Here is a 57,263-nt window from a genome sequence, read left to right as displayed (position 1 = left end):
CTTATTGCCACTTTTCGGAAAGTGAACCCCGGTTTTGGAAAATCAAGGTGTCCTCTACAACAGGCATCGTGGCCTTGACGTCTCCAAATCTTTGAGAAATGCTAGGATGTCAGACCAATTTAAAGGTCCGGCTGCCTAGAAGAATTTGGGGAACCATGAAGGCACCAGTCAGCGACAAGCCGGTCATTCGGCCGCTTCCGGCAATGGACCGGGCACGTCAGGTTACGGACGCGCTTGCCGATTACGTCGAGCGTGCTCGGCTGAAAGCCGGCGACCGCCTGCCGGCCGAACGGGAGCTGATGGCTGCCCTGGTTGTCGGGCGCTCCACGATCCGCGAGGCGATCCGGCATTTCCAGGCGTTGGGCGTTACCGAGACGCGCAAAGGCAGCGGGACCTATCTTCTCAAGCCTGTTTCCAAGGCAACGATCCATATGCCCCTGTCGCTCGACACCGCGCATCTGCGAGATGCCTTGCTTCAGACGCTGGAGGTTCGCCGTGGCATCGAATGCGAGGCCTGCATGGTTGCGGCATCGAAGAGAACGGAAGAGGACCTGGTTCTCATTGAGCAAAACCTGAACGAGATGGAGCGCGTCCATATCGAGAAGGGGACGTCGGGACCGGAGGATCTTGCCTTCCACCTCGCCATCTATGACGCGACGCACAATCCGCTCTTCCGCCAACTTCTCGAGCAAATGCGCGAGACGTTCTGGCAATTCTGGGAACACCCGTTCGAGCGACAGGATTTCGCCCGGCGCTCCTTTCCGTTCCACCGAACCCTCTTCGACGCGATCGCTGCCCGGAATCCGGAGGCCGCGCGGGAAGAGACACTGAAAATCCTCGCAGTCGTCGAGGAAGACATCAAGGAAATGTCCACATGAGCAACGGTGCAGACCCGTTCGAACTTGCCTCCCTTATTACAGCCCATGACGAAGGACACTTCGCCGAAGCCGTCGTGCCGCCGATTTTCCAGACCTCGCTTTTCACGTTCTCCGATTACGACGACATGATCGCCTCCTATCGCGGCGAGAAGGTCCGGCCAATCTACACGCGTGGTCTCAACCCGACCGTGCGGATGTTCGAGGAAATGCTGGCGAAGCTCGAAGGTGCCGAAGATGCGCTTGGTTTTGCAAGCGGAATGGCAGCAATTTCCTCGACGGTTTTGAGCTTCGTCGAACCAGGCGATCGCATCGTGGCGGTCAAGCACGTCTACCCGGACGCCTTCCGCCTGTTCGGCACGATCCTGAAGCGGATGAAGGTGGAAGTCACCTACGTCGATGGCCGTGACGAAGAGGCTGTTGCCAAGGCGCTGCCGGGTGCGAAGGTCTTCTACATGGAAAGCCCGACGAGCTGGGTGATGGAAGCACATGATGTCGGCGCGCTGGCAGCACTTGCCAAGCAGCACGGCGTCGTCAGCATGATCGACAACAGCTGGGCAAGTCCGTTCTTCCAGCGGCCGCTGACATTGGGTGTTGACCTCGTCATCCACTCGGCGTCCAAGTATCTGGGCGGCCACAGCGATGTCGTTGCGGGCGTCGTCGCCGGTTCCAAGGAGACGATCGCGCGCATCAAGGCCGAGGCCTATCCCTATCTCGGCGGCAAGCTTTCGCCGTTCGACGCGTGGCTCCTGATTCGCGGCATGCGCACCCTGCCGATCCGCATGAAGGCGCACGAGACGGCGGCACTCACGATTGCCAGGCGCCTGCAGGAGCTGGACGTCGTGGAAACCGTCTGTCACCCCGGCCTTGCTAACCGGCTGCCCGCCGGCCTCAACGGCACGTCCGGTCTGTTCTCGTTCATATTCCGCGAGGGCGTCGACATTCGCGCCTTCGCCGATCACCTCAAGCTCTTCAAACTGGGTGTGAGCTGGGGTGGGCATGAAAGCCTGATCGTACCAGGCGAGGTCGTGCTTCAACAAAAGGCACAACCGAATTCCGCGCATACCTTCGGAATCCATGCGCGGTCAGTACGCCTCCATGTCGGTCTCGAAGGGACCGAGGCGCTGTGGAGGGATATCGAAGAGGCGCTTGCCGTCGCTTCGTGACGTTTAAAACCTGAAGAAAAACCTGAAAGGGGGAAATGACCATGAAAAGACTGATAACCGCAACCCTGCTTGCCACGATGATGGCCGGAACGGCACTCGCCGATACCACGCTGAAACTCGTCGAGGTCATCACCAGTCCCGAGCGTACCGAGACGCTGAAGTCGATCGTCGGCAAGTTCGAGGCTGCAAATCCCGGCACCAAGGTCGACATCATCTCGCTTCCCTGGAACGAAGCGTTCCAGAAGTTTGCGACAATGGTGTCGGCCGGCGATACGCCTGACGTCATGGAAATGCCGGACACCTGGCTTTCGCTCTATGCCAACAACGGCATGCTCGAGAGCCTCGAGCCTTACCTTGCGAAGTGGGAATATACCAAGGGTCTGACGCCACGCGCGCTGGAGCTCGGCCGCGACGTCAAGAACACCGCCTACATGCTGCCCTACGGCTTTTATCTGCGCGCACTGTTCTACAACAAGAACCTCTTCAAGGAAGCAGGCGTCTCTGCGCCGCCGAAGACGATGGACGAGTTTGTCGCTGCCTCCGAGAAGGTCTCCAAGCTTCCGGGCAAATCGGGTTACTGCCTGCGCGGCGGACCGGGCGGCCTGAACGGATGGGTGATGTTCGGCGCGACCATGGCCGGCTCCAACAAGTTCTTCAATGACGACGGCACCTCCACCATGAACAGCGAAGGCTGGGCAAAGGGTCTGGAATGGGTCGTCGATCTCTACAAGAAGGGACTGGCACCGAAGGACAGCGTCAACTGGGGCTTCAACGAGACCGTTGCGGGCTTCTACTCTGGCACTTGCGCGATGCTTGACCAGGATCCGGATGCCTTGATCGCGGTTGCCCAGCGCATGAAGCCGGAGGACTTCGGCGTCACCAAGATGCCGGTTGGCCCGAGCGGCAAGGGCTTCACGACGATTGGTTTTGCCGGCTGGTCGATGTTCACTACCAGCCAGAACAAGGACCTGTCCTGGAAGCTGATCGAGACGCTTGAATCGCCGGAAGGCAATATCGAGTGGAACAAGCGCACCGGCGCTCTTCCGGTGCACACCTCGGCAGCAACCGATCCCTTCTACGCGAGCGATCAGTTCAAGGGTTGGTTCGATGAACTGGCCGATCCGAACATCGTTCCGACTGTGATGCCGACCTACCTCGAGGAATTCGCCTTCTTCAAGGATTCGCTGGCGATCAAGACGACGCAGCAGGCGCTCCTCGGCGACATCACGCCGAAAGAACTGGCCGACCAGTGGGCGGACTATCTGACCAAGGCTCAGCAGAAGCACCTCGCCAAGAAGTAAGCAGCGATCTCGCGGCGGCGGAGCGATCCGCCGCCTGCATTCTCCTTCATGCCGGCAGTGCGCCGCCGCCCTGCAAAACCGGAATTTTGACCGATGACTATGACCGCCGATACGCTCGACAGCCGCCGTGACCGAAGGTCCTGGCTGAAGCGCGTCGCCGACGCTTCGGAACCTTATCTCTACAGCGCACCATCGTTGATCCTCATCATTGCGGTGATGCTCGTACCGCTGGCGATCGGCGTGTCCTATGCGTTCCGCGATATCCAGTTGCTCAATCCGTTTTCGGGTGGTTTCATCGGGCTCGAGCATTTTCGCGCGCTGTCCCAGGATGCGGCCTTTTACGGCGCATTGAGGAACACGCTCTGGTGGACCGGGGCATCCGTCGTCCTGCAGTTCGTATTTGGTCTGATCCTGGCACTCCTGCTCGACAAACCGTTCTGGGGCAGGGGCGTTGTGCAGGCGCTGGTGTTCCTGCCATGGGCGGTGCCCTCCTTTCTGGCCGGCCTCAACTGGGCGTGGCTCTTCAATCCCGTGATCGGGCCGATCCCGCATTGGCTCTATGCACTTGGCCTCATCAACGAGCCCGCCAACATCCTGTCGGATCCGTACTATGCAATGTGGGGCCCGATCATTGCCAACGTATGGTGGGGCATTCCGTTCTTTGCCATAACGCTTCTCGCTGCACTGCAGGCGATCCCCCGTGACCTCTACGAAGCGGCGTCGATCGACGGTGCTACGTGGTTCCAGCGTTTCCGGTCGATTACGCTTCCCTTCCTCGCACCGACGATCGCCATCACAGTCCTCCTGCGTACCGTGTGGGTTTCCAACTTTGCAGACCTCATCGTCGTCATGACTGGGGGAGGACCCGCTGATCGTACCCAGATCGTCGCCAGCTATATCTTCACTCAGGCATTCAAGCGGCTCGACTTCGGTTACGCCTCTGCGATAGCGCTGGTGCTGCTCGCCCTGCTGCTAGTCTACTCGATGCTGATCATCCTGCTGCGGCAGACATTGCTGAACAAGGATTGAGGCCATGAGACGATCCATCCTTCCGACCATCGCGCACCGTCTGGCGATCCTCTGCTACATAGCCTTTGCGCTGTTTCCGCTTTTCTGGCTGTTGAAGGTTTCGGTGACGCCGAACGACCTTCTCTATTCCGAAGGCGTTCGCATGTGGCCGTCGCGGACGACCTGGGAACACTACACCTTCGTCATCCAGCACAGTGCCTTTCCGACGTTCTTCAAGAACAGCCTGATCGTATCGGGATCGACGGCCATCGTGGTCACGATCTGCGCCTCGCTGTCCGGTTACGCGTTGTCACGCTTCAATTTCCGGGCGAAATACTGGATCGTGGCGCTGATGCTTCTGACCCAGATGTTTCCGTTGGTGATGCTCGTCGCGCCGATCTTCAAGATCCTCTCGCCGTTGCATCTCACCAACAGCCTGACTGGCCTCGTCGTCGTCTACACAGCCTTCAACGTGCCCTTTGCGACCTTCCTGATGCAGTCGTTCTTCGACGGTATTCCGAAGGATCTCGAAGAGGCGGCGATGATCGACGGGGCGACGCAGTTCACGGCGTTCCGGCAGATCATCCTGCCGCTGACGCTGCCCGGCATTGCGGCAACGCTCGGCTTCGTCTTCACGGCCGCGTGGAGCGAGTTGCTTTTCGCGCTGATGCTGATCAACGGCAACGATGCTGCGACCTTCCCGGTCGGGCTTCTCACCTTCGTATCCAAATTCTCGGTGGATTTCGGGCAGATGATGGCCGCGGGCGTTCTCGCGCTCATTCCGGCCGGTCTCTTCTTCCTGCTCATCCAGCGTTATCTCGTCCAGGGCCTGACGGCCGGCGCGGTCAAGGGTTAATCACATGGCATCGATCGATATCCAGAACGTCAAAAAGGCCTACGGTCACGTGCAGGTACTGCATGACGTCGACCTGCGCATCAAGGACGGCGAATTTGTGGTTCTCGTCGGCCCTTCGGGCTGCGGCAAGTCCACGTTGCTGCGCATGATCGCAGGCCTGGAGGACGTGACCGGCGGCGAGATCCGCATTGCCGGAAACCGCGTCAACGAGTTGCATCCGAAGGATCGCGATATAGCCATGGTGTTCCAGTCCTATGCGCTCTACCCGCATATGAACGTCGCCGGCAACATGAGCTACAGCCTGAAACTCAGGAAAACGGCGAAGGAAAAGATCGCAAGTGCGGTCGGCGCCGCTGCCTCCAAGCTCGGTCTAGACCCTTTGCTCGAACGCCGGCCGAAGGCCCTTTCGGGCGGACAGCGCCAGCGCGTGGCGATGGGCCGCGCCATCGTTCGGCAGCCGAAAGCTTTCCTCTTCGACGAGCCGCTGTCGAACCTCGACGCGCGCCTGCGCGAGCAGATGCGAGCCGAGATCAAGAAATTGCATGCCGAACTCAAGGCGACCTCGGTCTACGTCACGCACGACCAGATCGAAGCGATGACGTTGGCCGACAGGATCGTTGCGATGCATGGCGGTGTCGTCCAGCAGGTCGGAAGCCCACTTGAGCTTTACGATCGCCCCGCCAATCTCTTCGTTGCAGGTTTTATCGGCTCGCCGGGCATGAACTTTCTCGAGGCCACTTACGACAGAGGCAGTGCGCGCCTCAAGGACGGGACAATCATCGCTCTTCCTCAGCCCTTTGCCCTCTCCGACGGTGACCAGGTCACGATCGGGATCAGACCGGAACATGTCATCATGACATCCGACGGTAGTGGCATGACTGCCGCTGTCGAACTGATCGAGCCAACGGGCTTCGGCATTATCCTGCACTTGTCGCTCCACGGCCTGCCGTTCAAGATTTTCACGCAGAACCGCGATGCCCTGGCTGCCGGACCGCAGGTCAATGTCGCCTTTCCGGCCCAGCATCTGCATGTCTTCGACGGGAAGGGGAACCGGGCCAGCTGATTTCGATTTCGCGGTGACGGAGCGAGTGAAACCGTCAGTCGGTTCGCCGGACTGGCGGGTTCAACGTCGACCGCTATTGGCGCCCCATCTTGGACAATGCGACCCGCAAGGGCTCATCTGACACGTGAATCAGCCCGGCGTAGGGATGAGCCATGTCGTTGACGATGAAAATCGCCCCCCCGACCGATACCGCGCAGACGAGGATGATCGAGATGACGGTCGGATTGTGGGGCGACAGCAGCCCGAAGGTCAGGAAGATCACAGTCAGCCAGAAGGTCAGGACGACAAGGAAGGCGGTGGGCAGGCCTTCACTGCTGCTTTCGAGCACCAGCCAATGACCCTCGGCAATCGCGCTGCTCACTTCCAGTGCCCGGGTCTTCAGGAGCCTGTGAACTTCGTCCTGCGGGACCATTGCCCGCAGCAGCTTCTGGACAGGTTCTACGCCCAGCTCATCTTGCAGCGCGCCTTTCGGGCTCTCTCCAATGTCGCCGCCCCACGCTGTGCCGTTAATCCGCGTCTTGACGAGTGAGGCAAGTTGTTCGCGCGCTTCGCCCATTTCCGGGCCGTACTGCGCCAGGACCCGATCAAGGAGGACGAGGCGTGCGGCTGATGTCTTGAGTTCCGTTTCGGCGTCGTCGAATGTCGTCTTGGCGGACGCAACCAGAAACCCGATCGCAAGCGCCGACAGCGTACCCACGACCGCCGTCGCCAGCTTGATCGCGTCCTTCGATTCCGTCGAAAGATGATGATGCGGTAAACGCTTGCTGATCCATGCACCAAGCATGGTGGCTGCGGATAGAAGCAGCGCGATAATGCATCCGGTTACCAACGCCGTCATCTGACACCCCCGCACGGAGATATGCATCGGCGGCTGCGACGGCGGCATGCGTCTAAACGTACCATGCGGGCCCAATCCTCAGGTTTCGAAAATGAGCAGGAAATATGCGACGAACAGGACAAGATGCACTGCACCTTGCATGAGGTGCGTGCGACCGCTGGCAAAGGTGATGACACTGAGGGCAAGCGTCAATATCAGCATGACAGGATTGCTGTGATCCAATCCCAGCACGATCGGATTGCCGCTGATATGGCTGATCATCAGCATTGCCGGAACGGTCAATCCGATGGTCGAGAGAACGGAGCCCAGGAAGATGTTGACCGAGCGCTGCAGGTGGTTTGCCACCGAAGCGCGTACTGCGCTGATGGCTTCGGGCGTCGCAACGAGCACCGCCATGACGACACCGCCGAGCGCTACGGGCGCGTGCAGCGTTTCGATGAAATAGTCGATCGGCGGTGCCAGCTGCTCGACAAGGAAGACGACCAGCGCCATGTAGGCGACAAGCAGCACGACGGGGAGCCACAAGGGTCCTTCATGCATCGCGGCATGTGCCAGAGGTGGGCCTTCCTCGCCATCGTCAATGAAGAAGCCACGATGACGGCCGGTCTGCAAGGCGAGGAACACGCTGTAGAGCCCGACGGAGATAAACGCCAGGACCGTCTGCTGGATCGTGGAATAGCCGGGCCCAGTGGTTCCGTGGGTAAAATTCGGCATGATCATGCTGAGGACAGCCAAAGGCACGATGACCCCGAGATAAGCGTTGGCGCCCTGCAGGTTGTGTCGCTGCTCTTGCCGTTTCCAGGCGCCTACCAGGAGCGAGAGGCCGACCATTCCGTTCAGAATGATCATGACCACGGCAAACAGCGTGTCGCGAACAAGCGTGGGATTGTTTTCGCCATGCGACATGACGGCGGAAATGGCCATGACCTCGATGGAAGTAATCGCCAGGGTCAGGATAAGAGTCCCGTACGGTTCGCCCAGCCGCACCGCAAGGTGGTCGGCGTGGCGAACCACCGATAGTGCCGAACCGAGGACAACAGAGAAAAGCACCAGGAAGATTGCCGTCAGCCAGAAGGGGTTCTCGAGCAGCCTGAAAATGTCCTCGTTGTAGCCGAGGAACACGATGCTCGTGAGCAAGCTGACGGCAAGAAACCATTCGCGACGCGCCAATCCCGCAGCGCCTGTGTTTCGTGACATACCTTCCCCCGCAGTCACCTTGCCGCCCTTTCGCAGTCTCTTGGCGGATAGGACCGCCAAAGGAGGCCCGGCCACCCTTCAGGTTGCCGTGTCGCGTGCTACGAAAGCACGTCACGCGCCTCCACTCAACTCCCTGTCACCGGGGGTTGTAGATACACCTGAGCCGTCGTTCAGGCTACGGGAAATATCTGTGGTTCACCTACTTACTTTGAGCCGTCGAGGTGGCACGAGACAGACCATCCTGTCCCGCGCCGCAACGCGTTCAAACGAGTTTTCCGCACGCCTCGCGGATGCGACGGAGTGCCTCCACGAGATCGGTCTCGGCGCAGGCATAGGAAATCCGGAAAAACGGTGATAGCCCGAACGCCGAGCCCGGCACGACGGCGACGTGCGCCTCGTCCAGGAGGTAGGCACAGAAATCGCTGTCGGTCTCAATCTTGCGTCCGTCCGGTGTCAAGCGACCGAGAACGCCGCCGCATCCCGAAAACGTGTAGAAGGCGCCCTCGGGAACGCGGCAGTCAAGACCGTCGATGGCGTTCAGCCCGGAGACGACAAGATCGCGCCGGCGCCGGAAGCTCTCCGTTCGGACGGCAAGGAAATCCTGGGGGCCATTGAGGGCAGCTTCAGCCGCAGCCTGGCTGATCGAGGAGGGGCAGGACGTGGATTGGCTCTGTACGACCGCCATCGCCTTGATGAGCGCCTTCGGACCGCCGGCATAGCCAATGCGCCAACCCGTCATGGCATAAGCCTTCGAGACACCGTTGACGGTGAGTGTCCGCTCGCCAAGCCTTGGCTCGAGTTGCACCGGGGTCACGAACCGGAAGCCGTCATAGACAATGTGTTCGTACATGTCGTCGACCATCAGCCACACATGCGGGTGTCTGAGCAGTACGTCGAGGATCGGCCTGTAGTTGTCGGCGTTGTATGCTGCCCCGGACGGATTGGACGGCGAATTCAGCATCAGCCAACGCGTCCTCGGCGTGATTGCCGCCTCAAGCTGTTCTGCCTGCAGGCGAAACCCGTTGGCGGCGTCGCAGGCAACCAGCACGGGCTTTCCACCACAGATCGCGACGATGTCGGAATAGGAGGTCCAGTAAGGTGTCGGGATGATTACCTCGTCATCCCGGTCGACTGTTGCCATCATGGCGTTGAAGAGAATCTGCTTGGCGCCGGTGGCGACCGTGATCTCGTCAATGTCGTAGGAAAGCTGGTTCTCCCGGGCAAACTTGGCGCGGATCGCCTCTTTCAGCGCCGGCGTTCCGTCCAGCGCGGTGTACCTCGTATCACCACGTTGCATTGCTCCCCAGGCGGCCTGCTTGACATGGTCGGGCGTTTCGAAATCAGGCTCGCCGGCGCCCAGAACGATGACAGGCTTGCCATCGCGCTTCATGGCCGCAGCGCGCGCGCCGATCTGGAGGATTTCAGAGACCCCGATCGTGGATATCCTGGAGGCGGGCCTGAAGCCCGCCTCGTCGACCCGTGTGTTGATGGTCATGGTCGATCCTATTCGATCTCGAAGGACACGCCCTGCGCAAGCGGCAGCGCCCTGGAATAGTTGATGGTGTTGGTAGAGCGGCGCATATAGCCTTTCCAGGCATCAGAGCCGGATTCGCGGCCGCCGCCGGTTTCCTTTTCACCGCCAAAGGCGCCGCCGATTTCGGCGCCAGAGGTGCCGATATTCACATTGGCAATACCGCAATCGGAGCCGTCAGCAGCGAGAAAGCGCTCGGCTTCGCGCAGATCGAGCGTGAAGATCGACGAGGAAAGGCCCGCACCGACGGCGTTGTGATCGCTCAAGACCTGATCGAAATCGCTGTATTTCATGACATACAGGATCGGCGCGAAGGTCTCGTCGAACACGGGACCTACCTGTGCCGGCATCTCAACCAGGGCAGGCTTGGCATAGTACGCGTTGCCATGGGCAACATCGATGCGCTCGCCGCCAACGACCGCACCGCCATGGAGGCGAGCCTCGCCGAGTGCCTTCTGCATGGCGTCGAATGCGAGCTTGTCGATCAGCGGACCAACTAGAGCGGTGCTTTCGAGCGGATTGCCGACCGACACATTAGCGTAGGCCTTTTTCAGACGCGGTACGAGTTGGTCGTAGATGCTCTCGTGCACGAAGAGGCGACGAAGGGTCGTGCAGCGCTGGCCGGCGGTTCCCATGGCGCCGAAGGCGATGGCACGCAGTGCCATGTCGAGATCGGCAGAAGGGCAGACGATGCCGGCATTGTTGCCGCCGAGTTCCAGAATGGCGCGGGCAAACCGGCTGGCAAGGCGAGGTCCGACGTCCCTGCCCATGCGTGTGGACCCGGTGGCGGAGACGACGGGAACCTTCGCGTGATCGACAATCGCCTCGCCGACAGCGCGATCGCCGATCAGCACCTGGCTGATGCCTTCTGGCGCGTCACCGAAGCGCGCGATCGCGCGATCGAGAATGGCCTGGCAGGCCAGCGCGGTCAGCGGCGTCTTCTCGGACGGCTTCCATACGACGGCATTGCCGCAGACAAGCGCAAGCGCCGCATTCCACGCCCAGACGGCGACAGGGAAGTTGAAGGCGGAGATGATGCCGACGACGCCGAGAGGATGCCAGGTTTCCATCATCCGGTGCCCGGGGCGCTCGGTTGCGATGGTCAAGCCGTAGAGCTGGCGCGAGAGGCCAACGGCAAAGTCGCAGATGTCGATCATTTCCTGGACTTCGCCAAGACCTTCGGACGGGATTTTCCCGGCTTCGATCGATACGAGGCGACCAAGTTCCGCCTTGAAGGCGCGCAATTCCTCACCCAGCAGGCGCACGAGTTCGCCGCGCTTGGGCGCAGGCACAAGACGCCAACTCTGGAAGGCACGATCTGCCAGCTCGATCTTAGCGACGGCCGCTTGCTGATTATCGCTCGCCAGGCTGGCAAGCTGTTCGCCGGTCACCGGGCTATAGGACGCCATGTCGCCACCGGTATAGAGTTTTCTGTCGACGCCCATTTTTTCGAGGAGCGCTGCAGCTTCCTGCACAACGTTGATCGTTCTTGTCGCTATGGTCATGTCACGACCCTTTTCCTGTTCTGTTGAAACTTCAGCCAACCACCACGCCTGCACTGGAACACCGGCACTTCCGGCTATTCAGCCGCCTGTGCTCGCATGAGCTGGCTGCGGCAATCGGCAATCGATGCGGCTTCGATACCCGCGTAATGATCGAATTCGTTGAGAACGGGCGCGCCGAGGTCACGCTCGAAGCGCTGCTGGTTCGGACTTGCGGTGAACTCCTGTGCTGCCTCGCCGCCCAGATTGGACTGGAAGATACCGGCCGCGCTGACGGGCAGGAAATCCTCGTAGATGATGGGATCGAAGCGGACGAAGCCATTCTCGACCATACGGTCGATGCTGCCGCGCTCCGGCATTACCGCATTCAGGCCCTTCTCCGTCAGGCAATAGCGGAAATAGCCGAGGCCCTCGTTGCGAATGCCAGCCCAGCTGTCCGGAAACGGCGCAAAGGCATCGGTGAGCGCCTTATTGTATTCGCCTGCGTTGGATCCATCGGGGGCAGGGCGGACGTGGCTGCGCGAGTCCGAAAGCAGCGCGTCGTAGAGCGCCCGTCCCTTCGGCGTCAGGGCGATGCCACGGCTTTCGATCTCACCGAAACGCGCGGTATGCGTCCCCTTCTGCCAATTGCCGTCGGGGTCCCTGAAGGACACGGCTTCCTCGAGCGCCTTGAATGATGTCTGCCGGAGCAGGATCGGGCAAATTCGCGTCGGGGGGCCCTCGACGACTGCCTTCGGTGCAATGCCATATTCGGGCATGAGTTCCTGCACCCTGTCTATGTCGAGGGTGCGCGGTGTCAGGTGGTTGATGTGCGGTCCCTTGAACGAGACGACATCGGCAATCAGCCGATGGGCATCATGCAGACGGTCGTACATCGAAAGATCGACGTTGGCCCGATCGTGCCAGCGGAAGGTTTCCAATACCTCCTCGACGAAGCGCTGCGCGTCGCCCTCATCCAGACCGCCCTCGCGTTCGGCCTTCCGCGTCAACTCGACCGCAGCAGGGGTGAAAATCGCGCGGCTCTCAAGGATTGTCTGAGCTTCTGCTCGCAGGGCCTCATCGGCGATCAGGTCGAGGCGCAGGAGTGAGGTGAAAACGCGGAACGGATTGCGCTTCAGCGCCGTATCGCCAACCGGCCGGAAGGCGGTGGAGTGAACCGGCACGCCGGCTTCGCTTAGGTCGTAGTAGCCGACGGGGAACATGCCCATGACAGCGAAAACGCGTCGCATCATCGAGAGCTCCTCGGCCGTGCCGAGCCGGATCGCGCCGTGGCGCTCCTGGGAGACGCGCTCAAGCGAGTCCGTCTCCTCAAGGCTTGCCTGCAGTGCGGGATCAGCTGCAAGCGTCTCGGCATTCACTCTGGCGACGATATCCATCAAGGTCCCGTAGGCAGGGACTTCGGCGCGGTACATTGCGGACATCGCAGCCGAAAATGCGGAACGGATTGAGCAGGAGGAGACGAAACTGCTGGTCGACATATCTTCTCTCGATTTCAAGGGTGTTCTTGTCAGTTCATTCTGGATTGCGATCATATCGACCGCGTAGTAGAGAAATAGCGACAAATTAAGCTGACATGATGCGGTTTTGGAATGACTACACCTCGACGGATGATGCCTGACCTGACCACGCTGCAGTCTTTTGAATCCGCCGCGCGCCACGGCAGCTTCACGCGGGCTGCCGTCGAGCTCAACCTGACGCAAAGTGCAGTCAGCCGGCAGATCAAGGAGCTCGAGGGCCAGCTCGGCGTCCTTCTCTTCGAGCGGGTGCGCCAGCGGGCCATTCTGTCGGACGCCGGCAAACGCTTGCTGCCCGAGGCAAGGCGTTTGCTCCACCAGACGGAGGAAATGATGATGCGGGCAGCCGCTGGTGCGGATGCCACCGCAACCCTTTCGGTGGCGACGCTTCCGACGTTCGGCAGCCGATGGCTGACGCCGCGTCTTCCGTCTTTCCTCTCGGCCAATCCAGGCGCAATTCTCGATATTTCGTCGCGGTCGGAGCCATTCGATTTCGAACAGGAGAGTTTCGACCTTGCCATCCACTATGGCCAACCGATCTGGGCGCGGGCAACCTGCACGTTCCTGTGCGGAGAAGTCGTGGTACCGGTCGCGAGCCCTCGATTGCTCAGGGCGATGCCTGCTTTCGAACCGGTCGAACTCGCCGGCAAGCCGCTGCTGCACCTGGCGACCAGGCCGCGCCTGTGGCCGAAGTGGTTCGAAACATCAGGCATCGATGCGGCGCCGTCTTATCGCGGGAACCGTTTCGACCAGCTCTCGATGATCATCGAAGCCTCCGTCGCCGCCATGGGCTTTGCGCTTCTTCCGCTCTACCTCATCGAGGAAGAGCTGAACTCGGGCGTCCTGCAGATCGTGTTCGATCGGCCGATGCCGACGGAAAACAGCTATTATGTGGTGACGCCGGACGGCAAGCGGGAGCATGCGCTTGGCCTCTCCTTCACCGACTGGCTTTTGTCGCAGGTCTCCAGCCGCGAACCCACCTGACAAGTGCCACGCGGGCTCGCCTCGCCCGATCGCCTGAAGCTGAAGACGCCCCGGTAGCCTATGCCGGCAAGCGCAAAAACCTGGTATGGGCGCAGGTTTTGGACAACTCCCTTTCTGCGTGATGGCAAGCAGATCGGTCGAGACCACGCCCATCGGCAGCAAGCCTGTGGGTTCTTTTGGTGAGCCCGCAGCGTGCAGCGGTTCATCGGAGGTTAATGCTAGTTAAGCGAGACTCGCATCCAGAAAGGATGCGACAATGATGAAGAAGCTATTTCCCCCGTTCGCAGCCATGGTCGTGGCTGCATCTTGCGCCTTGCCGCTAAACGCCGCGCCGATCGTCGTGCCGAAGGCAATGCCTATCCATACCGCTGACGTGGAGCTTGTCAAAGACAAGGGTCATGGTAACGGGCATGCGTATGGTCACTCGAACCGTCGATACGGCTATCGGTCCTGCTACAACTGCTACGCTCGCCCATACGGATACCGCAGTTATCCCACGTACTACGGATATCAGCGGCACTACGGCGGCTATCCTGACGACTACGGTTACCAACGCAGGTCCGGTGTAACCGTCTATTTGGACTTTTAGTCGGTAGCAGGTTCTTGTATGGGCCAGGCAATGAAAGGCCCGGCGCTTCAGCCGGACCTTTTGCAGAGACCGCTTCCCGAATTCTGGAAGCCAGCTTCTGGCGGCAGAGCGGCCATCGATGCCAGCCGTTTCCCAACGAAGTCAGGCTATCGGCAAGCCCGTTGGCGACGCTTCTCCTAACGCGGCTCGCTCGTCTCAGAAGCAGCCGGCAAGCGCTGGCCCGTCGTGGTGGTCGTCGGGCCGCTCAATTTAATCCATGCCAATACCGCGATGAGAACAACCACCGAAAGTGCAAACCAAATGCGCCCGGCACCGCGGCGGGCCAAGGGCGGGATGGCCTCATCAGGGTCTCTGTTGGGATCATAGGTCAAAGTTGTCGTCTCGCCATTTTCGGTAGACAAGCCCGGTGCAGGGGCACTGACACCGGGCCCAACCGACGAGGATGGGCTGTCGTCGGTCGAGCGACGGACACAGGAGAGTTCGTCGCCGCTGCAACAATGATTCTTCCTTCAAATTGTTCCGACATAAAAAGAGCCCGGTGCGGAGGGAACCACACCGGGCCTTGGGGCTGCTCTCGCAGCCTTGGTACAACAGCATAGGTGTTGCGACAGATAAACGAATGAGCCGTTGATCGGTTCCACAGTTCGCGACAATTTCTCGGTGTCGGTGCGAATGCCGGGCAGTTTTCATATCACTCGATCGTATCCTGCTCAGCCGATGCTGAAGTCGTGCTTTACTCAGCGCTTTCTTCTCCACCTGACAGTCCCCGATATTTTTTTGACAGCCGGATTGACCGCGTCCGCAAATCGTAGTTTGATTAAATCAAATTGATTGACTAAATCAAATCAAACGCAATATGGGAACATAATCACATGAAAACAATGCGTTCTACTGCGATCACGCGTCGCAATCTGCTTTTGGCGGCCACGGGCGTTGCGGCGTCTCTGGCCTATACCGGCGCCTTCGCCACGGCGGCAAATGCCGAGGCGACGCTCTCGATGCACATCGAGGAACAGACGAGCTGGGTTCGCAATTTCAACCCCTTCGATCTCGCCGGGCGTCGCCAGAGCACCATGGATTTCATCTACGAGCCGCTGGTTATCTTCAATGCAGATGATGCAGGCAAGCCGATCTTCCGGCTGGCGACAAGCTACAAGTTTTCCGATGATCTGAAGTCGATCACCTACGTGTTGCGTGACGGTGTTAAATGGTCGGACGGCCAGCCGCTGACGTCTGCAGACGTCAAGTACACGCTGGAGCTGATGCTCAAGAACCCAGCGGTCGATACCGCCGGTGTCGGTGACACCATCGCTTCGGTCGAGGCGCCATCAGCGAGCGAGGTCAAGATCAACCTCAAGGGCGTCAACACCGAATTCCCGGAATCGCTTGCCGACCTGGCTGTTGTGCCGGAGCACATCTGGAAGACCGTTGCCGATCCTGTCGCGTTCAAGAATGAAAATCCCGTCGGCTCGGGACCGATGACCGAAATCCGCCGGTTCACGCCGCAGGTCTACGAGCAGTGCCGAAATCCGAATTATTGGGACGCGGCATCCCTGCATGTCGATTGCCTGAAGTTGCCGCAGATATCAGGCAACGACCAGATGCTCGCTCTCTTGCCCGAGGGGACAATGGACTGGATCGGCTCGTTCCTGCCGCAGATCGACAAGACCTTCGTGGCGCTCGATCCCGCCAACAACGGTTACTGGCAGCCAGCGGCTGAAACGGTCGCATTCCAGATGAACCTGAAGACCGAAAATGCCGCCAACGCAAAGGCTTTCAACGACCTTAACTTCCGCCGAGCCTTCAGCCTTGCGATGGACCGCACGGCCATGGTCGATGTCGCAGGCTTCGGCTACCCTGTGGCAAGCCAGCATGCAAGCGGCTTGCCGCCGCGGTTCGAGGCCTGGCGCAACAAGGCGGCGGAAGGTGCTGCCGACGAATGGATGGCCTATGACGTCGACAAGGCCAACAAGCTCCTCGACGATGCCGGTTACAAAAAGGGCGACGACGGTTTCAGGGCAAACCCTGCCGGCCAGCCGATCGCCTTTACGATCATCATCCCGAATGGCTGGACCGACTGGATCGACGACGCCCAGATCGCAGCTGAAGGACTTCGTGCGGCGGGCCTCAACGTCTCAGTGGCAACGCCTGAGTACGAGCAATGGCAGAAGCAGTTGCTCGACGGCAGTTTCGATGTCGCCCTGAATTCGCGTGCCGACGGTTCCACGCCGTTCCGCGGCTACTACCAGTCGATGTCGACGGCCTTTGCCGGCCGCATCACCAGTGCTGCGACACGCTATTCAAATCCCAAGCTCGACGAGGCCTTCAATGCCTATCGCAAGGCAACGACGGATGAGGATCGCAGGAAGCTGTTCGACGAGGTCCAAGTGATCGTCGCCGACGATTTCCCCATGGTGCCGGTGTTCAACGGACCGACCTGGTACCAGTTTTCGACGAAGCGTTTCACCGGTTGGGTCACCGACAAGGAGCCGGTGATGAATCCCGAAAACCACGATAACAACCGCATGCGGTTGATGCACCTTCTGCGTCTGAAGCCGGTGCAATAGCACAAAGGCCGAAGGAAACGAGAGAATGCGTATCTCCTCCCGACGCCTTGGCGTCTATGCGGTCGCGTTACTTTTTGCGATCGTCATGAACTTCACGGTTCCCCGACTCATGCCGGGGACCCCCGTCGACGCGATGATCGCGCAACTGGGATCGCGGGCAACCCCTGCCGCGATCGAGGCGATCAAGGCCCGTTTTGGCGCAGTCGATGCGCCCATCGCAACCCAGTTCATCGATTATCTGAAGGGATTGGCAACGCTCGATCTCGGCGTCTCGGTGAAATACTATCCGCAAACCGTGGTCGAAGTGCTTGGCCGATCGACGCTTTGGACGGCGTTTCTTGTCGTCACGGCCATCACCTTCTCGCTGTTTGTCGGCGTGACGCTGGGTGCGGTCGCGGCCTGGCGGCGCGGCGGACGCTTCGACACGGTTGTTTCGCCGCTCTCCGTCGTCATGATCGCAGTGCCGCCTGTCATCGTCGCATTGACGACGCTCTTCATCTTCGGCGTGTCGCTGCGCTGGTTTCCGGTCGGCTATGCCTACGATCCGAGCCTGGACCCCGCATTGAACTTTGCCTTTGTGGGCAGCGTGTTCGTTCACGCGATCATGCCCGTCCTCACCTTGTCGCCATACCTCATCGGCGAATTCCAGACGACGATGCGGTCCTCGATGATTTCGGTGCTCGGCGAAGACTACGTCACGATGGGCAGGGCAAAGGGGCTACGCTCCATATCAGTCATGTTCGGCTACGGCGCACGAAACGCGATGTTGCCTGTCCTGACGAACCTCGCGCTGATGCTGGGCGCCGTTTTCGGCGGCTCGATCGTCACCGAGATCGTCTTCAACTATCCCGGGCTCGGCCTGACACTGTTCACCGCGAGCGTGGCGCGCGACTACCCCGTCATCCAGGGGCAGCTTCTCTTGATGACCCTCGCCACCCTGGGTGCAAACCTTCTCGTCGACATCATTTATGGTCTGGTCGATCCCAGATTGAGGGAGGCCGCCGAATGAATTCCGCGTTGAAACTTATCGGCCAGCAGAAGAAGGCGCTCTTCGGGCTGGTGATCATCTGCACGCTATGTCTGATGGCCATCTTCGCGCCGATCATTGCGCCTGGCGCGCCCAGCGCCCGCGTCGGCCGCTCGCACCAACCGCCCACCATCGAGCACGTTCTCGGCACCACGAAGATGGGGCGCGATGTCTATACCCAGTTCGTCTGGGGCGCCCGCACTTCGATTGCCGTCGGTTTTGCAACAGGGATTGCGATCACCGTGGTCGGCACCGTCATCGGCCTGGTCGCCGGCTATGTCGGCGGCAGGACAGATGCGGTGCTCGATCTCGCAACCAACGCCGTCCTCGTCATACCAAACATTCCACTCCTGATCCTTCTTGCCTCGTTTGCCGGTACGGTCGGGCCGATGGCGATCATGACCATCATTTCGCTGACGTCGTGGCCCTGGGGCGCGCGCATGACACGTTCCCAGACGCTTGCCCTGCGCAGTCGTGATTTCGTCACCGCTGCCAAAATGATTGGCGAGCCCCGCTGGCGTATCATCTTCGTCGAGCTGCTGCCGAACCTCCTGCCGCTGATCGGCATCAACCTCGTCGGCAGCATCATCTATGCGATTGTCGCCCAGACGACCCTCGAATATCTGGGCTTCGGCGATCCGCTTCAGGTCAGCTGGGGAACGATGCTCTACAACGCGCAGAATTCATCGGCGATCATCGTCGGTGCCTGGTGGGACATTGCCACGCCTGCCGCCGGTATCGCGCTGATCGGGCTTGGACTGGCGCTCGTCAATTTCACCTTCGACGAAATCGCCAATCCGCAGCTGCGATCCGGCCCGGCGCTCAGCCGATGGCTGCGCCTCAATCGTACGCGCAACCGCCAGCTGGAGGCCACCCGATGAGCCACGACCTGCTGGAGATCCGCAACCTCGATGTCGACTATCTCCTCGACAAGGGCGAGTTCAGAGCCGTCAAGAACGTGTCGTTCAACATCGGCCGAGGCGAGCTGTTCGGCCTCGCCGGCGAATCCGGTTGCGGGAAGAGCACGATTGCCTACGCAATCACCCGCCTTTCGAAGGTGCCTGCCTGGGTTGCCGGGGGCGAGATCTTTCTCGACGGACAGGACCTGCTGAAGCTGCCCGAAGGAGACATGCAGAGGATCCGCTGGAAACGGGTCGGCATGGTCTTCCAGAGCGCAATGAACTCGCTCAATCCGCTCATGCGCATCGATGCGCAGTTTCACGACGTGCTCTACAGACATACGGGCTGCTCTAAGAGCCAGTCGCGCGAACAGGCGGAGGCGATGTTCAGGCTGGTCGGCATTCCCGTCAGCCGGATCACCGACTACCCGCATCAGTTCAGCGGCGGTATGCGCCAACGGATCGTGATCGCGATCTGCCTCGCCCTACGCCCGGAACTCATCATCATGGACGAGCCGACGACGGCGCTCGATGTCGTCGTGCAGCGCGAGATACTCGAGCAGGTCATCGATCTTCAGCAGACCTACGGATTCTCGGTGCTGTTCATCACCCATGACCTGCATCTGATGGCCCAGCTCTGCCACCGGATCGGCGTCATGCTGAAAGGCGAGCTCGTGGAGGTCGGGGACGTCAAGCAGGTGAGCCAGTCGCCGGAGCATGCCTATACCCGCAAACTGTGGAACGCCATACCGCAGCTACCGGGCCATCGCCATTTGGCGGGAGAGACCGCATGAGTATTCATCCTCAGCCCTCCCCGGCGCCATCTGAAACGGTCATCCGGCTTGAAGACATCGAACGTCGCTTCGGTCCGGTTCACGCGTTGCGCGGCATCTCGCTCTCACTCAGTTCGGGCAGGGCGCTCGCCCTCGTCGGAGAATCCGGCTGCGGCAAGACGACCTGCGCCCGTATCATCGCACGCATGGATCAGCCCACGGCCGGCAAGCTCAGATTTCGCGAGCGCGATGTTACCGTCATTGGCGCGCCACAGGACGAGCGGGCTTATCGTCGCGACGTTCAGATGGTGTTTCAGGATCCGTTTTCGTCGCTGAACCCGGTGTTCTCGATTGATCATCACCTTTCGAGGCCACTCATTCTGCACGGGCATGCTGTCGGCAAGGCAGCGCTCTCCAGCGCGGTATCGCAACTGCTTGTCGACGTCGGCCTCGATCCTGCTGTCACGAAACACAAGTTCCCCCACGAACTCTCAGGCGGTCAGCGCCAGCGCGTGAATATTGCGCGTGCGCTTGCCGTGCAGCCGAGCGTGCTCGTGGCAGACGAACCGACATCGATGCTCGACGTTTCTATACGAATGGGCATCCTCGAGCTGCTTGAGCGCATCAAGCGTGAAAAGAACCTGGCCCTGCTCTACATCACCCACGATATCGCGACCGCTGCACATGTGGCGGAGGAGATTGTCGTCATGTTCGCCGGCCAGATGGTCGAATGGGGTGAGACACGGGCCGTCATCGGCGATCCGCGCCATCCCTATACGCAGCTGCTGTTATCGGCAGTGCCCGACGGCAGCCGCCCGTTCGTCAGAGGCGCCAGCGCGCGCTTTGTGGAGCAGGCCGAAACAGTCCGCGCACTCAGCCGACCGCCTTCGACTGCCGTCGAGCAGGTCGGAGCGAACCATTTTGTCCGTTCGCTTGCGGCACCAGACTGAAGGAGACCAGCCCTTGGACTATCTTGTCAATCTCTCGGTCCTGGAGCCGAACGCCGTCCTTGAAGAGAGGATGAAGGATGCAGGTGTAACGATCCGGCGCGCACTCGCGCCGGAGGCGAAGCTCGTCACCAAATGGGTCGCTGACGAATTCGGCGACGGTTGGGCAAGCGAAACCGCCGTGGCGCTTACGCGTCAGCCGCCGACATGCTTCATCGCGACCCGCAACCAGAAGCTGGTCGGTTTTGCTTGCCATGAATCGGTTGCGCGCGGCTTTTTCGGCCCGACAGGCGTTGAGGCTGAAGCGCGCGGGCTCGGAATCGGCCACGCGCTGCTCGTCGCCTGCCTCTTCGATCTCCGAACCATGGGCTACGGCTACGCCATCATCGGAGATGTCGGCCCGGCGGCCTTCTACGAGAAAGCGGTCGGTGCCATGCCGATCCCCAATTCCGCACCCGGTGTTTACGCCGGGATGCTCAAAGTCTGATCCCATAACGCAATCAAGAGATAATCATGTCGACACCACGTCCACCCGCCCTGCGGCTCGAAAGTTCATGGCTTCCCGCTTCCGATGAGAGAGCCCAGGCCTATACGCTCACCCTGAAGAACCTCTCCTCAAAGCCGATCTCCGACTTCACGCTCTGCATCAGCGGCCCGGGCCGCGTCGACCCAGCCGTTCAGATCGAAGGCGGAACAATTGGTCGCAGACTGTCGAATTTCACCGAATTTCTGACACCTGAAGACTTCGTGCTCGAGGCGGGCAAGACCTGGACGCTCTCGATCTCGGCACTGAGCTGGCCGTTCCACCATTGGACGGATGGAGCAACCAGCGCTTATGTCGCATTTGCCGACGGCACCACCTTGTCGCTCGCGGTGGAGCCAACGCGCTCGCTTGCCAACAATGCACCTTTGAAACGTGGTGCTGAAATCTATCCAGTACCCGTCAATCCGCCGGTGCCGGTTTCGATCGTGCCGTGGCCAAACCAGGTGTCGGTGTCGGGCAGGCGTTCCCTGCCGCCGGGCCTTGCGCTCAATGCTGGCGAGCCGAGCGCAGTTGCCGCTGCGCAGGCGTTCACCGCTCTGGTCGACCACCTGTTTGCTGTCGAAGGCATCGTTCGCCCTGCAGCCGAAGGCGGCATGCCGGTCATGCTCGACATTGTCGAGGGATTTGCACCCGAGGCTTACACCATGGCGTTTTCAGGCGACCTGGTGCGGATTTCGGCAACGACGCAGACAGGCCTGCTCTACGGTCTGATCACCCTCGGACAGATCTGGCGGGGCGCCCACCTGTACCCCCATGCATTCAAGTTCCCGACTGATGGCACCATTTCAGACGAGCCCTCGATGGGTTGGCGTGGACTGCATCTCGATGTCGCGCGTCAGTTCTACGGCAAGGCGGAGATCAAGAAGCTCCTGAGCATCCTTGCCTGGAACAAGGTCAATCGCTTCCACTGGCACCTGTCGGACGACGAAGCCTGGCGCGTGGAGATTGAAGCCTATCCCGCCCTGACGGAGATCGGCGCGTGGCGCGGACATGGCCTGGCGGTTCCGCCGCTCCTGGGATCGGGGCCAGAGCGTACCGGTGGCTACTACACCAAGGCGACCGTTCGCGAGATCGTCGCCCACGCCAAGGAGCTTGGCATCGAGGTCGTGCCGGAAATCGACGTGCCCGGGCACTGCTTCGCGATGCAGCAGGCCATTCCCGAACTCCGCGATCCGGCAGAGGTCGGCAGCTATTTCTCCGTCCAGGGCTTCCCGGATAATTGCATCAATCCAGCCCGCGAAAAGACCTACGAGGTACTCGAGACGATCTTTCGCGAATTGATCGAGCTCTTCCCGTTCAAGACGATCCATATCGGTGCCGACGAGGTCCCGCTCGGAGCGTGGTCGGGCTCGCCGGAAGCGCTCGGCCGGTTGCGCGAAATTGCTGGCGACGCAACGGCTGAAGCGCATGCCAAGCGACTGAACGTCATCACCAATACCCACGGCGCCGACGACATCGTAGGATCGGGGGCCGCCGTCCTGCAAGCCGTGTTCCTGGAGCGGGTTCAAAAGTTCCTGGCCGAGGAGGGCTGTATCACCGGCGGATGGGAGGAGGCGGCCCACGGCAATGTCATCGACAAGAGCAAGAGCTACCTGTGCGGCTGGCGCAGTGTCGAAGTCTCGGCAGCGCTTGCCGGCGAGGGCTACGAGATGGTCGTCTGCCCTGGACAGGTCTACTATCTCGACATGGCCAACAGCCCCGACTGGGACGAGCCCGGCGCGAGCTGGGCTGGGTGGTCGGAGCCCGAGACGCTCTACAATTTCGACCCGGTGGAAGGGTGGACGGACGAGCAGAAGAAAAAGCTGCGCGGCATCCAGGCCTGCATCTGGTCCGAGCCGATGACGGACCGTGCCGTTTTCGATCGCCTGGTCTTCCCGCGCATCTCTGCCCTTGCGGAAAGCGCCTGGACAAAACCCTCCGACAAATCGTGGGAGCGCTTCAAGGCGGTCGCGGGACTGATGCCGATCCTCTACGCCTATCCGTGACGATATCAGCTTAGAGGTATCTGCAGGACGTCGAACTGAGGGTTCGTTTCCGAAAAGATCGGCAGTGCCGCGGCGCCCAGGATTGCCGTGTCCCTGCCGGTCGCGCCTACCATGATGCGAGGTATGACGCGCTCGGTGGTGGGGTTGACCGGCACATGCAGCGGCTCGAGCCGAAGGGCCAGCCGCTGTAGCAGGGAAGGGGGCATTGATCCGCCGAGGACGACCGTCTGCGGGTCGAAGGCAAGCTCCAGAAAGTCGATCGTCTGACGCATCGGCTCGACTGCCGCGTCAAGCCACACGTCCAGCGACGTCCCGGCGTGATCGATCACCGCGTCGAGCTCTTCGAGCGAGCAGCTGTCCGGATCGCCGATACCAAGATGCTTGTAGGCCATACCGAGCGAGACGTACCGATCCAGGCACCCGCGCTTGCCGCACGGGCAGAGCTTGCCGTTCGGAACCGCAATCATGTGGCCGATTTCTCCGGCATTGTTCCGACTGCCCTTGTAGAGATGACCATCGAGAAACATGCCGGCGCCGATGCCGCCGCCGAGGAAAAGGTAGACAAAGCTATTGAGACCGCGTGCTACGCCATAAAGCCGCTCGCCGATGGCCGCAGCCGTCGCATCGTTTTCGATGAGAACCGGGACCCCAACGAGGCGTTGAAGCTCCGAGGCAACTGGAAAATTCTGCCATCCGGGAAGTGTAACGGGGCTCAGGGACGTAACCCCTTCGGAGGCATAGCGACCGGGCATGGCAATGCCGACACCAAGGAGCCGGCTTCGATCGAAACGAAAAGTTGTCTGCAGATCCGCAGCAATACCCGCAAGGATGGGGATCGCCTCTGTTGGCGTCGGCCGGTCAACGGCGCGCTCGATCCTCGCCCGGACGCTTCCCGAGAGGTCCGTGATGACACCCACTGCATGATGGCGCTCCAGCTCCAGACCAACCGAATAGGCGCCGTTTGGGTTGATGGAGTAGGGTGTGATCGGTTGACCGCGCGCTGCCTTCTGCGGGGTTCCCGCCTTAAGGAGCTTCGATCCCTCCAATTCTTCGACGATGTTCGACACTGTCTGCGTGCTCAAGGCCGTCAGGCGCGCCAATGCTGCGCGTGACAACGGTCCGTTTGTCCTGATCGCCTCGATCACGACACGCCGATTGTGCGATTTTGCCTGCTCGAGATTTGTACCTGAAATTGCCTTCATGTCTTCAACTTGCAGCGCCGGGCGAATTCGCGCGGAAATGTGGAGGCATTTGCCTGTTGATTACCGCATACGGTGTTGGCTCACGGATATCCAGTGGGTTGCTTTGTGGCGACCGGCGCGAAGTCACTGTCCTTCATCCGGAATGTTGAGCAGGTGCCCGCATGCCTTGCAGTGCACGGCGTCCGCGTCGTGGCGCTGTAGTCCGCACTGGGGGCAGGGAAAGCGTACCTTGTAGGGCCGCACGACTGCCTGGGCCAGGCGCACGAAGAGCGAGATGCCGATGATCATCGTGACGATCGAGGTCAGCTTTCCCCTCGTTCCAGGCAGCGTGATATCGCCAAACCCGGTGGTCGTGACCGTGGCTACGGTAAAGTAGAGCGCATCGATGAATCCTTCTGTGCCTTCCTGACCGTAAAAGAAGCTGGTGTAGACGAAACCGGTGATGATGAACAGGAAGACAACGAGGTTGAGGCAAGCGCGAACGACCTCGAGCCACTGATTGTAGCCGAGTCTTCGCAATCCCTCTTTCAAGAGGCTGCTGTTGCCGATCGCCCAGAGCCGCATCGCGCGCAGGAAGGCAAAATTGTTGAGTAGGTCAGGGAAAAGCAACGTCGCCAGTATGAACAGGTCGACCCATGTCATTAACCGCTTTGCGAATGTCTTGGCATCTCCGGCGCTGATGGCCTGCGCGACAAGCTCGATCCCGATCCAGATGGCGATCGTGTAGTCGAGAACCAGATAGGACCGTCCCTCCCTCAGGTATGGACCGAACAGGAAGAAGGCGAGGATCGCCAGATCGAAAATCCCAAGCACGGCCTGCAGGCGAAGAGAGCGAACATCCTTTCCGCGCTGCAGCCAGCGTAGCCTCGCCCTGAGGTTTCTCAGTCGATAGGCAAAGGTATGCTGCTGGATGTGCGTGTTGCTCATTCGATGGTGGCTTTCCTGCGGAGGTTGGTTATTACCGAGCCAATGGCATCATCTACTCAGATCATCGCAAAGGTTGGAGAAACTCCAATCACGATTGTTCTGTCGGAGCGAGTGGCCCTCAAGCCAAGCTCGACAATACGTCTCGGGCCCTGGAACGCAATATTTCCTGAGAGCTAGCTCCCCCAGATGCGACCCAACTCCCGCGATCTCATGTTCGCGGTTTGAAATCCACGAGGAGCGACTTCAGCTCGATATCGCGAACACGCCTGGCCGCTTCTTCCGGGGAGACCCATGCAAGGATGCGCTGGCCTTTCTCCTTGTATTTGTCCGTTTGCTCCGTCACTTGCACCTGAAACACATCCACAATGGTCGGAGCGACGTCTCCGTTGTCTAGCAGCTTCAGGTACGTGTATCTTCCTACCGGGTCCTTTCTGCACTTTCCTCTGACGCCAGCTTCCTCCCAAGCCTCTGTCTCTGCAGCTTCGTGTGGCTTTTTCTTCTTGATCGGCCACCCTTTTGGGATGATCCAGCGCCCACTATCTCGGGATGTCAAAACGAGGATCTCCAGGTCCTGATGCTTCCCATCATAGCGGAAACAGAGCGCTGCATACTGCTGGCGGAACGATCCCGTAAACAGCTTGTCCGGGTTAGCGGCGAGCTGCTGTAGCAAACCTTTCGGCTTCGCAATTGGCGGCCCTTGCGTTGCTTTAGTCTTCTTGATGCTCATGCCACGTTAGTAAACGAGATATATTTGATGGGGTTGCTGCGCGATGGGGAAGCAAATTGTGCCGAAGCTTCTAATCGAGCTCACGGGATGGAATGGTCAATAACTGTGTTGCCGTTAAATACGATGATGATCGCGATTCGGCTGCAAGGCAAAGCGCTCGGTTACCGCGATCGCTATTTATCGACAGCCTTCTTCCCGACACCAGAGAACAGGGGTGATGGTTGTGGGGCGGCCGAAAAAAACACCCGAGGAGCATTGAATGCTGCTCGGGTGTTTTACGTCGTGTTACCTTCGACGTGTGGACCAATGGTACACGACCGTAGCAGTTTCATCTTCCTTTTCCCATCGCAAGTCACTTCGTTGGCAGGGTTATTAACAAACTATTGAATCAAATGATGCTGTTGCTCAAAGCCCACGCTGCCGCACGACATTAGCCATGCCCTTTCGAGTAATCGTAGAAGGGGAAGTTAGTCCACCGGCGGGAGCCGCTGTTCTCCGGGGCAGGCAACGAGCGGACAGTACCGTGCGCGCGCTGAGCGAAGGGAATGCCCTGCCCATGCGCGTCGCCACTCCCGAGCGCGCGTTCCTGGAAATGCTCGACGAACTGCCCGCGCAGGAAAGCTTTCATAACGTGGACATGATCGCCGAAGGCTTGCGGACGTTGAGCCCAAGGCGCTTGAAGACGCTGCTGGCTCACTGCAGCAGCGTGAAGGTCAAGCGGCTGTTTTTCTGGTTTGTAGACCGCCATCACCATAGCTGGCTGAAGTCTGTCGACAAGGCCGAGTTCGATCTCGGCTCTGGCAAACGCATGCTAGTCAAAGGCGGACGCCTCGATCCAACATATCTCATAACCGTGCGGGATGATCTGAATGTCCCTGTCTGAACGCTATCAAAGTCAGGTCGCGCTTCTCGTCGAAGTGCTGCCTTTTGTCGGGACCACCTTTCGGGAACAAGACGCCGGCATGGATCAGACGCGATCTAGGAACTCAAGCACTCGGATGGTGAGTAGCGCGGTCGCATCTGCGTCGTACGACGGGAGCGAGCTGTCGGCGAAGTAGTGCTGATCGCCGGGGTACAGGAAAAGCTCCGCATCCTCGACCTTCTCCACGATCCCGCGGGCGGCGTCGATGTCGCCCTCGCCGACGAAGATCGGGTCATCGTCCATACCGTGGATCTGGACCGCGACGCTGTGCGGCCAGGGTCCGAAGGCCCACTCGCCACTGATTGGCAGGCAAGAGTAGAAGAGCAGGGCTCCGCGGGCTCCGGGCCGTGTCTGTGCAAGCTTCTGTGCCGGCAGCACGCCGAACGAGAACCCAGCGTAGACGAGCTCGAGAGGCAGCTCCTCGGCGACACGGATGCCGCGCTCCCGCATTTCATCGAATCCAATCTCACCAATGTAGGCGAGACCCTCGTCGATACTCTGGAACGTGCGTCCGTCGAACAGGTCCGGCGTGTGCACGATGTGACCGCTGGCCCGCAAGTCGTCGGCGAACGCGCGCACACCCTGGGTCAGCCCCTGTGCATGGTGGAACAGCAAGACCTCAGTCATACAGGCCTCCGGGTGAGGTGGTGTGGTGCATGTTCGATCACTCTACGGCGTCATCGCCTCGCCGGGAACAATGCGGACACCTTATAGGAAGGGTATTGAACAACACAAAGGGCGTGCAGGCTGACAAAGCCGGTGCGACGATCACGCTCACGCACGACAGCTTGAACGCCATCGCACTGTGTGTGGCGACGCTCGACAAGGCGAAGGCCGACGGTAGTGTTAAGGTGATGCCAAGCTGGTTCAGTTGGTCTCGATGCTTGATAACTTCGAGTTCTGGTTCAACATCGTAACGCCGTAACTTCAGGCCCGCCAGTCAAGGAGCCAAAATGGCTTGGCTCAATGGCGGGTTATTAGGGTCCGCGCTGCCTCGATGGTCCTTTAGCCTTGTAGTATTTTGGCGTATTCCCGGTGGCCGTTGTAGCCCTGACGGCCTCCGACCGGTCGCAACTTGCGCTAATGGCTGCCCTGGATGCAAAAGACAGGACCCAGCCGCTATCGAGGCTGGCGACATGGCTATGGCACTCAATCCCAACAATCCCGATGGAGCTGCGGCACTCGGCGGCGTCCTGTACGCTGGCGGCTGCGGCTGGGGTTTCGATGGCAAGAGATGCCAGTACAGATGCCGACGTTGTGCCCCGATGCGCGATGGTGGTTCTCGCACTGGAAGCCTTCCGTGATGCCCGGTATTCGGAAGCCCTTCTGTGGTCGGAGCAGGTGAGGGAAACCAGTGTCTTGGCAAGCGCAATCAGGGCCGCCTCTGCCGGCGAGCTTGGCTCTGGCGATCCCAACCTAGTGCTTGATGAGACTGGCATAAGCGGGCCGAAATTCAGGAATACCTGAAGGCAGTGTGAGCAGGGATTGTCCAAAGCAGGGGTGGATGTCGAACCAGTTGGCTCCATCTCGCGGTGAGAGGAAGCACGAGCATTACTGCTCTGCCTCAGTGAATGTCCTTCGTGGGCTTACACCGTCAAGGTCAGCTGTTCCCTCACCGCACCTCTTTTGTTCGCGCTTTTCGACCCGAACGCAGCGGGGCAGGCTTCTTTTCCGTTGGTTTGATCTCTTCGAAGAGTGCGGCAACGTTAACCGCCAGCACTCTTGCAATCGCGTCGAGTGTCGCGACGGTTACGTTTTCTTTGCCGCGCTCGACCCGTCCCACATATGATCGATCAATATTGGACTCGAGAGCCAATTTCTCCTGTGACAAACCTTTTCCAACCCGCAGGCGGCGCAAATTCCAGCCGATGGTTTGTCGTGTATCCATGGCACAACAAGACATATAAACGGCTTGACAATCGACGGACTGACAGTCCCTAATTAGGAGTAGATTTGTTTTAAATCAAAGCCACCTCGGAGGCACCTATGGAACTGCGCCAACTCTCCTATTTCAAAGCGGTGGCCGAGGAGCTGCACTTCGGCAGAGCGGCAACGAAGATGCGGATCGCCCAGCCGGCGCTGAGCAACCATGTGATCTCGCTGGAGAAGGAGCTCGGTTGCGCGTTGTTCATCCGCTCGACCCGAAAGGTGGAACTGACAAGGGCAGGGGAGACCTTCTACGAGCGCTGCGTCAGGATCCTGAGCGACGTCGATCTGACCACCGAGCTGACCCGGGCTGCCGGCGGCAGTCGCATCCGCCAGATCCGCATCGGCACCGTCTATCCCGCCACCATGGGCATGCTGCCGACGTTCCTGGCAAAAATCGCCCGCAAGTTTCCCGATGTCCGCATCCATATCTCATCCGGCAACACCGGTGACATCATCCGCAGCCTCGAGAGCGGCCAGATCAATCTTGGCTTCATCCGTCCGGTGGAAAACATCGGTTGCCTTAGGTTCTGCTCGATTGCCCACGAGCGCTACCATCTGGCGGTGGCCCATTCCAATCCGCTGGCGAGCCGCGAGGAGATCACCATCGACGATCTGCGCGACCAGAAGATCATCGCCTTCAACAGGCAGAACCTGTCGTTCACAGAACGCTACTTCAATGAGAAGTTCGAGGAATACGATCTGACAGCAAACATCGCCTACAGCTGCGACGACACCTATTCGCTGGTGTCACTGGTCTCGGCCGGGCTGGGCATTGGCTTTGCGCCGGAATGGACGCTTGATCTTCCCAACCGCGCCTTCGAGCTGAAGAAGGTGAGGGGGATCGACTTCCGGATCGGGCTCGGGGTTGCCTGGAATAAGGACGATCCGACCGCATCACGCGACGACATCATCGACATCGCCCGGTCGCTGGCACGGCCGGGCAGGTGAGGGCGCCAGGTGTTGATCGTCTGCAGCGATCGCTAATGTTGCCGCCTCGCTGACTTGCCGGACCCGCTTCCATCAAAACCTCGCAGTCGCGTCTGTGGCCATCGCGTCCTGCTCCGGCTTTGGTCCTGCCAGGCCCGTGCTGCCCGCAACGGCTTTGCCGTCCTCCACTGCGTTGCGGCCCTGCGCGTGCCGGCAACACTTCCTGCCTGGCTTTTAGACCGCCGCAGCAGGTCGCGATGGCCGCGACCTCAAACGGAGGTTCAGACATGGGCAAGCAGTCAGACAATAGGTCAAACAATCAACGATCCGATACCTACAGCCGCATCACCGACAAGATCATCGCCGAACTCGAACAGGGCGTGCGGCCATGGACCAAACCCTGGACCACGGGATATACGCCAGGTGGCGTTACCCGGCCACTGCGCCACAACGGCCAGCCTTACTCCGGCATCAACGTCCTCATCCTCTGGTCCGAAGCCATCGCCCGCGGCTTTGTCTCTTCACGCTGGATGACCTTTCGCCAGGCAATTGAGCTTGGTGGTGCCGTGCGCAAGGGAGAGACCGGCACGACCGTCGTCTTCGCTAGTTCGCTCCTTCGCACCGAGACGACGGAGACCGGCACTGAGATCGAACGGGATATTCCCTTCCTCAAAGCCTACACTGCCTTCAACACCGATCAGATCGCCGGTCTCGATCGACGCTATGATGACAGTGCAGCTATCCAGGATCCGATGAGCCGCATCGGCAACGCGGGCCGCTTCTTTACCAATACCGGTGCACTGATCCGCCATGGAGGAACGGCTGCCTATTATGCTGCTGCCCGTGATTACATCCAACTGCCATGCTTCGATGCCTTCAGGGACGATGCCGCCTATGTCGCCGTCCTCAGTCACGAAATGACGCACTGGACCGCGGCACCGAAAAGACTTGATCGCGATCTCAGCCGCTATGCCAAAGACGAGACCGACCGTGCCCGTGAAGAGCTGATTGCCGAACTTGGCTCATGTTTTCTCTGCGCCGATCTTGGCATTGTTCCCGAGCTCGAACCGCGTCCCGATCATGCAAGCTACATTGACGGCTGGCTGAGACTACTTGGCAACGACAAGCGCGCCATCTTCTCGGCCGCCGCCCATGCACAGCGCGCCATCGACTACCTGCATCATCTGCAGCCCCCCATCGGCGAAGAGGAGGCGGCGTGAGCCGTCTCCTACGTCGCAAGTCCACTCGCGTGCAGCGGCCGGCTGTTGCGTTGGGCCGCGGCGCCGGAAGGGTCGCGATCGAAGACGATCTCGGCACGTCCGTGGTATGGCCCATGAAGTAGAGTTCCACGATATAGTGGGCCGCAGCAGCGGCCTTTTCGCTCAGGATGCCGGGGAAGCCCCAGAAAGCGCATTTGCGAAGGCGCGCAGCGCTTCGGGCGAATAGCGCTGTGGCACCAGACATGCGATTATTCCGTCTTTCGGCGCGTAAGCAGTCGCGGCGCAAGCGTTTGGCCAGTGAGTGCAGCGAGAACGTTCGGTGCGGACATGACGGACACCGCCCGCTTGGCATCCAGCGTCACACACGCGACATGCGGCGATACCAAAGGTCTCCGCGCAGCATGACACTTGTCTGCTCCATGACGCGTCTCCCACGCAGGCACAGATTATCGCCGGCGCAGGAGCCGATGGTAAGTGATAGTCCCCTTGCGAAGCGCTCAGGCCGTCTGGCGGCGCGGTGACCGGGCCATCAGGCGGGCATAGGCGATTGCCGACAGCATATTGACGTGATTGGCCTGGCCGGTTCCGGCGATATCGAAGGCGGTGCCGTGATCAACCGATACACGATCGATCGGCAGTCCAAGCGACACGTTGACGGCGGTCTCAAAAGCAACGAGCTTGATCGGGATGTGGCCCTGATCATGATACTGCGCGATCACCAGATCGAAGGCGCCATTATAGGCGCGGGCAAACACTGTATCGGCCGAAATGGGGCCGACGACGTCTATGCCCCTGGCCTGCGCCTGCTCGACGGCGGGCGCCAGGAACTCCATGTCCTCAGTTCCGAACAGTCCGTTTTCGCCGCAATGCGGATTGAGGCCTGCGACCGCAATCCGCGCCTTCTTGCCGAGCCGCATGAAATGGTTGTGCCCTGCTTCGATGGTGGCCAGCACGCGCTCTGTCCTGGCGCGCTCGATCGCGCCCCTGAGCGAGATATGTGTCGAGACGTGAATGGTGTTCAAACGCTCGGAGGCAAGCAGCATGAAGGAGCTCTTCGATCCCGTCAGATGTGCGAGCAGTCCCGTATGACCATCGAAATGATGGCCGGCAAGGTTCATTGCTTCCTTGTTGATCGGCGCAGTCACGATGACGTCGGCGGCGCCCGACATGGCGAGATCGACCGCGCGGCTGATGTAGCGCACGGAGGCATCCCCGGCGACCGGGCTGACCTTGCCGATCTCGGGAAGCGGCGCGCCGAGGTCGACCTCATCGACGGCGATCTTGCCGGCACGAGCGTCATCGGCGGGCGCAAACATCAAACCGGTGGAAGCCGCGCGGTTGGCCCGCTCCAGGGCTTCGACGTTGCCGACGATCACGAAATCGCGGCGCTCCTGATCGGGCATCGCCGCCAGTGCCTTGACGATCACTTCGGGTCCGACGCCTGCCGGATCGCCGAGCGTCACTGCGACTTTCGCATTCCTGTCCATCAGTCACATTCCTTTTCACGTGGCTTGCGCCTAGTAGGCAGCCTCATAGATCGAGCGGATATCGGCGCGCGACAGTTCGCGCGGATTATTGTCGAGCAGGCGGCGGATGGCAAAGGCATCGTCGGCCATGGCGTCAAGATCGCTTTGCGGCACGCCGAGGCCCGAGAGCTTCATTTCGATGCCGAGTTCGGCACAGAAGGAATAGGCTGCATCGAAGACCGAGCGGATTTCCTCTGACGCTCTGCGACCGAGCGCATCCATGACAGCACGGGTCTTTTCCGGGACCGACGGTGTGTTGAAGGCCAGCACATGGGGAAAGATCAGCGCGTTGGCTGCGCCATGTGCCACATGCCAGCGTGTCCCGAGCGGGTAGGCCAAGGCATGGCCGCCTGCGGTATTGACGGGGCCGAGACAGAAACCGCCATAAAGGGACGCAAGCGACAGGCCGGCGCGCGCCTCGGCGTCGGAACCGTCTTTGACTGCCCGCGCAAGGTACTTGCCGACCAGTCGGGTTCCTTCGATCGCATAAAGGTCGATCATCGGATGCGCCTTGCGATTGGTGAACGCTTCGACGCAATGCGCCATCGCGTCGACACCGGTTGCAGCCGTCGTACCGGGAGGGACGGTAAAAGTCAGGGCCGGATCGATGACGGCGATGTCGGCGAGCATGTGAATGCTTTCCACGGCGAGCTTGGCCATTGTCTTCGGATCAGTGACAAGTGCGCGGATACCCGCTTCGCTGCCGGTTCCTGATGTGGTCGGCACCTGCGCCAGCGCGACACGGCGCGGTCCCTGGACCTTGTTCGGACCGACGACATCATGGAGCGTTTGAGACGAGCCGGCGAGCACGGCGGCAAGCTTTGCAAGGTCCATGGCGCTGCCGCCGCCGAACCCGACCACGAGCTGCGCATCCGCAGCGTTCGCCGCGGCCAGCACCTTGTCGAGATTGGCCGTGTCCGGCTCGGGTGTCACATCGGCAAAGACCGTGACGTCCCCCTTGAGCGCGAGCGTTTCAACGCGCTTGGCGTTAAAGGCATCGGAAATGACGAGGATGCGGGCATAGCCTTTCTCGCTTGCCCATTTGCCAAGACGATCGGCGGTGCCGACACCGAACTCGATCAAATGCGGCCGGACTATCGTGATAGGCGAATCCAAGCTGACCATTGGACCACTCCTCCCTGCGAGATCGCGCGGCACTCTCGCCGCCAAGATGTAAATTTGTTATAGAAAGCCAATCACCTTGGCAAGCTTTCACATGGAATTTGTCGAAGATTTCATTGGGTGCCGCGCCGGACTTGCGCGATTGACGTGAAGACGATGCCATTAATGCATTGAAAATGTTAGTATTTATCCACGCTCACCGCTGTTGCCATCGATTGACAGGGCTGCTGCCGTCCGAGTTCCAGAACTGTGGCGAAAATTGTCAAATCCTGACGCAAGAAACCGCTCGCCGGCACGAAACCTGTCAAACGATGGCGCACCGGCCACTACAGCCATCAAAAACTGACAACTGTCAGGCGTCAGCCCACCGCATCTCGCGATAGCCGCACATACTTGATCGCCCGGCGATAGTAGGTGTAGGCAATATGCACGACACCGTCCGGCCCCTCGACGATCGAAGGGTAGGAAAATTCGCGATTGACCGCGTCCTTGGAGTTGTTGCTGAGGCAGTACCCGTCTCCAGTGTCCAGATCGACATGGTGCGGGAAGCTGGCGCCTCCATCCTTGGAGAAGGCCAGACTGAGCGGCGCACGGGGAACGCCCCATACGGCCCTTTGCCTCTCGGGCGCCATCACCGGCGTTGAACCGACGCTATCGTCGCCCTCGATTTCGTCGTAGAGCGACTGCCGTCTGGCGTCTGACGTCAGCGCGTTGGAATGATTGTACACCATTGCTATCGCATTGTTTTTCAGCTTTACCGCCTGGATCGACGAGTTGTTGTTCGGCAGGTCGACAGGCGCCGGCGCACTCCAGTGTCTGCCGCCATCGGTCGACCGGCTGGACAGTACGGACTGCGCGAACCGGTTGCGGTAGAAGGCGACGAGATTATCGCCATCGAGCGGCACAATGTTCATATGGACGGCGCCCACGCTGTCAGGCACATCGGTCATCGCCCAGCTCTTGCCCTGGTCGCTGGAGATCAACACTCCGGCTGTGTCCGCGTCTCCCGTCCAGCGCTCTCCGGGCAAACCGACACAACGAAAGACCGGAAGAAGCCAGTCACCCAGGCCATTGACGACGATCGGCTGCCGGACGAACGTACCGGGAAGATCGCAGAGGATGCCGACTTCGCCGAATGTCTTCCCGCCATCGGTCGAAATGCGATACTTGACAATAGACCCGTCTTGGTTACCCGAAGTCTGGGACGTATAGAGCAACCACACATGTCCGTCAGGAGCCTTGAAAATCAACGGGTTCTGTTCGGATTTTGCGGGATCGTCGGACATCTTTTCTGGCTGCGACCACCGGGTGGTGCCAGGCGCCAGACGCGACATGTAAATCGAAATGTCGCCCATTCCTTCCATGGTGCCGCCAAACCACACGCAGGTGAGGGTTCCATCCGGCAGAAAGGCGAGATTGGCGGCATGGTTCTGGATGCATGGAGACGGCAGATAGGCGTCCGCACGTCCCTTTTCATCTCGGTTCTGGACAACCTCGCCCGTCATCATTGCCGGAACTGCATCCGGCTGCAAGCCCGTGAAGGTCATTGTCATCATCCCTACAGCTTGGAATAGGCTTCGGAAAGTGCCGCATAGTCTGTCTCGCTGATCGGCATCAGCGGTGCGCGGGTGCGCTTCCAGGATGGATTGCCGGTCTTCAGTCCCACCATCGCCTTGATCGTCGGGATCTGCACGTAGGAATTGGACAGGGTGCGATAGGCATTGATCCTCGCCTGTGCGGCATCGACATCGGCCGTACGGGCCGCGTCATGGACGTTGTCGTAGACGGTGCGAAGCGCACCGGCGACAAGATTGGAGGTGGCGGTGATGCAGCCGGCGCCGCCTGCCTTCAAAAGCGGCAGGAGCAGCGGGTCGGCGCCCGCAAGAACGGAAAAACCGGGATAGGCCGCAATAATCGCCTGCATGTTATTGAAATCGCCGGCTGATTCCTTGATGCCGACGACGGTATCGGGGAAGGCTTCGATCAACCGGCCGATCAGCGACAGGGAAAGAGGTACCCCTGAAACCTGTGGAATATGATAGAGAATGACCTGCAGGCGACTGTCGGCGACCTTTTCCAGAACCTGCGAATAGGCGGCAAACAAGCCGTCGTCGGACACGCCCTTGTAGTAGAACGGCGGCAGCATGACGACCTTGGTCACGCCAAGGGAGAGCGCGTGCCTGGTCAATTCGACCGTTTCTGGAATGGCCACTACGCCGGTGCCAGGAAGCAGCGCATCGGCCGCAATACCTGCCTTCAGTGCCGCTTCGAGAATTGCGCGGCGTTCGCTCGAGGAGAAGGAATTCGCTTCACCCGTGGTGCCGAGAAGCGCCACCCCATGGCAACCTTCATCAAGAAGCGTCCGGCAATGCGCCGTAAACAGTCCGAGATCCGGGCTGCCATCGGCGTTCAGTGGCGTTGCAGCCGCGCTGAATACGCCTGTAATCTTGTGATTGCTCATATCGTCCTCCTCGGATGAACGCCGCGACGGGCGGCAAAGGCGGGACGTCTGGCCCGCAGGATCGCGTTTTCTTCATCCTCAAGAACGTTGTTGTCAATATGACAATAGACATCTGACAATCGACGAATTTTTATCTAATTGATATTAATCACTAAAATATTTTGATGCAATCCAGAAAAGTGCATTGGATTAATTTTTGTTGACATATTTACATTATCGCGCGAGTGTCTGTGACATAGATGACGCCTCTTTCGGGATAGAGTGCAGGTGAGGGGCGTCACGGATATTGTCATGGGAGGAACAGATGACTGATCGGAATGAACGGAATACTGCGCAAAAAGCGCAGATGTCGCGCCGCGATGCCCTGAAGCTCGGCCTTGCCGCCGGCGTCGGTCTCTCGGTCTTCGGATTGAACGCCCGCATCGTGATGGCGGATGAAGGTCAGGTCCTGAAGGTCGCCAACCCGGCCTTCAACCAGGATTGGTCACCCCTGCGTGGTGGCGGCGTGCCTTTCCGCTGGAACTCGATCTGGTGGGCCTCGCCCATGTATTTCGACAGTGAAGGCAAGATCCAGCCATACGTCTTCACCAGCTGGGAATCGCCTGACAACAAGGTCTGGACCTTCAAGATCGACCCGAAGGCCGTCTTCTCCGATGGCAGCAAGATCACTGCTGCTGACGTCAAGGGATCCTGGGAAGTTGCCTCCATGCCCAACACTAAAAGCCAGCGCGCCGACCAGGTGCTGGGCAAGGTTCAGGGCTACAAGGAGATCAGCGGCGGCTCGGCAACCGAACTTGCAGGCGTGGCAACGCCTGACGAGGGAACCGTCGTCGTCACGCTGGCGGACGTCGATCCGATCTTCTTCATGCGCCTTGCCAATCACATCGCTCCCATCACCAAGGCTTCGCAGTCGCGTGGCAGCGACGGCCAGGAAGTGGCCGATTGGTACAAGCCCGACAGCGGCGCCGTCTATTCTGGCCCCTTCAAGCTGACCAGCCTCGATATCGATGCCGGCAAGCTCGTATTCGAGCCGAACGAGAAATTCTTTGGCCCCAAGCCGAAGCTGGCGCGCATCGAAATCACCTCGATCGAAGACAACGTCACGGCGACGTCGCTCATCAAGTCGGGTGAATTCAACGCGCACACCGAACTGGTGACCTCGACGATCATCCAGGATCTCGGCCCCGAATTCTCCGCCGGCCCGATCATTCCGACGAGCCAGCACTTCTGGTTCAACGTCACGCGTGCGCCGATGGACGATCCGAAGGTTCGCCAGGCGCTTATCATGGCGATTGATCGCGACGGTCTCTTCAAGGCCTCCTATCCGGATGGTCCGCACAAGAAGGCCGACCAGATCCTGAACTCCGTACCGGGCGCCGAGAACTCGGGCTTCGAACCTTACCCGTACGATCCTGCAGCGGCCAAGAAGCTGCTCGCCGAATCCAGCTATGGCGGTCCGGAGCGTCTGCCGAAGATCCTGTTTGTCGGCATTTCCGGGCCGGCCATCCAGGCGGCAGCCCAGTTCATCGCCGAGCAGTGGCGCCAGAACCTCGGTATTACCGCCGTCGACATGAAGCCTCAGCAGGATTCCTACGCAGGGCCCGACCAGAACGCGGTACAGATCTTCCGCGACGACGTTGGTACCCGTGTTCCCGACGCGGTCTCTTATCTCGCTGGCTCCATCGCTTCGACCTCGTCGAATGCACAAAACAAGCTTGGCGGATACAAGAACGAGAAGGTGGACGCCGCACTCACCGCGGCCGCAACCAAGGCTGCCGACGATCCTGAGCGCATCAAGCTCGCGCAGGATGCACAAAAAGCGTTCCGCGACGATTGGGTCTTCATTCCGTGGTACTCTCAGGCGATGTCCCGCTGGGCCACCAAGGACGTCAAGGGCATGGAGAAGAACCTCGACTGGCAGGTCGTGGCGCCCTGGGACATTTCGATCGGCTGAGCCGGGCGAACGCTTGAAAGATAGCCCTCGGGCATTTTAACAACCGCGCGAAGACCGCAAGGCCTTCGCGCAAATTTCAAGAAGACATCGCATGTCCGCGCCAACGCGGAAACGTGTCTGCCAACCGGTGGGAGGTGACCTTGTTACGCTACGTGCTGACCCGGTTTGCCATCTGGATTCCGTCCGTTCTGATCGTGATGCTGGCTGTTTATGCGCTGGCCTTTTACGGTGCCGGCGATCCGATCAAGCTGATCTTTCTGCGTGCACCCGGCGATGTCGCCTATAATCCGCAACGCATCGAGGCCATTCGCGAAAGTGCCGGCCTGAACAAGCCCTTCATCGAACAGTTCGGTCTCTACATCTGGAACCTGCTGCACGGCCAGTTCGGCAACTCGCTGACCTCGGGCCGCTCGGTCTGGGCAATGGTCTCGGCTGCGGCACCCGTCTCCTTCAAGCTTGCGCTCTGTTCGATCATCCTGACGACGATCGTTGCCATTCCGCTTGGCATGATCGCCGCCATGAACCAGAACAGCCGCATCGACTATGCGATCCTCGGTTCGGCGCTGTTCCTCTGGGCGATCCCGGCCTATGTCGCCGGCCCGTTGCTGATGGTCGGCCTCATCGTTCTGCTCCCGCACGCCAATGTGCCCTATGGCTGGGGCGGAGTGTTTGACGTGCGCATCGTGCTGCCGCTTCTCGTCCTCTCCTTCCAGCCGATCGCGCTGATCGTGCGACAGACGCGCGCCGCCGTCATCGAGGTGCTCTCGGAAGACTTTGTTCGAACCGCCCGCGCCAAGGGCGTACCGGAGATCGTCGTGGCCTTGCGCCACATCCTGCGCCCGGTCCTGACCCCGGTCGTCACCCAGCTCGGCCTCATCATGATCACCATCGTCAACGGCGCGATCTTCGTCGAGTTGGTGTTTGGTCTGCCGGGCCTCGGCCGTCTGACGGTGCAGGCACTGATCAATTCGGATTATCCCGTCATTCTGGCAATTACGCTCATCGGATCCTTCCTGGTCATGCTCTCGAACCTTCTGGTCGACGTGCTCTATCCCCTGCTTGATCCACGCGCCAATGATGCAAGAAGGAGCCGCTGACCATGTCCGCCATCCCTCTCTCACCGACCGCACCGCTGGACGAGGCACCGGTCAGCCTGTGGCGCGATGCCTGGTATCGCCTGAAGCGCAACAGGCTCGCAGTCTTCGGACTGATCGTCGTGCTCATCCTGGCGTTCGCCGCGATATTCGGGCCGTACCTGACGCCCTATGACTATCTCAGCCAGGACCTTCAGGCGCGAAACGCAGCACCCTCGCTGCATCACCTCTTCGGTACTGACGATCTCGGCCGCGATGTCTTCAGCCGCGTTGTCTTCGGCACCCGAACCGCCTTTTTAGTCGCCGTCGTGGTCACCTTCATTGCCGTCCTGATCGGCGTCGTTCTCGGCGCGATCGCCGGCTTCTTCGGCAATCCGTTCGACCGCGTCATCATGTGGGTGACGGACATGACGATGTCGGTCCCGAACCTTCTGCTCGTCGTCGTCATCAACGCATCACTGAAGTCGCCGATCACGAAATGGATGGAAGCGCAGTATCTGGCAACGCTCAATCCGTTCTATCGCCAGACGATCTGGGTCGACTTCATGCTCGTCTTCGGTTCCATGGCGCTGATTTCCTGGCCGCCCTATGCGCGTCTCGTTCGCGCCCAGGTGCTGTCAATCCGCGGCCGGCCCTACATCACGGCCGCCCAGGCGCTCGGTCTTTCCAACTGGATCATCATGAAGCGCTACGTCATTCCGAATGCCCTCGGACCGCTGATTGTTTCTGTCAGCGCCGGGCTCGGCACCGCGATGGTTCTGGAAAGCGCTTTCAGCTTCCTCGGCGTCGGCGTCAACCCGCCGACCCCCAGCTGGGGCAACATGATCTCGGACGGCCTGCGTGTCTGGCAGCACTATCCCCACCTTCTTGCTGCGCCGGCAGCCGTCCTCGGCCTTGCCTCGGTCGCCTTCAGCTTCCTGGGCGATGGCCTCAACGACGCACTCAATCCTCGGGGGAACAAGTGATGACCATCACCAAATCCAACGAACGGCTGCTTGATGTTCGAAACCTGACGGTCGAGATCGACGGCCGAAACGGTCCGGCGGTCGTGGTCGACGGCATCGACCTCCACGTCAACAAGGGCGAAACCCTTGGTGTCGTCGGCGAATCCGGTTGCGGCAAGAGCCTGACGATGCTGAGCCTGATGCGGCTCCTGCCCAACAAGATCAAGGTGACGAAGGGCTCGGCGACGTTCGACGGGAAGGATCTGCAGACGATGTCGAACCGCGAGCTGCGCAAGGTTCGCGGCGGCGATATCGGCTTCGTCTTCCAGGATCCGATGACCTCGCTGAACCCGGTGATGCGTGTCGGTGACCAGATCTGCGAACCGCTGATCTACCATCGCAACATGAAGAAGTCAGAGGCACGCAGCCGCGCTGTCGAGCTTTTGCGTCTTGTCGGCATTCCCGGCCCGGAAGAACGCCTGCAGGCTTATCCGCACGAACTCTCCGGCGGCATGCGCCAGCGCGTGATGATCGCAATCGGCCTTGCCTGCAATCCGAAGCTTCTGATCGCGGACGAGCCGACCACGGCGCTCGACGTCACAATTCAGGCGCAGATCGTCGATCTCGTGAAGGACCTGCGTGCAAAGCTCGGCATGTCGGTCGTCTGGATTACCCACGATCTTGCCCTGATCGCGGGTCTCGTCGATCGCGTGGCCGTGCTCTATGCCGGAACCGTGGTGGAGGACGCACCTGTTGACGAACTCTACGCGCGTCCGAGCCACCCTTATACGCGGGGTCTATTGGCCTCGATCCCGAAGCTCTCCGATCCGCCGGCAAGCCGCTTGAGCTCGATTGGCGGCACGCCGCCCGAACCCGGCCGTCGCCCGAAGGGATGCCCGTTTGCGCCTCGCTGTCCGCTGGCTGAAGCCATCTGTCATGAGAGCGTACCGAAGCTTGAGCCGCTGAGCGGCGCCAGCAACCACCGGACCGCATGTTTCGTCGTCCAGAAAATGCAGGAGGCCGCGTGATGGGCGCACAACCGCTGCTGAAGATCGAAAACCTCGTCAAGCACTTCCACGTCAGGCTAGGCGCCTTCGGCGAACGCTCGGCGACCGTCTACGCGCTTGACAACGTCAACCTTGACATCATGGAAGGCGAAACCCTGAGCCTGGTCGGCGAATCCGGCTGTGGCAAGTCGACCACCGGTTTCACCATCCTCAATCTCTACAAGGCGACATCAGGAAAGGTCGTCTACAAGGGGCAGGATCTGGCAACGCTGGACGAGAAACAGATGCGGCCGTTCCGCCGCGATCTGCAGATCGTTTTCCAGGATCCCTATTCGACGCTCAACCCCCGCATGACGATCGGCGAGGCGATCGGCGAGCCGATCCTGTTTCACAAGCTTTGCACCAAGGCCGAGCTCAAGGACAGGATCGCGACGCTGCTCACCGATGTCGGCCTGCCGACACGCTTTGCGCAGCGTTATCCGCACGAGCTCTCCGGCGGTCAGCGCCAGCGCGTGGTCATTGCGCGGGCGCTCGCATGCCAACCGAAGTTCATTGTCTGCGACGAAGCGATCTCGGCTCTCGACGTCTCGATCCAGGCCCAGATCATCAACCTGCTGCTCGACCTCCAGGAAAAATACGGCCTGACCTATCTGTTCATCGCTCACGATCTGGCCGTCGTTCGCCATATCAGTTCGCGGGTCGGCGTGATGTATCTCGGTCGCCTGGCGGAGCTTGCAACGCGCGAGGAGCTGTTCGACAACCCGCTCCATCCCTACACACAGGCGCTGCTGTCGGCAGTTCCGGAAACGGATCCGGAGCTGGAACGCACGCGCACCCGGCAGATACTGCAGGGCGACGTGCCGAGCCCCCTCAATCCCCCGAGCGGCTGCCGCTTCCATACCAGGTGTCCGATCGCCATGGATGTCTGCAGCAGGATTGTTCCCGAGTGGAAGGAGGCCAGACCCGGTCATCGCGTTGCTTGTCATGCCGTCAACACTGGGCAGACTGCATGACGCTCAAGGTCGCGATCATTGCCGATGACCTGACCGGCGCTCTCGACACGGGTACGCCGTTCGTCGATGCCGGCCTTTCCGTCGCTGTCGCGATCGAGATCGAAGCCATATCGCAAGCGCTTGCATCAGGCGCTGATGTCGTCGTGGTCAACACTGCCTCGAGAGCTCTCCCGGAGGAGGACGCGGCAAGAAGGGTCGGCCTCGCGGCCAGCGCGCTTCTTGCCGCTTCACCGGAGATTGTCCTCAAGAAGATCGACTCTCGTTTGAAAGGCAACGTCGCTGCAGAAAGCGCTGCACTTGCAGCCGTTTTCGGTCACCGTGAGATCGTGCTTGCGCCTGCAATCCCCGATCAGCAGCGCTTTACCCGCAACGCCCACGTGGTCGGTCGTGGCGTCGATGAGCCCCTGCCGATCGCCGATCTCTTCAAGCCCAGGCGCGAAAAGGTACTTATCGTCGATGCCAAGAGCGACAGCGATCTCGACCGACTGATCGCAGAACACGATTGGAAGACGACGCTCGCCGTCGGCGCACGCGGCATCGGCAGCGCATTTGCCCGCAGCATCGGCAATGCAAAGACGCCCTCGACAGACTTCAAAGCGACGCTGAAGACGGTCTTTGCCTTCGGCTCCCGCGACCCGATCACGACAGCGCAAATGGCAAGGCTCGAAGCGTCAGCGATGCTGCAGGCGTGCATCGAGGCGCCGATGGGATCGGTGGGTCACGTCGATGGCCTGGCGTTGCCGGTCTTGCTTCGCTGTACGGGGGAAATCTCCGGCGATGCGGCAGCCGTTGCCGATCGCTTTGCCCAAGGGGTGAAATCGGTGATAGAGGATACGGGCCCGGACATGGTGATGGTCGGCGGCGGTGATACCGCACTCGCGGTTTTCCGAGCACTCGCAGTTCGCGTCCTGACACCGAAGGGTGAAATCGAACCGGGCGTTCCCTGGTTCGACGTGACCGCGGGCAACGGTGTTTCCTTCCGATGCGCCGTCAAGTCCGGGGGCTTTGGGAATTCGGATAGTTTGCTAAGAGTGATACCGCAGAATCAGCTGGCATGAGACGATGCCGGCGGGGAGAATGAACGTGGATGAAGCAAACGGTGCATCGGCGAACGGCCAAGCTGCTCCAGCGGCCAAGCCGGAGCGCGGCAAGGCGGTGAAGCTGGTCGATCGCGTTTTCGACCAGCTTTTGGAGCGTATCCGCTCGGGAAACTATCCGCCGGATTCGCGTCTGCCCGGGGAACACGAGCTTGCATCGCTGCTCGGCGTGTCTCGGCCGATCGTGCGCGATGCACTGGCGAAGCTCCGCGACAAGGGCATGGTCTATGCCCGTCAGGGCGCCGGCACCTTCGTCAGCGCCCACGGCTCGCCCACCACGCAGCTTTCCTATTCGCCGGTCAAGACGATTGCCGATATTCAACGTTGCTACGAATTCCGCCTGACGATTGAACCGGCGGCGGCCTATTTCGCGGCAAAGCGGCGCGATGACGCCGCGATCCAGAAAATCGCTGCAGCACTCGCCGATCTTCGAGAAGCGACCAGCCACCAGCTCCACCGCACGGACGCCGATTTCAATTTTCACCGCTCGGTCACGGAAGCCGCAAACAATCACTACTATACGGCCTCGATCGATGCCCTGAAGGCTCACATCGCGGTTGGCATGCATCTGCACGGACTGTCGCTTCTTGGCCCGAGGCCTGGCCTCGAGCAGGTGTTCCAGGAGCACAATGCGATCTACAAGGCGATCGCCGAGGGGCGGGCAGACGACGCGCGTGACCTGATGAGGACCCACCTGGAAGGGTCGAGGGATCGCCTGTTCGAGGGCCGAGCGCTGGATCTCTCGTTCTAAGGGTCACCGAACAGGGGTGAAAACGGCAGCAACGCGCGCTGCCGTCAGTCGGCCTTCCACTTAGTTCGGGACGGACCCAAGCGCGTGAAGAATACCGCGAAGTTCGGCTAGACCGCGCAGACGTCCGATGGCCGGATATCCGGGCGTCACTTTCTTCGTGAGATCGTCCAGCATGCGGTGGCCGTGATCGGAGCGAAACACGATCGTCTCATCGCCCTTGCGACGGCTGTCTTCAGCGACAAGCTCCCTGAGGACAGCCACCATGTCGACATCGCCTTCAAGGTGAGCGCTCTCGTGGAAGCTTCGGCCATCCCCCTCGCGTTTGGTCGCGCGCAAATGCGCAAAATGGATGCGCGAGGCAAATCGCCGGGCAATCGCTGGAAGATCGTTGTCGGCGCGCACGCCAAGGCTGCCGGTGCAGTAGCACATTCCATTCGCTTGCGATGGCACCGCGTCGAAGAGTGCTGCGTAGTCCTCGGCCGTCGAGGCAATGCGCGGCAGGCCGAAGAGCGACCGCGGCGGATCATCGGGGTGCAGGGTCAGCTTCACCCCGCGCGCTTCGGCAGCGGGCGTGACGGCCTGCAGGAATTCGATAAGATGCTGACGCAGTTTGGCGGCATCGATCCCTGAATAGGCGGCAAGCTTGTCGCGGAACTCGGGTATGGTCAGCGGCTCGGTTGTCGAACCCGGCAGCGCGGAGGTGATGTTGCGCGTAATATCGGCGATGTCATCGTCAGACATCGCATCAAAGACGATCTGCGCGCGCGCCGTGTCCTCGGGCGAGTATGCCTGTGCAGCGCCATCGCGTTGCAGGACGAACAGGTCGAATGCCGCGAATTTCTCGTGATCGAAGCGCATTGCGGTTGCCCCGGTCTCGATCTCGTGGTCGAGATCCGTGCGGGTCCAGTCCACCACGGGCATGAAGTTGTAGCAGATGATCGGGATCCCGCAGGCTGCGACGGCTTCAAGGCTTGCGATCCACGCTTCGATCTCGGCCCTTGCCTGCCCGCCCTTTCGCTTGACGGCGTCCGGGATGGGAATGCTTTCCACCACCGACCAGGTCAGAGGCGAGCGCCCCTGCGGCGTGGTTTCGATCATCGTCCGGCGTTCTTCGACCTCGGCCTGCGTCCAGGCATGGCCGATCGGCACCTGGTGCAGAGACGACACGATGTTCGTTGCCCCGGTCTGCCTGACTTCGTCGAGCGTCACCGGTGCTTCAGGTCCGAACCATCTCCAACCCTGGCGCATCTGTCTCCTCCTTCATGCATGTTTTTTGTGTGTGGGACCGCTGTCGTGTTCAGCAGAAGTAATTGGGGTAGCGTGTGCGAAGTTCGGCTACATCAGGTATGACCGCACTCAGGTGATGGGTCATTGCATCGCGCGCTGCGTGAAGGTCGTGGGCGGCAATTGCGTCGCGGATCAACATGTGTTCGTTGACGACATTGCTCATTCGCCCGAGTGCCGGCAGCGTCAGCCGCCGCGCGCGATCGATCTGCACCTTGACGGTCTTCAGAATTGCCCAGATGCCGGGGTAACCTGCGATCTGCGTGATCGCTTCATGAAAGGCTTCGTCCTCTCCGTGAAAGCCCGAGGTATCGCCAAGCGCCTCGAATGCCTTCTGTCTCGCAATGATGGCGTCCAGACGGGCAAGATCTTCAGGTGTTGCGATCTCGGCGGCCCGCTCCACAGTCGTCCCCTCGAGTGCCTTGCGCACGACGACGGCTTCGGGGATGGCGGCAACCGACACCCTGGAAACGACGGTGCCGGACTGCGGATAGATATCGACCAGTCCACTTTCAGACAATCTCAGCAGAGCTTCGCGAACCGGCGTTCGGCTGACGCCGAACTCCAGCGCGATGCGCTTTTCCTGGAGGAGCATTCCGGGAGGCATCCGAAGGGACAGTATATCCGCATGGAGCCGATCGAAGATTGCGTCTGCGGTCGTCACGCGCCGAAGCTTCGCCGGCCTCTCGGCTGACGCCGAAAAAGAAGGTGCTGCGGAACTGGCGCCTGGCTGCATGAGGACTTCCTGAACATTGACTTGCTAATGCATACTAGTATATCAATTCAAATCTGCTGCCAAGACGCGCCGGAGAGGAACGGAACGTCCGGCAAATCACTCAGGAGGTCTGCGCAATCATCGATTGAATGCTTTAAGCTTGAATCGGCAGATTGGGGACGTGTGGGAGCGCAAGGATGCTTCGGCGCACTGAGATCCCCAAAGAGAATAAGAGGAGGAGAAAAACCATGAAGATTACCCGCAGAACATTTGTCAGCACCGCCGCGAGCGCTGCTGTCGTCGGCCTACTTCCGGTCAAGGTCTGGGCGCAGGCAAAGAAGCCGGCGAGCCCGGTTGCGATCACCATTGCCGATGTGGCCGGAAACCTGGCCCTGACACAGGGCATGTTCGAGGCCTACGCCGCCGAAAAGGCCGACTGGGTTTCAGGCTTTGCCTTCACCAAGGCACCGGCGCCCGAGCTTCCAGGAAAAATCAAGGCGCAGCAGGCTGCCGGCAAGGTCGATATCGATCTCGTCCTGACGGGCACCGATGCGCTGTCGGCCGGTCTCGATCAGGGGTTGTGGATCGATCTGTCCGCGCACAAGGCAGAGCTTCCCAATCTGGAGGCGGTCCTGCAGCCGCAGGCATTCAAGATGCAGGCGCTCGCCAAGGATCAGGGTGTTGTCATCACCTATTATCCCTCGGGCCCGCTCATCGAATACATGCCCGACAAGGTCGCAAATCCTCCGAAGTCGGCGCAGGAACTGCTCGACTGGGCAAAGGCCAACAAGAACCGCTTCATCTATGCAAGGCCGGCAAACTCCGGACCTGGCCGCACCTTCCTGATGGGCTTGCCTTACCTGCTCGGCGACAGCGATCCGCGCGATCCGGTCAATGGCTGGGCCAAGACCTGGGCCTACCTGGCGGAACTCGGAGAAAACATCGAATACTATCCGACCGGTACCGGACAGGTGATGAAGGAGCTCGGCGAAGGAACCCGCGACATCGTGGTATCCACCACCGGCTGGGACATCAATCCGCGCGCGCTGGGCATCGTTCCAGCCGAGGCAAAGGTGCAGAAGCTCGAGGGCTTCCACTGGGTCACCGACGCCCACTACGCCGTGATCCCGAAAGGCGTCTCCGACGAGAAGATCGCTGTTCTGATCGATGTTTTGAATTACATCCTGCAACCGAAGCAGCAGGCAATCGCCTACGATGCCGGCTATTTCTATCCGGGTCCTGCCGTCAAGGACGTCACGCTCGACATGGCGCCTCAGGAAAGCCAGGACACGATCAAGGAATTTGGCCGTCCCGAATATGCCGACTGGATTGCCAACAATCCCCTTGAGGTGCCGCTTGAACCGAAGCTGCTCGTCCAGGCATTCCGCATCTGGGACGAAAAGATCGGCGCCAAAAAGGGCTGATCATCGAGAAGGCCCGCTCCGATCGCGACGATCGGCGCGGGCTTGTCCTGTCAGTGAATGGAGATTGGCTTGAATTCGGTTCCAAATGCAGCGCCTTCAGCGCGCAACACCGCGCGCCTCGAACTCAAAGGACTGTCCCGCTCCTTCGGCGCCTACAATGCGTTGGACGGCATCGATCTTGCGATCGAGCCGGGCGAATTCGTAGCGCTTCTCGGCCCGTCAGGATGCGGCAAGTCCACTGCGCTGAACTGCATTGCCGGCCTTCTGGCGCTGTCGGGCGGTGAGATCAGGCTCGGAAACAGCCGCATCGACCAGCTGGAGCCGGAACGGCGCGGTTTCGGGATGGTGTTCCAGAGCTATGCGCTGTTTCCCCATATGAGCGTGCGCAAGAATGTCGGCTTCGGCCTGGCCATGCAGGGCATCAAGGGGTCGGAGGCGGACAAGCGCATCAACGATGCCCTGGCGCTGGTGCGTCTTGAAAGCCAGGCTGAAAAGCTTCCCGGCCAGCTTTCCGGCGGCCAGCAGCAACGCGTGGCGATCGCGCGCGCCATTGTCATCCGACCGCCTGTCGTCCTGATGGACGAACCGCTTTCCAACCTCGATGCAAAGCTGCGTCTGGAGATGCGCGCTGAAATCCGGGGCATTCACGACCAGATCGGGTCGACCACGATCTATGTGACCCACGACCAGGACGAGGCGCTGTCGCTGGCAGATCGCATCGTCGTCATGAGCCAGGGGCATATCGAGCAGATCGGTTCACCCGAGGATCTCTACCAGCGGCCCGTGAATGTCGACGTGGCCGACTTCATGGGTTTTCGAACCCGTATTCCGGGTCGCATAACAGCAGTCTCCGGAGGCGACGCCGAGATAGACATCGCCGGAGCACGCATATCGGGCGCCATGCGCACGCCGCTCAACGTCGGTGATGCCGCCATCCTGTCGGTCCGGCCAGAAGACCTGGTCGCGTCGGAAGGCGAGGGGATCCCGGCAACCGTCGCCAGCATGGAATATCGCGGCCGGGCATTCTTCGGCCTGGCACGCGCAAGCGATGGCTCCGAACTCTATTTCCGTGCCGACCACGTCTTGCCGCGCGGCGCAGCGACACGACTGCATCCGGTTGCAGGGCGCGCGCTGCTCTTCAAGGACGCGACGCGATGAGCGGCCCGTCGCTGCAGACGCGGCTTGCGGTGCGGGGGCTCGACGGCACCACGATGCTGTTGTTGCCCGGTCTTGCCTTCATGATCGCGCTCTTCGTTTATCCGTTTCTTTACGGGGTAGCGGACTCGCTGATGCCGAAAGAGGGAGCGTGGTACGCCAACTACGCGAAATTCTTCGGCGATCCCTTCCAGTACAACACCATCGCCGCCACCTTGTGGTTGGCGCTGCCCGTGACGATCATCAATCTCGCCCTTGCCGTGCCGATCGCCTTTCGTGTCCGATTGATGCAAAGGCAACGCCTGCTGACCACCATTCTCGTCCTGCCGATCACGCTCGGCACTGTCTTCGTGGCAGATGGCCTCCTGACATTCCTCGGGCCGCGCGGCTGGTTCAACCACACGCTGCTCCTGCTCGGCATTCTCGATAATCCCGTCAAGTTGACGAACAACTACTGGGGCGTCTTCGCCTCGCTTCTGATCACCGGCTTTCCCTTCGCGTTCCTGTTGACGCTGTCCTACATCACCGGGATCGATCCTGCGATCGAGCAGGCAGCAGCCACACTTGGCGCAGGCCCCCGCCAGCGTTTCTTCCGCGTCTTTCTGCCGCTTTTGGTTCCCGGGCTGGCGGTGACCTTCTGCCTCGCCTTCGTTCAGGCCTTTGCCGTCTTCCCGTCGGCGGTCCTCCTCGGTGCACCGGCAGGACCCACGCGTGTCATTTCGATTGCGGCCTATCAGGCGGCCTTCGAGCAGTACGATCATTCACTGGGGTCTGCGATCGCGCTGATCATGGGTGGCGTCGAGCTCGTCGTGGTGCTTGCGGTGCTTGGCGCCAGGTCGTTCTTCTATCGCGGCCCAGCCGGCGGCACGAAAGGCTAGTCATGATCCGCGATCAAGGTCTCACCTCCAAGCTATGGCGTGTCTCCATCTGGGCACTTGCCACGCTCTTCATCCTCAATCTGCTTGCGGTCATTGCCGCGGTTGTCGTCAATTCCTTCGCGACGCGATGGCTCGGCACCTGGCTGCCGGCCGGCTGGACGACCAAGTGGTATTTCAGTGCCTGGAAGGAGTTCCAGCTTTCGAGCGTCGTGCTCGTGACCTTCGAGATCGTCTTCACGGTTGTCATCATATCAGGCATTCTCGGGGTCATGACGGCCTATGCGCTGGCGCGTCGGGATTTTCCGGGCAAGCGGCTGGTGATCCTCCTCTTTCTGTTGCCACTTCTCATTCCACCGCTGACCTATGGCATTCCGCTGGCAACCGTCCTTTACCAGCTTGGGCTTGGCGGAACCTTCTGGGGCGTCGTGCTGATCAACATCGTGCCATCGCTGCCGTTCGTCGTTCTTGTCATGATCCCCTTTATCGAGCAGATCGATCCGCGCATCGAAGCGGCCGCCCGCGTCTTTGGCGCCGGAACGACAAGCCTGTTCGTGCGCATCCTGCTCCCGCTGCTCTTACCGGGGATGCTGGCAGCACTTTTGCTGGTGCTGGTTCGCACGATCGCCATGTTCGAACTGACGTTCCTGATCGCCGGTCCGACCACACAGACCCTTGTTGTGTCGCTCTACTACGCTGTGTTTGCCTCCGGCGTCCGCGCAGGCCAGTCGATCGACGCCATGGCCGTCGTCTACATGGTGACGACACTATTCTGGCTGGTGATCGCGCTGCAGTTCGTCAATCCGACGCAGATCGTGGCAAGGGCAAAACAACAGCCGGTGCACTGAGGGAGGGCGGGCGAAGTTGCGCGTGGTTTCTGCACCGCGCGGCTCGTCCGGTTGCCTCAGGCCCTCAAGGCTCGACAGAAGACGTCAGGGATTGAGCCCTGCGCATCGCGCCGTGTTGCGCACATGCGTTTCCATCTCCTCGCGTGCGCGCGAAGGCGCGTTATCGCGCAGCGCCGATATGATTTTGCGATGCTCGGCAATGGAGGCCTGCATGCGGGCAGGCTCGGTGATCGGAATGGGCTGGCGCTGCGTTTCGGTAATCTGATCGCGGACGGTGTGGTAGAGCGCGCGCATCATCGCGTTGCTGCAGGCCGATGCGATAATGCCGTGGAACTCCAGATCCGCTTCGACATTGGCGAGGAGATCCTGGTTCGCCCAGCAGTCTTCCATGCGCCTTGTTGCGTCTTCCATCGACTGAAGCTGATTGCCGGTCAATCGTCCGGCTGCAAGGGCCGCAATGCTGCCTTCGAGCATGATGCGCGTCTGAAACACGTCAAAGACCGAGTAGCTGTCGGAATAGCGCCAGGGTGCCATGGCATTGCCGGAGGAGGGGCGTGTGCCGGCAACAAAGGTTCCGCGACCGGCTTCGGTCTTCAAAAGCCCAAGTGTTTCGAGCGTCAGCAGCGCTTCGCGCAAGGACGCACGGCTGATGCCGAGCCTGATCGAGAAATCGCGCTGAGAGGGGATCTTCTGTCCCGCGGGCAACTCGCCGCTTTGGATCATGTCCTGGATTGCGCGCGCTGCCGATTGTGGAACCATTGTCCTGTTGAGCATTCTGTCCCACCTCGCTTGCGCCTTTGCGGCGTTCATACAGCCACGACATTAATTTACTTGGCGGCTGTCTTGCAAATGCCGACCGGCCATGTTTCATTGGCCTGACTGGTCTGACCAGTCAGGCCACGATATGTATACGCAAATTAAATCAAATCAAGGGGAACCCAAATGCGTACATTTTCCTACATAAAGACCGTGTTGCTCTCGGGCGTCCTGGCTGTGACCGGGACAATCGCAGCCCATGCGGCAGACCTCACCGTTGGCGCCAACATCGGCAACGTACCATGGGAATTCCAGGACGAGAGCGGCAAGACGGTCGGCTTCGAGGTCGATCTTGTGACCGAGATCGCCAAGCGCCTGAACAAGTCGGTCGAGTTCGTCAATATTCCGTTCAATGGCCTGTTTTCTGCAGTCCAGTCCGGGCGTATCAACATGGCGGTCTCCTCGATCACCATCACCGACAAGCGACTGGAGTCGGTCAGCTTCGCACAGCCCTACTACGACAGTGACCAGTCGCTGACGGTGACCGCGGCGAGCGGCATCACAGGGCTCGGCGGCATGAGCGGCAAGGTCGTTGGCGTCGATACCGGATCGACAGGCGACGTCTGGGCAACGGCCAACACGGCCAAGTACAGCCTGGGAGAAATCCGCCGCTTCGAGGGTCTGCAGCCGGCCATGCTCGATCTCGTCGCCGGGCGCGTTGACGGCTATATCAGCGACATCCCGGCTCTCCAGTACTACGTCAAGGGCAAGCCGGAGCTGAAGGTCGTCGAGCGTATCCCGACGGGTGAGAAATACTCGATCATGTTCAACAAGGGCGACCCGCTTGTCGCTCAGGTCAACGAGGTGATCACCAAGCTGAAGGGCGAAGGCTTCATCGCCAAGCTGCACGAGACCTGGTTCGGCGCCAAGCCCGAGGACACGACGTCGACCGTCAAAGTCGCCGAGATGCCCACCGCCAAGTAACGGTTGGTCGATATCCGGGTGGCGGTTCAGTTCGCCACCCGTCCCATAACGACTTGCCGGTGGTGCAATGGACATTTTCACGACATTCTTCAACCTCGCGGTTCTGCAGCGCTCTCTGCCGCTGCTCCTGTCAGGCCTCTGGATCACGCTCGAACTCGGCATCGTCAGCATCGTCGCCGGCCTCGTCGGCGGGTTGATCCTTGCCCTCCTCAGGCTTTACGCCACGCCGTTCGTCAGGGCGCTTGCCAAGATCTACACGGACGTCTTCCGGTCCATCCCGCTGCTGGTCCTGTTGATCGTCATCTACTATGCGCTGCCCTTCGTCGGCATCCGGCTTTCGCCGTTCCTGTCGGCGGCAAGCGCGCTGACGCTGGTGTCGACGGCCTATACGGCGGAGATTTTTCGCGCCGGCATCGAGGCGATCCCGCGCGGCCAGTTCGAGGCATCGGAAGCGCTAGGGCTGTCCTATCGACATATGATGGCAGAGATCATCCTGCCCCAGGCCGTCAAGATCGTCATTCCCCCGCTCACCAACAATTGCATCAACGTCATGAAGGACACCGCTCTGGCGTCGGTGGTGGCCATGCCCGACCTTCTGAAGCAGGCCACGCAGGCACAGGCTCTGATGGCCAACCCATCACCGCTGATTGGCGCGGCAATCATCTATCTGGCGTTCCTGTGGCCCCTGGTCAGCATCGTCGCCCGCCTCGAAATGCGGTTCAACACCAGGAGGCGTTCATGAAGACGATCGTCAACATCCACAATCTCAAGAAGGCCTACGGTGATTTCGAGGTGCTTCACGGCATCGATCTTCAGATCGGAGAGGGTGAAGTCGTTTGCGTCATCGGCCCTTCGGGGTCCGGCAAGTCGACGCTGATCCGTTGCATCAATCACCTTGAGACGTTTTCGGCTGAAAGCCGGGTCGAGGTCGATGGCATCACGGTGGAGCCCGGCAGAAACCTTGCCAAGGTGCGTGCCGAGGTCGGCATGGTTTTTCAGTCGTTCAATCTCTTCCCCCATCTCAGCGTCATGAAAAACATCATGATCGCCCCCATGCGGGTTCGCCGCACGTCCGTTGCCGAGGCACGGCGAAAGGCGATCGAACTGCTTGCCCGCGTCGGTATTTCCGAACAGGCGGACAAGTATCCCGAGCAGCTTTCGGGTGGTCAGCAGCAGCGTGTCGCCATTGCGCGTGCGCTTGCGATGGAGCCACGGGTTCTCCTCTTCGACGAGCCGACCTCGGCACTCGATCCGGAAATGGTCGGGGAAGTGCTCGACGTCATGCGCACCCTTGCAGGCACCGGTGTCACCATGGTCGTGGTCACACACGAGATGGGGTTTGCCAAACAGGTCGCCGACCGGGTGATCTTCATGGATGGCGGACGCATCGTGGAGGCCGGAACGCCCAAGGAAATCTTCGATACGCCGCGCGAGGAACGCACGAAGGGCTTCCTGCGCGCCGTACTCAATCACTGATAATCAAAGAATTTGGAGGACACCCCATGGAAACTCAAACCAAACTCGACATCGACTTCGTTCGCAGTCAGTTTCCCGGGCTGGAGCACGGCTGGACATTTTTCGACAATGCGGGCGGATCGCAGATCCTCAAACGCGCCGTCGAGCGGATCAACACCTTTCTCTACGACAAGAATGTCCAGATCGGCGGCAGCTATGACGTCTCGCAGCAGGCGGCAAAAGCGCTTCTGGACGCGCGTGAGGCCGCCATGCATCTCGTCAATGCCGCTCGTCCGGAGGAAATCGTCTTCGGCAGCTCGACCACGGTTCTCATCCAGAACCTTGCGCGCGCCATGCGAAGCCAGCTCAAGGCAGGCGACGAGATCATCGTCACGATCTCCGATCACGAATCCAATATCGGCCCCTGGGACGGTCTGCGCGACATGGGCGTGATCATCAAGTTCTGGCCGCTCGACACACGCACCTATGAGCTTGACATCGCCGATCTCGTTCCGCTGATGAGCGAGAGGACGAAGCTTGTCTGCGTCACGCATGTGTCAAACATCCTCGGCGCGATCAATCCGGTGGCCGACATCGCCCGCTTCGTCCACGAGCGTGGCGCGCGCATTTGCGTCGATGCGGTCGCCTACGCACCGCACCGGGCGATCGACGTTGTCGCCTGGGACGTCGACTACTACGTCTTCAGCCTCTACAAGACCTATGGTCCGCACTACGCCATGATGTACGGCAAATATGACCATCTGCTGGAGCTTGATCCGCTTTACCACTTCTTCTACGGCCGCGATAAGGTGCCGGGCAAGCTTGAGCCCGGAAACCCCAACTACGAGCTTGCCTATTCCCTGACGGGGATCGTCGACTACCTCTGCGAACTTGGAGAAAAAACAGGCGCCACGGGCTCCCAGCGCGAGCGGATCGTCGCTGCGTTCGACGCCATTGCCGTCCAGGAGAATGCCCTGACCGAACGGTTGCTCTCCTACCTGAGAAGCCGCAACGATTGCCGCATCATCGGTGAAACCACAAACCGCAACGGGCGCCGCATTCCGACGATCAGCTTCGTCTTCGAGGGTCGAGATTCCGAGGACATCTGCAAGGCGATGGATGCCTACAGGATCGCGATCCGATTTGGCGATTTTCATGCCCGTCGTCTCGGCGACCACCTCGGTCTGCCGCAGTATAATGGCGCTGTTCGTGTGTCCATGGTCCACTATAACACGATTGCCGAAGTCGACCGGCTGACGTCGGCGCTCGACGAAATTTTAGGCCGTGACGGCGTGGCGCGAAAGGGTGCGGTATGACCCTGCGGTTCGACACGATCATCAAGAACGGCACGGTTGTCACAGACGTCGATACCTTCAAAAGCGATGTCGGCATTCGCGACGGGAAGATTGCGGCACTGGCCGACGATCTGACCGAGGCCGACGAGATCATCGATGCATCCGGGCTCTTGGTATTGCCCGGCGGCATAGACAGCCACGTCCACATCGCCCAGGCGTCCGGCGACGGCATCGTCATGGCCGATGACTTTGACAGCGGCACTCTGTCGGCAGCGTTCGGCGGCAATACCACGATCTTGCCTTTCTGCATGCAGGAAAAGGGAACGACGTTGCGTCAATCGCTGAAGGACTACCACGCTAAGGCCGAGGGCGAGTGCCATATCGATGTCTCGTTTCATCTGGTGATCACCGATCCCACTGCCTACGTGCTCGGCCAGGAGCTTCCAGCGCTGGTCGAGGATGGCTACACCTCGCTCAAGGTGTTCATGACCTACGAGAACCTGCGTCTCTTCGACGATCAAATCCTTGCGACGCTCGACAGCGCGCGGCGCTCCGGCGCGCTGGTGATGGTTCATTGCGAAAACGAGGATGCGATCCGCTATCTCATCGGTCGCCACGAAGAAAAGGGCGAGTTCGCACCGAAGTTTCATGCCTTGAGCCGACCGGTTGCGGCAGAACGGGAAGCCACCCATCGCGCGCTGTCGCTCGCTGAAGTCGTCGACACGCCGATCGTCATCGTTCACGTTTCGAACAGGCAGGCGATGGAAGAAATCGAGCGCGCGCGGCGTCGCGGCAGCAAGGTCGCCGGCGAGACCTGCCCGCAATACCTGCTTCTGACAGCTGATGATCTCGACGCAACCGAGCTTGAAGGCGCCAAGTTCGTGTGCTCGCCTCCTCCGCGCGACAGGGAAAGCCAGATCGCCTGCTGGGAGGGACTGCAGAACGGCACCTTCGAGCTCTTTTCCTCCGATCATTGCCCTTTTCGCTATGACGACGATCAGGGCAAGATGAACGAGAAGGGCAAACGGAACTTCCGCTGGATCCCGAATGGCATTCCGGGTGTCGAAACGCGGCTACCGATCCTGTTTTCCGAAGGCGTGAACAAGGGACGGATCGACATCAACCGTTTCGTCGCGCTCTCCTCCACCAACCATGCGAAGCAATACGGCCTCTATCCGCAAAAGGGGACGATCGCGATCGGATCAGATGCCGATATCGCACTCTGGGATCCGAGCCGCTCGGTCACCATCACAAACGATAGCCTGCACCACGGCGCTGACTATACGCCCTATGAAGGGCTGGAGGTCGAAGGCTGGCCGGTGCGCGTCCTTCTGCGGGGCAGGACCATCATCGATGGGCCGGCATATACCGGCCACAAGGGCGGTGGGATACACCTGAAACGAGAAAAGACGTTCCGTCCTGCCCCGTGAGGGCGCAGGCCGGAATGCGCCCGTGGCGTCGATCATTGTGCATCAGTTGCTTCCCTGCAACCCCGGGGAACTATGTCGACGGCCCGGTTTTGTTCCTTGGCTGGTCGTCGATTTTGGCATTCATCAAGGGTGCAAGGATACCCTCGATCGTTTCGATGCGCTCCTGGCGCCGCTCGAGCCACTTGTTGCGACCCCGCTTCTCGTGGGCGGTGGCCTGCCGGCTTGCCTGTAGTTGTTCGATATAGACAGCATCGGTCTTGGCGTTTGAGAGCCGGTCGAAGATCCAGCAAAACGAAGCGGGAAGTTCGCCAACCTTATATTGCGGGTTCTCGCTTGAACGATCCTCATCGAGAATCTGTTGGAGGACGACTTGATCCCATATCTCGGGATCCCGGTCGCACCGTTCTTTCCATTCTTCAAGGAGCCGCAGCGTCGCAGGCGTGTCGTTCAGGAGGATGGTTGCCGAGATCAGACGATCTTCCTCGCGGTAGACCGCCAGATCACAGCCAAGGGTTCTCAGGACCGGCCATGGATCCCGGTGGAGAACAGCGTCCACGTCTACGTAGAGCAATGGCCCGCGATTGGACTTGCGTGCTTCCAGGAGAAAAGTGGGCTTGAGCGCGGCATTGCGGACCCAACTGCCGGCGCTGTTCACCGGGGTCGTGTGGACGCGCAGCCCGAGGCGCGTGGCGGACGCCGCCATCCGGGCCGCCTCCTGCTCATAAAACGAATTGGAGGTGTAAAAGCCCACAATTTTTCCGTAGGCGTGCGGGGATATTATGATTTCCGAATCCATCGGGAACGGCACGACGTGTTTGCGATACTTGGATTTTGACAGGCTAAAGAAATCGAGAAATCGATAAAGCAACTCGGAACTCATATCAGGGGGGAATCCATTAAACTTAAAGGGAAGGCACTTGCAGTTTGCCCGCCTAGAGCGTTTCACCTTTTAACGGAACCATATCCAGCATTTTCCAGATAGTTTTGGCATTCGGCGGGCTGGATGGTTTCGACCAGCCTGCCGATATGACGCCATGTGTCGTCGATGGTGCG

General features: G+C 60.3%; 55 protein-coding genes. 37 read left to right on the top strand and 18 right to left on the bottom strand.

The window, feature by feature from the left end; translation table 11 throughout:
- Positions 1–155 precede the first annotated feature (155 nt).
- The 6 genes from ASC97_RS19845 to ASC97_RS19820 all read left to right on the top strand — a co-directional run bounded on the left by ASC97_RS19845 (position 156) and on the right by ASC97_RS19820 (position 6,269).
- Complete coding sequence (locus ASC97_RS19845) at positions 156–878, top strand: FadR/GntR family transcriptional regulator (RefSeq protein WP_057470077.1); 723 nt, start codon at positions 156–158, stop codon at positions 876–878.
- Entirely contained in the window at positions 875–2,041 is a 1,167-nt protein-coding gene (locus tag ASC97_RS19840; protein ID WP_057470076.1) for a PLP-dependent transferase, read from the top strand. Before ASC97_RS19845 ends, ASC97_RS19840 begins: the two co-directional genes overlap by 4 nt.
- 41 nt (positions 2,042–2,082) lie before the next feature.
- Positions 2,083–3,342 (top strand): ABC transporter substrate-binding protein, encoded by a 1,260-nt coding sequence (locus tag ASC97_RS19835; RefSeq protein WP_057470075.1) that lies wholly within the window; start codon positions 2,083–2,085, stop codon positions 3,340–3,342.
- 93 nt (positions 3,343–3,435) lie between these two features.
- The gene (locus ASC97_RS19830; protein ID WP_057470074.1) at positions 3,436–4,371 is read left to right on the top strand and encodes a carbohydrate ABC transporter permease; all 936 of its coding nucleotides are present in this window, start codon (positions 3,436–3,438) and stop codon (positions 4,369–4,371) included.
- A gap of 4 nt (positions 4,372–4,375) precedes the next feature.
- Positions 4,376–5,206, top strand: a complete 831-nt coding sequence (locus ASC97_RS19825; RefSeq protein WP_037067586.1) for a carbohydrate ABC transporter permease — start codon at positions 4,376–4,378, stop codon at positions 5,204–5,206.
- 4 nt (positions 5,207–5,210) lie between these two features.
- On the top strand, positions 5,211–6,269 hold the full coding sequence (locus ASC97_RS19820; protein WP_057470073.1) for an ABC transporter ATP-binding protein: 1,059 nt from the start codon (positions 5,211–5,213) through the stop codon (positions 6,267–6,269).
- A 73-nt stretch (positions 6,270–6,342) separates the two neighbouring features.
- On the opposite strand, the gene ASC97_RS19815 is transcribed toward ASC97_RS19820, so the two are convergent.
- The 5 genes from ASC97_RS19815 to hglS form a co-directional block, all read right to left on the bottom strand.
- The gene (locus tag ASC97_RS19815) at positions 6,343–7,107 is read right to left on the bottom strand and encodes a bestrophin-like domain (protein ID WP_057470089.1); all 765 of its coding nucleotides are present in this window, start codon (positions 7,105–7,107) and stop codon (positions 6,343–6,345) included.
- Between the two features lie 78 nt (positions 7,108–7,185).
- On the bottom strand, positions 7,186–8,304 hold the full coding sequence (locus ASC97_RS19810) for a calcium:proton antiporter (RefSeq protein ID WP_057470072.1): 1,119 nt from the start codon (positions 8,302–8,304) through the stop codon (positions 7,186–7,188).
- A gap of 262 nt (positions 8,305–8,566) precedes the next feature.
- Positions 8,567–9,799 carry a pyridoxal phosphate-dependent aminotransferase gene (locus ASC97_RS19805; RefSeq protein WP_057470071.1) on the bottom strand — a complete coding sequence of 411 codons (1,233 nt, stop codon included), beginning with the start codon at positions 9,797–9,799 and terminating at the stop codon, positions 8,567–8,569.
- A gap of 8 nt (positions 9,800–9,807) precedes the next feature.
- Entirely contained in the window at positions 9,808–11,340 is a 1,533-nt protein-coding gene (gene amaB, locus ASC97_RS19800) for an L-piperidine-6-carboxylate dehydrogenase (RefSeq protein WP_057470070.1), read from the bottom strand.
- 74 nt (positions 11,341–11,414) lie between these two features.
- Positions 11,415–12,815 (bottom strand): 2-oxoadipate dioxygenase/decarboxylase HglS, encoded by a 1,401-nt coding sequence (hglS, locus tag ASC97_RS19795; RefSeq protein ID WP_057470069.1) that lies wholly within the window; start codon positions 12,813–12,815, stop codon positions 11,415–11,417.
- 111 nt (positions 12,816–12,926) lie between these two features.
- Between hglS and ASC97_RS19790 the strand changes: the two genes are divergently transcribed.
- The 9 genes from ASC97_RS19790 (at position 12,927) to ASC97_RS19750 (ending at position 23,166) form a co-directional block, all read left to right on the top strand.
- Positions 12,927–13,835: a LysR family transcriptional regulator gene (locus tag ASC97_RS19790; RefSeq protein WP_057470068.1), complete on the top strand. Its 909-nt coding sequence runs from the start codon at positions 12,927–12,929 to the stop codon at positions 13,833–13,835.
- 259 nt (positions 13,836–14,094) lie between these two features.
- Positions 14,095–14,424, top strand: coding sequence for a hypothetical protein (locus tag ASC97_RS19785; RefSeq protein WP_057470088.1), 330 nt, complete (start codon positions 14,095–14,097; stop codon positions 14,422–14,424).
- Between the two features lie 881 nt (positions 14,425–15,305).
- Positions 15,306–16,991: an ABC transporter substrate-binding protein gene (locus ASC97_RS19780; RefSeq protein WP_200959511.1), complete on the top strand. Its 1,686-nt coding sequence runs from the start codon at positions 15,306–15,308 to the stop codon at positions 16,989–16,991.
- 25 nt (positions 16,992–17,016) lie between these two features.
- Complete coding sequence (locus ASC97_RS19775; RefSeq protein WP_057470066.1) at positions 17,017–18,000, top strand: ABC transporter permease; 984 nt, start codon at positions 17,017–17,019, stop codon at positions 17,998–18,000.
- Positions 17,997–18,899 (top strand): ABC transporter permease, encoded by a 903-nt coding sequence (locus ASC97_RS19770; RefSeq protein WP_057470065.1) that lies wholly within the window; start codon positions 17,997–17,999, stop codon positions 18,897–18,899. Before ASC97_RS19775 ends, ASC97_RS19770 begins: the two co-directional genes overlap by 4 nt.
- Positions 18,896–19,711, top strand: coding sequence for an ABC transporter ATP-binding protein (locus ASC97_RS19765; protein ID WP_057470064.1), 816 nt, complete (start codon positions 18,896–18,898; stop codon positions 19,709–19,711). Before ASC97_RS19770 ends, ASC97_RS19765 begins: the two co-directional genes overlap by 4 nt.
- Positions 19,708–20,640 carry an ABC transporter ATP-binding protein gene (locus ASC97_RS19760; RefSeq protein ID WP_057470063.1) on the top strand — a complete coding sequence of 311 codons (933 nt, stop codon included), beginning with the start codon at positions 19,708–19,710 and terminating at the stop codon, positions 20,638–20,640. The genes ASC97_RS19765 and ASC97_RS19760 overlap by 4 nt, the downstream gene beginning before the upstream one ends.
- Before the next feature lie 13 nt (positions 20,641–20,653).
- The gene (locus ASC97_RS19755; protein WP_057470062.1) at positions 20,654–21,124 is read left to right on the top strand and encodes a GNAT family N-acetyltransferase; all 471 of its coding nucleotides are present in this window, start codon (positions 20,654–20,656) and stop codon (positions 21,122–21,124) included.
- Between the two features lie 26 nt (positions 21,125–21,150).
- On the top strand, positions 21,151–23,166 hold the full coding sequence (locus ASC97_RS19750; RefSeq protein WP_057470061.1) for a beta-N-acetylhexosaminidase: 2,016 nt from the start codon (positions 21,151–21,153) through the stop codon (positions 23,164–23,166).
- Between the two features lie 5 nt (positions 23,167–23,171).
- On the opposite strand, the gene ASC97_RS19745 is transcribed toward ASC97_RS19750, so the two are convergent.
- From ASC97_RS19745 to ASC97_RS19735, 3 genes are all read right to left on the bottom strand, one after another.
- Positions 23,172–24,368, bottom strand: coding sequence for an ROK family transcriptional regulator (locus ASC97_RS19745; RefSeq protein WP_057470060.1), 1,197 nt, complete (start codon positions 24,366–24,368; stop codon positions 23,172–23,174).
- A 123-nt stretch (positions 24,369–24,491) separates the two neighbouring features.
- On the bottom strand, positions 24,492–25,295 hold the full coding sequence (locus ASC97_RS19740) for a potassium channel family protein (protein ID WP_057470059.1): 804 nt from the start codon (positions 25,293–25,295) through the stop codon (positions 24,492–24,494).
- 208 nt (positions 25,296–25,503) lie between these two features.
- Positions 25,504–26,022 carry an NUDIX hydrolase gene (locus tag ASC97_RS19735; RefSeq protein WP_156390412.1) on the bottom strand — a complete coding sequence of 173 codons (519 nt, stop codon included), beginning with the start codon at positions 26,020–26,022 and terminating at the stop codon, positions 25,504–25,506.
- A gap of 27 nt (positions 26,023–26,049) precedes the next feature.
- Between ASC97_RS19735 and ASC97_RS34100 the strand changes: the two genes are divergently transcribed.
- Positions 26,050–26,409 carry a hypothetical protein gene (locus ASC97_RS34100; RefSeq protein WP_156390411.1) on the top strand — a complete coding sequence of 120 codons (360 nt, stop codon included), beginning with the start codon at positions 26,050–26,052 and terminating at the stop codon, positions 26,407–26,409.
- A gap of 136 nt (positions 26,410–26,545) precedes the next feature.
- The gene (locus tag ASC97_RS19730) at positions 26,546–26,905 is read left to right on the top strand and encodes a type IV toxin-antitoxin system AbiEi family antitoxin domain-containing protein (protein ID WP_443216760.1); all 360 of its coding nucleotides are present in this window, start codon (positions 26,546–26,548) and stop codon (positions 26,903–26,905) included.
- 84 nt (positions 26,906–26,989) lie between these two features.
- On the opposite strand, the gene ASC97_RS19725 is transcribed toward ASC97_RS19730, so the two are convergent.
- Positions 26,990–27,571, bottom strand: coding sequence for a dienelactone hydrolase family protein (locus tag ASC97_RS19725; protein WP_057470057.1), 582 nt, complete (start codon positions 27,569–27,571; stop codon positions 26,990–26,992).
- Between the two features lie 95 nt (positions 27,572–27,666).
- Here ASC97_RS19725 and ASC97_RS34095 point away from each other — a divergent pair, with 95 nt between their 5' ends.
- Both ASC97_RS34095 and ASC97_RS34900 read left to right on the top strand, forming a co-directional pair.
- A complete protein-coding gene (locus tag ASC97_RS34095; protein ID WP_156390410.1) occupies positions 27,667–27,861 on the top strand; it encodes a hypothetical protein in 195 nt (64 codons plus the stop codon).
- A 307-nt stretch (positions 27,862–28,168) separates the two neighbouring features.
- The gene (locus ASC97_RS34900) at positions 28,169–28,411 is read left to right on the top strand and encodes a hypothetical protein (RefSeq protein WP_210171773.1); all 243 of its coding nucleotides are present in this window, start codon (positions 28,169–28,171) and stop codon (positions 28,409–28,411) included.
- Positions 28,412–28,556: 145 nt separating this feature from the next.
- Here ASC97_RS34900 and ASC97_RS19715 read toward each other — a convergent pair whose 3' ends face one another.
- Positions 28,557–28,832, bottom strand: a complete 276-nt coding sequence (locus ASC97_RS19715) for a helix-turn-helix domain-containing protein (RefSeq protein WP_057470055.1) — start codon at positions 28,830–28,832, stop codon at positions 28,557–28,559.
- Between the two features lie 98 nt (positions 28,833–28,930).
- Here ASC97_RS19715 and ASC97_RS19710 point away from each other — a divergent pair, with 98 nt between their 5' ends.
- Both ASC97_RS19710 and ASC97_RS19705 read left to right on the top strand, forming a co-directional pair.
- Entirely contained in the window at positions 28,931–29,821 is an 891-nt protein-coding gene (locus tag ASC97_RS19710; protein WP_057470054.1) for a LysR family transcriptional regulator, read from the top strand.
- A gap of 266 nt (positions 29,822–30,087) precedes the next feature.
- Positions 30,088–31,020: an ArdC family protein gene (locus ASC97_RS19705; protein ID WP_057470053.1), complete on the top strand. Its 933-nt coding sequence runs from the start codon at positions 30,088–30,090 to the stop codon at positions 31,018–31,020.
- 497 nt (positions 31,021–31,517) lie between these two features.
- Here the strand turns inward: ASC97_RS19705 and pdxA are convergent, their stop codons facing one another.
- From pdxA to ASC97_RS19685, 4 genes are all read right to left on the bottom strand, one after another.
- On the bottom strand, positions 31,518–32,507 hold the full coding sequence (pdxA, locus tag ASC97_RS19700; RefSeq protein WP_057470052.1) for a 4-hydroxythreonine-4-phosphate dehydrogenase PdxA: 990 nt from the start codon (positions 32,505–32,507) through the stop codon (positions 31,518–31,520).
- Between the two features lie 30 nt (positions 32,508–32,537).
- Positions 32,538–33,671 (bottom strand): iron-containing alcohol dehydrogenase, encoded by a 1,134-nt coding sequence (locus ASC97_RS19695; protein ID WP_057470051.1) that lies wholly within the window; start codon positions 33,669–33,671, stop codon positions 32,538–32,540.
- 356 nt (positions 33,672–34,027) lie between these two features.
- On the bottom strand, positions 34,028–35,215 hold the full coding sequence (locus ASC97_RS19690) for a sialidase family protein (RefSeq protein ID WP_057470050.1): 1,188 nt from the start codon (positions 35,213–35,215) through the stop codon (positions 34,028–34,030).
- A gap of 11 nt (positions 35,216–35,226) precedes the next feature.
- Positions 35,227–36,129 carry a dihydrodipicolinate synthase family protein gene (locus ASC97_RS19685; RefSeq protein WP_057470049.1) on the bottom strand — a complete coding sequence of 301 codons (903 nt, stop codon included), beginning with the start codon at positions 36,127–36,129 and terminating at the stop codon, positions 35,227–35,229.
- Between the two features lie 304 nt (positions 36,130–36,433).
- On the opposite strand from ASC97_RS19685, the gene ASC97_RS19680 reads away from it, so the two are divergent.
- From ASC97_RS19680 to ASC97_RS19650, 7 genes are all read left to right on the top strand, one after another.
- Positions 36,434–38,083, top strand: coding sequence for an ABC transporter substrate-binding protein (locus ASC97_RS19680; protein ID WP_057470048.1), 1,650 nt, complete (start codon positions 36,434–36,436; stop codon positions 38,081–38,083).
- Between the two features lie 140 nt (positions 38,084–38,223).
- The gene (locus ASC97_RS19675; protein WP_037065936.1) at positions 38,224–39,180 is read left to right on the top strand and encodes an ABC transporter permease; all 957 of its coding nucleotides are present in this window, start codon (positions 38,224–38,226) and stop codon (positions 39,178–39,180) included.
- 2 nt (positions 39,181–39,182) lie between these two features.
- Entirely contained in the window at positions 39,183–40,142 is a 960-nt protein-coding gene (locus ASC97_RS19670; RefSeq protein WP_057470047.1) for an ABC transporter permease, read from the top strand.
- Positions 40,142–41,149 carry an ABC transporter ATP-binding protein gene (locus ASC97_RS19665; RefSeq protein WP_057470046.1) on the top strand — a complete coding sequence of 336 codons (1,008 nt, stop codon included), beginning with the start codon at positions 40,142–40,144 and terminating at the stop codon, positions 41,147–41,149. The genes ASC97_RS19670 and ASC97_RS19665 overlap by 1 nt, the downstream gene beginning before the upstream one ends.
- Entirely contained in the window at positions 41,149–42,141 is a 993-nt protein-coding gene (locus tag ASC97_RS19660; protein ID WP_057470045.1) for an ABC transporter ATP-binding protein, read from the top strand. The genes ASC97_RS19665 and ASC97_RS19660 overlap by 1 nt, the downstream gene beginning before the upstream one ends.
- Entirely contained in the window at positions 42,138–43,199 is a 1,062-nt protein-coding gene (locus ASC97_RS19655; RefSeq protein ID WP_057470044.1) for a four-carbon acid sugar kinase family protein, read from the top strand. The genes ASC97_RS19660 and ASC97_RS19655 overlap by 4 nt, the downstream gene beginning before the upstream one ends.
- A 25-nt stretch (positions 43,200–43,224) precedes the next feature.
- Entirely contained in the window at positions 43,225–43,989 is a 765-nt protein-coding gene (locus tag ASC97_RS19650) for a FadR/GntR family transcriptional regulator (protein ID WP_200959509.1), read from the top strand.
- A 60-nt stretch (positions 43,990–44,049) separates the two neighbouring features.
- Here ASC97_RS19650 and uxuA read toward each other — a convergent pair whose 3' ends face one another.
- Both uxuA and ASC97_RS19640 read right to left on the bottom strand, forming a co-directional pair.
- Entirely contained in the window at positions 44,050–45,237 is a 1,188-nt protein-coding gene (uxuA, locus tag ASC97_RS19645; protein ID WP_057470042.1) for a mannonate dehydratase, read from the bottom strand.
- Between the two features lie 49 nt (positions 45,238–45,286).
- Complete coding sequence (locus ASC97_RS19640) at positions 45,287–46,009, bottom strand: GntR family transcriptional regulator (RefSeq protein WP_057470041.1); 723 nt, start codon at positions 46,007–46,009, stop codon at positions 45,287–45,289.
- A gap of 227 nt (positions 46,010–46,236) precedes the next feature.
- On the opposite strand from ASC97_RS19640, the gene ASC97_RS19635 reads away from it, so the two are divergent.
- Genes ASC97_RS19635 through ASC97_RS19620 form a run of 4 tightly spaced genes read left to right on the top strand, consistent with a single transcriptional unit; the run spans position 46,237 to position 50,290 of the window.
- Positions 46,237–47,412: an extracellular solute-binding protein gene (locus ASC97_RS19635; RefSeq protein ID WP_057470040.1), complete on the top strand. Its 1,176-nt coding sequence runs from the start codon at positions 46,237–46,239 to the stop codon at positions 47,410–47,412.
- 57 nt (positions 47,413–47,469) lie between these two features.
- Entirely contained in the window at positions 47,470–48,570 is a 1,101-nt protein-coding gene (locus tag ASC97_RS19630; RefSeq protein WP_057470039.1) for an ABC transporter ATP-binding protein, read from the top strand.
- Positions 48,567–49,445, top strand: coding sequence for an ABC transporter permease (locus ASC97_RS19625; protein WP_057470038.1), 879 nt, complete (start codon positions 48,567–48,569; stop codon positions 49,443–49,445). The genes ASC97_RS19630 and ASC97_RS19625 overlap by 4 nt, the downstream gene beginning before the upstream one ends.
- A gap of 2 nt (positions 49,446–49,447) precedes the next feature.
- Positions 49,448–50,290: an ABC transporter permease gene (locus tag ASC97_RS19620; RefSeq protein WP_037065952.1), complete on the top strand. Its 843-nt coding sequence runs from the start codon at positions 49,448–49,450 to the stop codon at positions 50,288–50,290.
- A gap of 84 nt (positions 50,291–50,374) precedes the next feature.
- On the opposite strand, the gene ASC97_RS19615 is transcribed toward ASC97_RS19620, so the two are convergent.
- Positions 50,375–51,064, bottom strand: coding sequence for a FadR/GntR family transcriptional regulator (locus ASC97_RS19615; protein WP_057470037.1), 690 nt, complete (start codon positions 51,062–51,064; stop codon positions 50,375–50,377).
- Between the two features lie 168 nt (positions 51,065–51,232).
- On the opposite strand from ASC97_RS19615, the gene ASC97_RS19610 reads away from it, so the two are divergent.
- From ASC97_RS19610 to hydA, 5 genes are all read left to right on the top strand, one after another.
- Complete coding sequence (locus tag ASC97_RS19610) at positions 51,233–52,030, top strand: transporter substrate-binding domain-containing protein (RefSeq protein WP_057470036.1); 798 nt, start codon at positions 51,233–51,235, stop codon at positions 52,028–52,030.
- A 67-nt stretch (positions 52,031–52,097) separates the two neighbouring features.
- Entirely contained in the window at positions 52,098–52,772 is a 675-nt protein-coding gene (locus ASC97_RS19605; protein ID WP_057470035.1) for an amino acid ABC transporter permease, read from the top strand.
- Positions 52,769–53,506: an amino acid ABC transporter ATP-binding protein gene (locus ASC97_RS19600; protein WP_057470034.1), complete on the top strand. Its 738-nt coding sequence runs from the start codon at positions 52,769–52,771 to the stop codon at positions 53,504–53,506. Before ASC97_RS19605 ends, ASC97_RS19600 begins: the two co-directional genes overlap by 4 nt.
- 26 nt (positions 53,507–53,532) lie before the next feature.
- The gene (locus tag ASC97_RS19595) at positions 53,533–54,801 is read left to right on the top strand and encodes a cysteine desulfurase-like protein (protein WP_057470033.1); all 1,269 of its coding nucleotides are present in this window, start codon (positions 53,533–53,535) and stop codon (positions 54,799–54,801) included.
- Between the two features lie 2 nt (positions 54,802–54,803).
- Entirely contained in the window at positions 54,804–56,210 is a 1,407-nt protein-coding gene (gene hydA, locus ASC97_RS19590) for a dihydropyrimidinase (RefSeq protein WP_057470086.1), read from the top strand.
- A 70-nt stretch (positions 56,211–56,280) separates the two neighbouring features.
- Here hydA and ASC97_RS19585 read toward each other — a convergent pair whose 3' ends face one another.
- Complete coding sequence (locus ASC97_RS19585; protein ID WP_244481533.1) at positions 56,281–57,156, bottom strand: putative nucleotide-diphospho-sugar transferase; 876 nt, start codon at positions 57,154–57,156, stop codon at positions 56,281–56,283.
- Positions 57,157–57,263 lie beyond the last annotated feature (107 nt).

Source organism: Rhizobium sp. Root1203, assembly GCF_001424945.1.
Lineage (GTDB): Bacteria > Pseudomonadota > Alphaproteobacteria > Rhizobiales > Rhizobiaceae > Rhizobium.
This window is presented reverse-complemented; position numbering and strand designations above follow the sequence as displayed.

Bases quoted from the DNA above. Each gene is read 5' to 3' on its own strand.
- ASC97_RS19845 (WP_057470077.1), top strand. From the start codon at position 156: ATGAAGGCACCAGTCAGCGACAAGCCGGTCATTCGGCCGCTTCCGGCA.
- ASC97_RS19840 (WP_057470076.1), top strand. From the start codon at position 875: ATGAGCAACGGTGCAGACCCGTTCGAACTTGCCTCCCTTATTACAGCC.
- ASC97_RS19835 (WP_057470075.1), top strand. From the start codon at position 2,083: ATGAAAAGACTGATAACCGCAACCCTGCTTGCCACGATGATGGCCGGA.
- ASC97_RS19830 (WP_057470074.1), top strand. From the start codon at position 3,436: ATGACTATGACCGCCGATACGCTCGACAGCCGCCGTGACCGAAGGTCC.
- ASC97_RS19825 (WP_037067586.1), top strand. From the start codon at position 4,376: ATGAGACGATCCATCCTTCCGACCATCGCGCACCGTCTGGCGATCCTC.
- ASC97_RS19820 (WP_057470073.1), top strand. From the start codon at position 5,211: ATGGCATCGATCGATATCCAGAACGTCAAAAAGGCCTACGGTCACGTG.
- ASC97_RS19815 (WP_057470089.1), bottom strand. From the start codon at position 7,107: ATGACGGCGTTGGTAACCGGATGCATTATCGCGCTGCTTCTATCCGCA.
- ASC97_RS19810 (WP_057470072.1), bottom strand. From the start codon at position 8,304: ATGTCACGAAACACAGGCGCTGCGGGATTGGCGCGTCGCGAATGGTTT.
- ASC97_RS19805 (WP_057470071.1), bottom strand. From the start codon at position 9,799: ATGACCATCAACACACGGGTCGACGAGGCGGGCTTCAGGCCCGCCTCC.
- amaB (WP_057470070.1), bottom strand. From the start codon at position 11,340: ATGACCATAGCGACAAGAACGATCAACGTTGTGCAGGAAGCTGCAGCG.
- hglS (WP_057470069.1), bottom strand. From the start codon at position 12,815: ATGTCGACCAGCAGTTTCGTCTCCTCCTGCTCAATCCGTTCCGCATTT.
- ASC97_RS19790 (WP_057470068.1), top strand. From the start codon at position 12,927: ATGACTACACCTCGACGGATGATGCCTGACCTGACCACGCTGCAGTCT.
- ASC97_RS19785 (WP_057470088.1), top strand. From the start codon at position 14,095: ATGAAGAAGCTATTTCCCCCGTTCGCAGCCATGGTCGTGGCTGCATCT.
- ASC97_RS19780 (WP_200959511.1), top strand. From the start codon at position 15,306: ATGCGTTCTACTGCGATCACGCGTCGCAATCTGCTTTTGGCGGCCACG.
- ASC97_RS19775 (WP_057470066.1), top strand. From the start codon at position 17,017: ATGCGTATCTCCTCCCGACGCCTTGGCGTCTATGCGGTCGCGTTACTT.
- ASC97_RS19770 (WP_057470065.1), top strand. From the start codon at position 17,997: ATGAATTCCGCGTTGAAACTTATCGGCCAGCAGAAGAAGGCGCTCTTC.
- ASC97_RS19765 (WP_057470064.1), top strand. From the start codon at position 18,896: ATGAGCCACGACCTGCTGGAGATCCGCAACCTCGATGTCGACTATCTC.
- ASC97_RS19760 (WP_057470063.1), top strand. From the start codon at position 19,708: ATGAGTATTCATCCTCAGCCCTCCCCGGCGCCATCTGAAACGGTCATC.
- ASC97_RS19750 (WP_057470061.1), top strand. From the start codon at position 21,151: ATGTCGACACCACGTCCACCCGCCCTGCGGCTCGAAAGTTCATGGCTT.
- ASC97_RS19745 (WP_057470060.1), bottom strand. From the start codon at position 24,368: ATGAAGGCAATTTCAGGTACAAATCTCGAGCAGGCAAAATCGCACAAT.
- ASC97_RS19740 (WP_057470059.1), bottom strand. From the start codon at position 25,295: ATGAGCAACACGCACATCCAGCAGCATACCTTTGCCTATCGACTGAGA.
- ASC97_RS19735 (WP_156390412.1), bottom strand. From the start codon at position 26,022: ATGAGCATCAAGAAGACTAAAGCAACGCAAGGGCCGCCAATTGCGAAG.
- ASC97_RS34100 (WP_156390411.1), top strand. From the start codon at position 26,050: ATGGGGTTGCTGCGCGATGGGGAAGCAAATTGTGCCGAAGCTTCTAAT.
- ASC97_RS19725 (WP_057470057.1), bottom strand. From the start codon at position 27,571: ATGACTGAGGTCTTGCTGTTCCACCATGCACAGGGGCTGACCCAGGGT.
- ASC97_RS34900 (WP_210171773.1), top strand. From the start codon at position 28,169: ATGGCAAGAGATGCCAGTACAGATGCCGACGTTGTGCCCCGATGCGCG.
- ASC97_RS19715 (WP_057470055.1), bottom strand. From the start codon at position 28,832: ATGGATACACGACAAACCATCGGCTGGAATTTGCGCCGCCTGCGGGTT.
- ASC97_RS19710 (WP_057470054.1), top strand. From the start codon at position 28,931: ATGGAACTGCGCCAACTCTCCTATTTCAAAGCGGTGGCCGAGGAGCTG.
- ASC97_RS19705 (WP_057470053.1), top strand. From the start codon at position 30,088: ATGGGCAAGCAGTCAGACAATAGGTCAAACAATCAACGATCCGATACC.
- pdxA (WP_057470052.1), bottom strand. From the start codon at position 32,507: ATGGACAGGAATGCGAAAGTCGCAGTGACGCTCGGCGATCCGGCAGGC.
- ASC97_RS19695 (WP_057470051.1), bottom strand. From the start codon at position 33,671: ATGGTCAGCTTGGATTCGCCTATCACGATAGTCCGGCCGCATTTGATC.
- ASC97_RS19690 (WP_057470050.1), bottom strand. From the start codon at position 35,215: ATGACCTTCACGGGCTTGCAGCCGGATGCAGTTCCGGCAATGATGACG.
- ASC97_RS19685 (WP_057470049.1), bottom strand. From the start codon at position 36,129: ATGAGCAATCACAAGATTACAGGCGTATTCAGCGCGGCTGCAACGCCA.
- ASC97_RS19680 (WP_057470048.1), top strand. From the start codon at position 36,434: ATGACTGATCGGAATGAACGGAATACTGCGCAAAAAGCGCAGATGTCG.
- ASC97_RS19670 (WP_057470047.1), top strand. From the start codon at position 39,183: ATGTCCGCCATCCCTCTCTCACCGACCGCACCGCTGGACGAGGCACCG.
- ASC97_RS19665 (WP_057470046.1), top strand. From the start codon at position 40,142: ATGACCATCACCAAATCCAACGAACGGCTGCTTGATGTTCGAAACCTG.
- ASC97_RS19660 (WP_057470045.1), top strand. From the start codon at position 41,149: ATGGGCGCACAACCGCTGCTGAAGATCGAAAACCTCGTCAAGCACTTC.
- ASC97_RS19655 (WP_057470044.1), top strand. From the start codon at position 42,138: ATGACGCTCAAGGTCGCGATCATTGCCGATGACCTGACCGGCGCTCTC.
- uxuA (WP_057470042.1), bottom strand. From the start codon at position 45,237: ATGCGCCAGGGTTGGAGATGGTTCGGACCTGAAGCACCGGTGACGCTC.
- ASC97_RS19640 (WP_057470041.1), bottom strand. From the start codon at position 46,009: ATGCAGCCAGGCGCCAGTTCCGCAGCACCTTCTTTTTCGGCGTCAGCC.
- ASC97_RS19635 (WP_057470040.1), top strand. From the start codon at position 46,237: ATGAAGATTACCCGCAGAACATTTGTCAGCACCGCCGCGAGCGCTGCT.
- ASC97_RS19630 (WP_057470039.1), top strand. From the start codon at position 47,470: ATGGAGATTGGCTTGAATTCGGTTCCAAATGCAGCGCCTTCAGCGCGC.
- ASC97_RS19625 (WP_057470038.1), top strand. From the start codon at position 48,567: ATGAGCGGCCCGTCGCTGCAGACGCGGCTTGCGGTGCGGGGGCTCGAC.
- ASC97_RS19620 (WP_037065952.1), top strand. From the start codon at position 49,448: ATGATCCGCGATCAAGGTCTCACCTCCAAGCTATGGCGTGTCTCCATC.
- ASC97_RS19615 (WP_057470037.1), bottom strand. From the start codon at position 51,064: ATGCTCAACAGGACAATGGTTCCACAATCGGCAGCGCGCGCAATCCAG.
- ASC97_RS19610 (WP_057470036.1), top strand. From the start codon at position 51,233: ATGCGTACATTTTCCTACATAAAGACCGTGTTGCTCTCGGGCGTCCTG.
- ASC97_RS19605 (WP_057470035.1), top strand. From the start codon at position 52,098: ATGGACATTTTCACGACATTCTTCAACCTCGCGGTTCTGCAGCGCTCT.
- ASC97_RS19600 (WP_057470034.1), top strand. From the start codon at position 52,769: ATGAAGACGATCGTCAACATCCACAATCTCAAGAAGGCCTACGGTGAT.
- ASC97_RS19595 (WP_057470033.1), top strand. From the start codon at position 53,533: ATGGAAACTCAAACCAAACTCGACATCGACTTCGTTCGCAGTCAGTTT.